This is a genomic window from uncultured Limosilactobacillus sp., assembly GCF_934202235.1.
Taxonomy (GTDB): Bacteria; Bacillota; Bacilli; order Lactobacillales; family Lactobacillaceae; genus Limosilactobacillus.
The window spans coordinates 1-57671 of the sequence record NZ_CAKPXS010000002.1 but is presented as its reverse complement, the minus strand read 5'-3'; the positions used below and the strand labels follow the sequence as shown (position 1 = coordinate 57671).

The window sequence follows — 57671 nt, the reverse complement described above, 5'->3', positions numbered from 1 at the left end:
AACAATGCCCACCAATGCTAGTGCTAGGAGCATCAAACTGGCAAAGCTGAACGGCTTGTTATTCCCGGCTGGCTGGTTACTGATACTCCACTGCCCGGCTACCAAGCTAATGAGGGCAATGGGGAGCAGAATCCAAAAAATCATCCGCCACGAACAGGCACCGGCAACCGCCCCACCGTACGTCGGTCCCAGGGCCGGCGCCAGGGAAATCACCATTGCCCCGATCCCGGTCATCGTTGCCAATTGGTGGCGGGGAATGGCCGTGAAAATCAGGAAGAACATCGTCGGGGTTGCCAGGCCGGTAGCGACTGCTTGAATCAGCCGGCCCCCTAGCAAGAGGCCAAAGTTAGTCGCCGTTGCTGCCACCACGTCACCAACGATAAAGGCAGTAACACAAAATAAGTGAATCCGCTTAGCGGGATACTGCCGCAACAAGTAGGCCGTCGTCCCCATTACAATCGTCACCATTAACAGGTAACCAGCGGTAATCCACTGGATAATGTCCAGCGAAATACCAAAAGTCCGCGATAGTTCCGGATAAGTTACGTTCATGGATGTTTCGTTGAGCACCCCCAGGAAGGTCATCAGAGCCACCGAAAAAATGGCGGTGTACGTCTTAGCCATTGACTTTTGAGTCGTCATTTAATCACTCCTTGAATAAAAAACGGGCGTGGTGATTGCTCCACCACAGCCCGGTCCGATACTTTTAACGTATTCTCTTACTGCTTTTCTTAATATACTCTTATTCAGCCAACAATGCTAGTAGCCATTGCCGAGTTTTTTCGTCTGGTGCTGAATCAATATCAAAGGGAAACGGTCGCCATAAAGTTCGCACTTTTTCCCAGTCAAAGGTGGTCCCGTCAAAAATAGCTGCTCTCATCTTAATAACCATTGCCTGTTTCATTTTCGCTGGCAACTTAGTCCGTAAAGTCGTTAGGGAGACCAGTTGCCCAGCCAAAGAAGCCGCCAGCCGCACGTTAAACTCCCGCGGTGTTAGTGGGTTGACAATTAGTAAACGCTCCTCGAGGGGAACCGCTGGGACTTCCCGCTGGAGAAAATGCTGGAAAAGGGCCCACTGGTCACTAACCTGCCAGAAAAACTGCCAGGGAACCCGCGTGCGCAAAAGCGGTAAGAGGTCCTCGATCGTTTGGCCAACGTTCCCGCCATTAGTCGCCAATCGGGGAACCATTTCCTGCAAAAAACGTTGCAAACTTTCGCGACCGTCCGCTGGCAACCGTTTCTTGGTCGTCAGGGCAAAACGCACGAGCAGGAAGTCAACGAGTTGGTCGTTATCGATGACCCGTGACTCATGGTGCTGGTGTTTTTGGCGAAAGTTATTCAGTTGCTTGACCCGCTTAGCTGCAGCGAACCGTCCCTGTTTCGGCATGGTCCTTCCCCCTTATCCACTCATGGCCGCAATAAAAAAGCAGCTGTCAACGACAGCTGCTTAGTCAGTTGGGCTAGCTGGGTTCGAACCAGCGCATGACGGTACCAAAAACCGTTGCCTTACCACTTGGCTATAGCCCAATAATAGAATGGAGGGGAGTGGATTCGAACCACCGAACCCGAAGGAGCGGATTTACAGTCCGCCGCGTTTAGCCAGACTTCGCTACCCCTCCAAAAGGTGTCATCTGACAACCAACGAATGTTATTTTAACTAATTTATTTTACGAATGCAACACTTTTTCTCAATTTTTTTATTTTTCTTTTGAGACAGAAAAAGGAGCCGGTCCCCCGACTCCTTATTAAGGCTCTTAGCTCTAGACGGTCCTAGTTGACCCCTTCCATCTGGGCACTGATGTGCTTCGACAAGAAGAGAAGAAGAATCCCGAAGACAACCGAAACGGCACCGATCGCTAAGAAATATTGAATTTCAGTGTGTGGTGTGTACAGGCGGACGATTTGGGCGTTGACCGCTTGCCCAGCGGCATCGGCTAGGAACCACATACTCAGCATTTGTGACTTAAAGGCCTTTGGTGCCAGCTTAGTAGTAACTGACAACCCAATTGGTGAGATCAACATTTCACCAATTTCACACAGGAACCATGAACCAACCAGCCAGAATGGGCTAACCCGGCCACTAGTGGTTCCGTGAATAATACCCGGCAAAGCCATCCAGGCGTATGAAATCCCGGCAAAGACCAACCCGTAAGCAAACTTGGTTGGCGACGTCGGCTGGTTTTTCCAGTGATCCCACAGCCAAACAAAGATTGGCGTTAAGATCATGATGAACAACGGGTTCAAAGTCTGGAAGTTCGCAGCGGCAAAGTGCCAGCTACCAATGTGCAAGATTGTCCGGTCCTGGGCAAAGAGGGCCAGCACAACAGAACCAGATTCTTCAATTCCCCAGAAGATAGCGGCTGCAAGAAACAGCGGAATGTAAGCCAGGACCCGGTGGTGTTCGACCTTCGTGACCTTCTTAGAATTAAGCATCATGACAAAGTAGATAATCGGTAACGCAATGGCAACAATCGTGATAATCATGATCACGCTGTTGACGTTCAGTTGACCCATCACAGCCATTAAGGCCAGGATAATTGCCACGGCAACTACCCCCACAATCGTCCAGACCGTAATCCGGTGAAGCGATTCCTTATCAATCGGGTCTTGTGGATACAGACTGTTTTTACTCAGGTAATGACGACCATCAATCGTGTACTGGAGCAGACCGAAGAACATTCCGATAGCGGCCAGCGAGAAACCAGCGTGGAAGTTCATCGTCGAACCAAACATGTGAACCCCAAAACCGTTGGCAGCCCACGGCACAGCCCACGGAGCAACTGCGGCCCCCAGGTTAACACCAAAGACGAACATACTGAACCCGGAGTCCCGGCGCGGGTCTTCCTCACTATAGAGGTCCCCGACCATTGACGAAACGTTTGGCTTCAATAAACCGGTCCCGCAGACGATGAGGGCAATTGAGATATAAAGCGCCGGAATCCCAAACGGCAGTGACAGGGCAATGTGCCCAAACATAATCAAGACACCACCGTAAAAGACTGTCTTACGACTCCCCCACACACGGTCGGAAAGCCAACCACCGACAACCCCTGATAAGAAGACCATCGATCCGTAAATAGACATGACCGAAGCAGCGGTAGCCTGGTCCATCCCCAAACCACCCTTGGTAACGGCGTAGTACATGTAGAACAGCAGAATGGCACGCATCCCGTAGTAACTGAACCGTTCCCACATTTCGGTGAAGAACAGCGTCGATAATCCACGGGGCTGACCGAAGAATGCTGTATCCAAATTCTTCTGTTTATTAGCCAAAATAAATCCTCCAAACTAATAGCGGGGTGAGCTACTTCCCGCTCAATGGCGGGTTGCCGCTAGGCCGCTAAGTCGTACTCAATTGAAAATCAATACATATAATTATACTAGTATTCTGGCACTTTGGTCAATGAAAAATGAGCAAATGATGAGAAATGATTCATTCTCGACCGCTTTACAGCAAGTGAATGTGGTGAGCTTCACATTGCTTAACCATCTCTGCCGGCCAAACACTTGCTTGAACTTCGCCAACGTGGGCCTTCCCCAATAACAGCATGCACAGCCGTGATTGACCAATCCCGCCACCAATCGTATATGGCAACTTGCCGGCTAATAATTCACGATGGAACGGCAGCTTGGCCCGGTCTTCACACCCGGCTGCCTTAAGTTGGCGCCGCATAGCATCTTCATCCACCCGGATCCCCATGCTGGAAATCTCGAGGCGGGTCTGCAGTGGCTCATACCAGAAGACGATGTCACCGTTAAGTGACCAGTCATCGTAGTCAGGTGCCCGCCCGTCGTGTGGCTTGCCGCTTAACTTCAGCGGACCACCGATCTTTTCAACAAAGATACAGCCCCACTTTCGACAAGCCTTTTCTTCCCGTTCCATTGGCGTTAGGTCCGGGAACTCATCTTCTAGTTCCTGGGTCGTCACAAAGTGAATGTCATCTGGCAGGTGGTAAACCGCTTGTGGGTACTTGTACCACACCTCATCTTCCAGGTGCTTGATGACCTTAAAGATCTGCCGCACAACCTTGTGGAGCGTTTCTTCCGTCCGTTCTTCCTTGGCAATGACTTTTTCCCAGTCCCACTGGTCAACATAGATGGAGTGGAAGTTGTCCACGTCTTCGTCACGACGAATCGCGTTCATGTTAGTGTAAAGCCCCTCGTACATCTTAAAACCGTACTTCTTCAGGGCAAACCGTTTCCACTTAGCAAGGGAGTGAACAATTTCAATGGTTTCTCCTGGCAGTGACTTGGCATCAAAGGACACTGGCCGCTCAACACCGTTCAAGTTGTCGTTAAGCCCCGTTCCCTTTTCGACAAACATTGGTGCCGACATCCGTTGCAGGTTCAGTTCCTTGCCGATTTCATCCTGGAAAGTCTCCCGGATAAAGCGAATGGCATGTTCCGTTTCACGAACAGATAGTTGAGGGTCATAATCAGTTGGCAAAATCAGACTCATAATAAGATCTCCTTTAATCAAACCACCGCATCTGCGGCTTGTTCAGCAACGGGGCGGCAAACAAAAAAGTCTTCCGCCCAACAAGGGACGAAAGACTTCGCGGTACCACCCTAGTTGCCTGCCGATTAAGCAAGCCACTTCATTTCAGCACAAACATGCTTTCCGGTGGTAACGTGCCGGTCACGGCCAACCCTACTGAAGTTCAGATCAGCGGCAAGAAAGTGTTAGTCCGATGCTGGTGACCTCGCGGTTTCTCACTACCACCGCTTCACTGCAGGTTCAACATCCTCGTTTGTCTTTCTCATCGTCTTTTAATGTTATCTAATATTCTACACAATTTTTGCCAAAAGGCAACTATTTTTTTCTAACTACCAGGGATGGGTACCCAATGCTACTCCAAGATAAGCTCCCAACAACATCACGACCAGCAACAATTGCCACCATGGCAAGGATTCGCGGGTTAGTTCTGTCCGGTCGGCCCCCTCAGTAAAGCCCTGCGAAGTCATCGCCATCGCCAGGTCACCAGACCAGTTGAGCGCGATAATAATCAACCGTAGATAAAAGCGGGGTTGCCAGAAATGATAAGCCCGCCCCCGCAACATGGCCGAATAACGGACCTGCTGAAAAGCACTTCTTAAGCGGTGAAACATGTTGAGGGCGGCAAGGACACCGTAAACAAAGGTATTAGACAACCTCAGGTGCTCATGCAGACTGAAAAGAATCATTTTTGCTGACGCCGTTAACGTCAAGGTCAGAGCTAAGGTGAGGTAGGCAAAAACCCGGGAACCGTAAATCCAGGCCACATGCCAGCGGTCGCCAGTTCCAAAAAAGTAAAACGAAAGCCAGCTACCCATTGCTAATGGTAAAGCAATCAACAGGATGAGTGCAGTTTTTCTGAACGAAGCCCGTTGTAGCACGAGGTAGGCTAATGAACAAATGATGACTGCCACGTTCATGGTGACCGAACGGATAAAGCTAGTGCAAAGACCGATACTAATGATCAGCAACACTAGCGTCGTCGGGTTAAGCCCGCGGCTCTTATGCATGGTAGTCATCCCCTTCCAGTAACGTTAAGTGGTGGTTGGCTAACCGAATTTCATAATCCAGCCAGTCGACAACCCCCTCACGCTGGTGAGAAATAATGAGCATCCCCACCTGCAAGTCAGTTGCTACTTGCTTGAGTAGTTGCATGACTGCCCGCAATGACTGGGAATCCAACCCGGCAAACGGCTCATCTAATAACATCACCGGTTGGGCCATCACCACCATACTTAAAATTTGTAACTTTTTTTGCTGGCCGCCGGACAACTGGTAACTGACCCGGTCTAAACAATCAGTAATGCCGAGCCGGCGGACTGCTTGGGTGCAACGCTGGGAAGTCCAATATTGTGGTCGGCAGCTGTGGGTCCGCGACGCAGCGAGTTCGTCTGCCGCCTTAATGGCAATAAACTGGTCAGCACTATTTTGGAAGACCCACCCGACGGTTAACGCCCACTTTTTCAGCGCTAGTCGCGTGGCTGGCTGCTGGTCGAACAACAACTGCCCACCGTAGTCATGCTGGCGGCTTAAGGTGGCAAAAAGGGTCGACTTACCGGCACCGTTGTCCCCGGATAACAAGCCAAGTTGTCCCTGTGGAATCGCTAGCTGCCCGTCATCAATTAACAGGCGCTGCCCCACCGCTACCCGTAAATGACGAGCAGCCAACCGAGCGGCCTGCAACCGCTGGTGTTTTACCGCTACCACGGGGGTGGACACTGGTAACTCGTCAACCGACTTCGTACTGAGCTGATGCTGAGTCGACAGCTGGTACCAACGATCGGCAACCCCACGATAACCATTTAAATCGTGGTCTGCTAGCAAGATGGTCTTTCCCCGTTCGCTTTGCAGTCGTTGAAGGTCGGCTAGCAATTGTTGCCGACCAGCTGTGTCCACGTTAGCAAAGGGCTCATCTAGTAAGATGACATCACTATCCATCGCCAGGACGCAGGCCAGGGCAGCCCGCTGCTGTTCGCCACCCGACAAGGTGTGAACCTGGCGATTGGCGAAGCGAGCAATTCCTAACCAGTCCAGTGTCTGCCTCACCCGCTTTTTCAAGACTGGCGGTGCTAGCTGAAGATTAGCCAGGGCAAATGACACCTGTTCTTGGACCGTCTTCATTGCAAACTGCCGACTGGGGTGCTGAAAAAGCATTGCCACCTTTTTAGCCCGTTGAAAGGGCACTATTTCGCCAACCGGCAGGCCGTTTAAAGTGGCTTGTCCGCTCGTAATCGTCCCCCCATACTGTGGCAATAGCCCGGCCAACAATTTCAGGAGGGTCGATTTACCGCAACCCGATGGCCCAGTCAACAAGCCAAATGTTCCCGGCTCCAGTTGAAAATTGAGCTTATCAAAGAGTTGGCGTCCATCATATTCAAATGTTAGTTCTTGCAGTTTTAAGTCGATCATTTATTGTGCATTAACCCCGTTTGTCCCACTAGTTTGGCAATCCAGTCAACCAGAATTCCCGCGAAAAAGCCGATTGAAATAAAGCGAATCACCAGAAGCACTACCAAGAGCGAGAAACGGTAATCCTGATAACCACTTTGAAACCAATCCCAGGCGAAGGTAATAATGGTCGACCAGAGGGTAGAAAAGAAGAGCCCCACTGCACCCCAGTTACGGTAACCAGTAGTAGCAAAGCCCAGCTCTGCCCCGGCCCCTTCGGTAATACCAGTAATCAAGTCCGCTGCGCCCCAACTAGAAAATAACAGCATTTCGACCGTTGCCGCTAAGAATTCACCGAGGAACCCTGCCCCCGGTTTCTTCAAAAGAACTCCCGCTAGCGGTCCGGCCATGATCCAAACTCCTAGCGTCAGGTCATTGGCAAAGGGCTTAAGCGGGGTGGCCGCCAGAGCATAATAAGCGTAACTCCACACCTGGTAAATAATCCCAAAGAAGATGGCAATGATGGCCAAAAAAATAACATCGCGCAGCGTCCAGCGCCGCCGTTTATCAATCGTCTGCATCAGTAAAAAACTCCCTTTCTCAAGCTGGAAAGAAAAAGACCGGTGCGTCAAAAAGAACGCACCGGTCCATATTTGTCCCGTCGAAGACTCCCTCCGCTGGCGTTAACCAGATCAGGTTCCATGGGTTTAGTCTCAGCCAAATTGGCTCCCCAGCTTCCTTTTGATGGCTTAACCCTAGCAGAACAACGGCCGCCTGTCAAACATCTCTCATTACTTCCTGCCTATTTAGGACTATAATAACGGCATATTGTTCTCAAGGAGGCCTTGTTTTGACTGAACAATCAGCTCAAACTATTTGGCAACGTAACCTACGGGTATTATCGGTTGCCGTTTTTTTTGCCGGCATTGCCTTTTCCGAGATTATGCCCTTCCTTTCGCTCTTCCTGGCGACACTCGGTAACTTTACCCACCGTCAGCTAACCAACTGGTCAGGCATTGTCTTCTCCGCTACCTACCTGGTATCCACCCTGGTCACTCCGTGGTGGGGACGGCTTGCTGACGCTAAGGGACGGAAACCGATGGTCCTCCGGGCTGCCTTAGGGATGGCCTTGGTCATTGGCGCCACCGGCTTAGTCAGAAACGTCTGGCAGCTACTTGGTTTACGGATGGCTCAGGGTGCCTTTGCCGGCTTTGTTTCCAACTCCAATGCCCTGATTGCCACCGAAGTCCCCAAAGAACATAGTGGTAGCGCCTTAGGGACGATGATGGCCAGTTTTACTGGCGGCAACCTGCTTGGCCCCTTTATTGGCGGGACCATCGCCACCTTTTGTGGTTACCGCTTCACCTTCTTTTTAACTGGCTTCATCCTCTTAATGATTTTCTTTGCCTGCTGGCGCTTTGTTGACGAGAGCAACTTCCGGCCGGTCGCCACCAAGGATGTCGGTTCCACCAAAGATGTCCTGGAGTCGCTCGCTTCAGTCCGAATGATTTTTGGCCTGGTTATTACCACACTGATCATTCAGTCTGCCAACAACTCGATTAACCCGATTATTTCCCTCTTCGTCAAGCAATTACTCCACGGCAACTCTCACACCACCTTTGTCAGTGGCGTGATTGCCGCCTTGCCAGGGATTGCCACCATCCTGATTGCTAGCCGGGTGGGCAACCTCGGTGACCGCATTGGTACCGAGCGCATCCTGATCTTTGGTTTTATTCTCAACACGCTGGTCTTTATCCCGACGGCCTTTGTCACCAATTGCTGGCAGTTGGGCATCTGCCGGTTCATTGTCGGTTTAGGTGACGCCTGCTTGTTCCCCCAAGTACAAACGATGTTAACGAAAAACAGCCCGGCAGCAGTGACCGGACGTGTCTTCTCCTGGAACCAAAGTGCAATGTATATTGGCAATATTGTCGGCTCACTCCTGGGTGGCTGGGTTGCCGGACAGTTCGGGTTTAACGCCGTCTTCCTCTGGACCGCCGGCCTGGTCTTTATCAACCTGGTCCTCTTTTTAATCAATGTTGTCTGGCCACTCCACCACGTGCCGGGTACCCGCAGCTAATTACTCCAGCATGGTCTTACCGCGGTCGAGTGTCCGAATTAACTTCATCTCATCGGCAGTTAGTTCAAAGTCGAAAATATTGATGTTATCCTTAATCCGTTGTGGCCGGACACTCTTCGGGATGGTAATAATATTCCGCTGGAATAAGAAACGTAACATTACCTGGGCGGTCGTCTTGTGGTGAGCCCGGGCGATCGTCTTCAGCAACGGCCGACGGAAAACCTGGTGTGAGCCGGCAGCCAGCGGTGACCAGGCTTCCAGCTTCGTTCCGTGGCTTTCGAGAACTGGCTGGAAAGCAACCTGCTGGCAGAAGACGTGTGTTTCGTTTTGGTCCACAACCGGCACCACGTCACACTGATCAATGATCTCCTGGTAGTCCTGACCATAAAAACTACTCAGCCCAATTGACTTAACCTTGCCGGCCTTTTGGGCATCTTCCAGTGCCCGGTAGTTTTCCACATTGGCGTTACCCGGCCAGTGAATCAGCATCAGGTCAAGGTAGTCATTACCAATTGCCGCACAGGTTTCGTCAATCCGCTTCATTGCTTCCTCGTAGCTCGGCTGCGGGGGCATCTTGCTCGTAATGAAGACCTGGTCACGCGGGAGGCCGCTTTCGGCCACCGCTTCCCCGACTTCACGTTCATTGTGATAATATTCAGCAGTATCAATCAGTCGGTAGCCGTCCTTGAGGGCCGTGCTAACGGCTGTTTTTGTTTCATTTGCCGGAATCAAATAAACCCCAAAGCCAACCATTGGGATCTGGACACCGTCGTTTAACGTTGTATATTCCATGAAAGTTCCTCCTTTGACAAGAAAACGGTTCATTTACTCCATCATACTCTTTTTTAGCCCTTACTGCGGTAGGTAACAGCTAATTATTAGCCAAGGTCACCCGATAACACCTATAATAGGGGTAACGATTAAAGGAGGTTATTTCATGTCAAAATACATTATTAATTCCACCATGCGGCCATCCGGTTACCAGGTGATGAACGTCGCTGGTGACCACCAGTTCATGGCCGATGAGCCAGTAATTGCCAAGGGAACCGACGCTGGTCCTAACCCTGTTCAGTACCTGATTGGTGCGCTTAACAGCTGCCTGGCTATTTCCGCCCGTGCCGTAGCTAACAACCGCCACCTCGACCTACGGAACTTAAAGGTGACCTCTACTGGTGAGACCGTCAGTCTAGGTAAGGGCCGCTCCAAAGTTAGTCGGATCGAAACCACCGTTAGCTTTGACTGCGATTTAACAGCTGATGAGAAACAAAAACTCTTCGACCGCATTCTCCAGGTCTGCACCGTTCACGAATCCCTCGAAGGCGGAATCGAGATGGAAGTTAAGCTTGGTTAATGCCTTAACAACGACGAAAGGCAGCGCCCAATCAGACGCTGCCTTTTGTTATTTCACGTACGCTTTCCAGAAAAAGTAACCAGCTTGAACAACCGCCAAGAACGCGATAAACCGTTCCATCCCCTTTTGCGGGACGTGGCGGACAATTTTGGGGCCGAGATAGCCGCCAATAAACATCCCGACCGCCATCGGGATGGCAGCATCCCAATAAATCTTGGCCGCAAACATGTAAATGACCAGCGCGGTTAAGTTGGCAACACCACCGACAACATTTTTAATTGCGTTGACGACTGCGAAGTCTTTATTAGTGAGGTAAGTGAGAATCACCAGGGTAATAATTCCCGCAGCGGCACCAAAGTAACCACCGTAAATCCCGTTAATCAATAATAAGACAACGTAAAGCAACTTCTTGCCGCCAGCCACTGATTGTGGCCGCCTAGTTGGCTGACGTTTACTCGTCTGGTAGACCAACACCCCCGCCAGCAGAATAAAGAATGGCACGACCTTCTCGAAGACGCCACTGGGGAAGTTCAGCAGCAGGTAGCAACCAATTGCCGACCCCGCCATGGTAAACAGGGAATAGAACCGCACCAGTCGCCAGTGCCCATGCAATTCACGGAGGGAAGACAACACCACCCCGGGAACATTACAGATCAGCGCCGCGTCGTTAGTGACATTGGCAAAGACTGGCGGGATCCCTACGCTGAGTAGGACCGGATAAGAGGCAAGCGATGCAAACGAAGCAGCCGACGAAAGAATTCCGGAAACCACTCCGCCGAGAACCAGGTAAATAACTTTCCACAATAACGGCCAATGCAACAAAACGAAATCCTCCTCTATTAACGATGTGATTACCATCGCATGCTTGCGAGAAATCGTCAAGACTATTTTTGCCGAGCCTGACCGTCGGGATATAATATTAGGTAGATCAACGCTCATGGAGGAATGAGAAGATGGAATTAAAGATTGAACGCGAGCAGCTCAAGCTCCACGCACTCCTCGAAGGGACCACCAGCTTAGTGAACGACTCGATTGCGATCCTCATGCACGGTTTCAAAGGCGACCTCGGCTATGACGACCACCAGCTCCTCCCCACTATTGCCAAGGCGCTCAACCAGGCCGGATTACCAACCCTGCGCTTTGACTTTGCTGGTTGTGGGAAGAGTGATGGGCACTTTGTCGATATGACCGTTCCCGGTGAAATCCTCGATGGGATGCGGGTAATCGACTTTGTCCGCCAGCAGGTTAAACCACAACATCTTTATTTGATCGGCCACTCCCAGGGCGGCGTTGTGGCGTCGATGCTGGCCGCCTACTACCGGGACATCATTGACAAAGTAGTGTTGCTTGCCCCGGCAGCTACTCTCAAAGACGATGCCCTCGCTGGTGTTTGTCAGGGCGCTACCTATGATCCGCAACATATTCCCGACGAAGTCACCGTGGGTGGCTGGCCAGTCGGTGGCAACTACTTCCGAACAGCACAACTACTCCCCATTTACGAGACAGCCCAGCACTTTGCTAACCCCGTCCTCCTCATCCATGGTACGGCTGACCAAGTCGTTTCCCCGGCAGCTTCGCAGAAGTACAATGTCATTCTGCCAGACAGTCAACTACACTTAATTGATGACGAAGGTCACATGTTCGACGGCCCACATCGATCGACAGTGGTCTCACTTATCACCAATTTTTTAACTAACTAAAACTAACCAAAATGACCGCAAGCGTCTCGAAAAAGACACTTGCGGTCATTATTTTGCTCCGCCTAATTAAACAATCGTTGCCAAAGATTCAGCCGCTTGACCGTTTGCCGACTCGTCAGGGTCAAGGTCAGTTGCTGGTGGTCAACCGTTTGGCTTTCTTTCCCGCTAACAATAACTTTCCCCAGCCGCTGGCCTTTGGTAATTGGTGCCACTAACTGGCCATGCCGATCAAGCAATGAGGTGCGGTAGTGGAGATGCAGTTTTAATGGCTGGTAGTCATGCACTGGCTGCCAAACAACCAGTGGCGCAGCCTTGACGGTGACGTGCCGTTTGTTCCCCTTGACCACTTTTTGGTACGTTTGCTGGCAACTTAGCGTTAACTTCTTCAGTCGCACCCCTGTTTGCAGGTATTGGTAGAGGCGTTGGGTTTGCACAAAACGGTCGCCCGGGACGTTCTGGTTGGCACCGAGAACCACGGTGATCATCCGGTGTCCCTGGTATGTCCCGGTACTGACAAAACAAGCGCCAGCCTGGTCGGACGTTCCCGTCTTTAACCCGTCAATGACCACATTGGGGACTGCATACGGCTTCCCCGGCAACATCTGGTTAGAATTATCGGCTGTCACCACTTGTCCCCGCGCAATTGTGAAGTTTTGCTGAGCGCGGCTGGTTACCTTCAGAATTTGGGGGTAATGCTTCAGCAAGTAGAGGGTCAAGGCCGCGACATCACGAACACTCATCGCATTTTCCGTATCTTTCCCTAATTTCGGCTGCTGCAGCTGCTTCAAATCACCGTTACGCAAGCCAACAGCATTAACTACTTTGACGTCCTTTAATCCGATTTGCCGAGCTTTCTTCACCATTTTGGTATTAAACTGCTTGATACTGTCGCCAGCCGCTGTGGACAAGGCTAGCGCTGCGCCATCTGCAGATTTAACCATCATCGCGTCAAACAGGTCGCGCACCGTGTAAGACTGCCCCGCTTTCAGGCCAATTGCCGAGTAGTTGGGGTCACTGGACACGGCTGCCACCGCCTTATTAATTTTGACCTTTTGCTGCCAGTGAAGCTGGTGGGCGGTAATTTCGTCTTCAATTACACAGGCCGTCAGCAGTTTGCTAACTGACGCCACCGGCAACTGCTGAGCGGCGTTTTGCTGGTAGAGAACCTGACCCGTCTCGGCATCGACGAGCATTGCTGCCCGACTATTAATCATTGCGGCACCCACCTGGTGCACATTAATCATCATTGCCATTAGGCACGTTGTGAGGACCACGGCAATTATCTTCTTCAACTTCATCAACGTTGTTTCATTCCTTTGCGTCCAAACTTTACTTTTCAGCGTTATCACTGGTCAACAAGGGCTGGTGAACCATTTTAATGTGCTGACGCTGAGCCTCGAGAAATACCTTCCCCACTGCTTGAAAACCATGCTGCTCATACAAAGCCTTTACATAGAGCTGGGCGTGAATCACAATCGGCAAGTGACCGTAATGTTGTTTAATCCCCGCCAACACGTGATCCATCAATTTCTTTGCCAGTTGCTGATGACGGAACTGGGGCACAACCAGCACGCGACCGAGGGTGGCTTTTCCATCAATTTCAAAATAGCGGGCGTAAGCTACCAGCTGATTATTCACTACCGCCCACACATGGCGAGCCCGAGGATCATTGTCATCAGGGTCCGGCCAGAAGCTTTTTTGTTCGTCATTAAACACTGCCGCCCGCACTTTCAAAATTTTAAACAAGTCGTCACGGGTTAATTCACCAAAAGGCTGGTCAAACCATTCCATGATTTTGCTCCCTTTCCAATAAAAAACACCCGCTGTTTAGCCAGCGAGTGCTTGCTCATTAGTGCATTTCTTCATCAAAAGTCCATTCGTAGAACTTGCGCGCCATCAGCTCCGGCGTGGCCGCTAGGTAGGTTTCAAGGTTGCCACTGTTAGCGGTCATAATGGCATCAACTTTTTCCTGGGGAACACCGTAGATTCGGTAATAATCCAACAGTGCCTTAGTGAAATCTTCTTTACTAGTCATCTTTCTCATTGTCCTACTACCTCCATTAGGTAATTCTATCATTCCTTGACCCAATACAGTAATTTTTTACCAAAGATTCTCACAACTTTTTTAGTTTTTAAGGACTACCCGTTTAGTGGCAACAGCATCGATAAAGTGGCAGTCGTGTTCGACAAAAAGTAGTGGCAATTTAAACTCTTGAACTAGTTGGATCAGTTGGGCCTGGTTGTACGTATCAAGGTAATTTAGCGGCTCGTCCCACAAGTAAAGCTGAGCTGGTGTTAATAGCGACCGCGCCAGTTCAACCTTTTTTTGCTGGCCCATACTCATTTCTCGGATGGGAACCGCAAAGGTGTCACGATCCATTCCCAGCTTACGCAAAACGTTAAATAGCATCGACAACGGCAGGTGGTGCTGGCTGGCAAATTCCTGCAATGTCCCCTGGTTAACCGCGTAATCCTGGCGTACAAGACTAACCGTGGTCTGGTCGGCTAGCCGAATCGTCCCCGCTACCTGCCCGGCAAAAGTACCCATAATTGCCCGCAACAAGCTGGACTTCCCACGACCGTTTTCACCGAGCAAGGCCACCTGGTCGTGACGCCCGACCTGAAAACTAACGGGAGAAAATAACCGGCGGTTATCAATCGTCAACGCGACGTCACGGACAACTAGCAATTGGTGGTGGTGACTAGTCAGCAGGTTTAACGGTAAGCGGTCGGCAGTCTCAACCTCCTGCAATAAACCTTTTCGTTGGTTCATCGCGGTCGTTAACCGTTCACCAGTATTAACGGCTTTTTTCATCAGCCGCGCTGCCTTGGCTCCCAGAAAACCCATGTCGCCGTGGGCATTATTTTGTTTTTCACCTTCCGCACGCTGCGCCCACTGTTGTTGTTTTTGGCGCCGTCGTTGCAACGTAGCAATCTCGCTTTTCAACTGCCGGTTTTTTGCCAGCGCTTCCTGGTCGCGACGTTTTTTCTGTTGAAAGTAGGCAGAATAATTACCGTGGACCAATACCAGCTGGTGACGTTCAATTACCAGACAGTGGTCAACCACCTGGTCCAAAAAGTCCTGATCATGACTAGTAATAATAAATCCCTGCCGCTTGCGCCGTAAATAGTTAGCTAGTTGTTGGCGTCCGGCATAATCGAGATGGTTAGTCGGCTAGTCTAGCAGTAAGAAAGTCCGGGGCTGGGCAAAAAGCGTTGCCAACTGTAGCTTGGTCTGCTCCCCACCACTCAGTGTCGCGTATGGGCGCCAGCACAGTGCTGGGTCAACGCCCATCATCCCCAGTTCCCGTTCTACTTGCCACTCGGCTAGCGACGGTTCCTGGGCAGCTTCCACCAGCGCTTGGCCGGCCAACTGATCAGGGCCAGTCACTTTCAGTGGAAAGTAGCGGAACGGCAGTTGCCCAAACACTTTTCCCTGGTACGGTAACTGGTTGAGCAAAATTTTCATTAAGGTGGTCTTCCCCCGACCATTGCGCCCTAAGAGCCCTAGTTTCCAGCGACTATCAATATCTAGCTGACAGTTAGTAAATAGCGGTTTCTGGCCCGGATAAGCAAAGTTTAATTGGCGAATAGTAATTGGTTGGGTCATTCTCACACGTCCTTTCTTGCGGGACGCAAAAAGGCCGGCCCCTGTCAGGACCGGCCAACAAGACGCTACTGCGCCACTTGAGATCTCTCAGCCATTTGAATTTAGTCCTGTCCAAGGGCCACCAATCCACGTCCATTCATGAATTAGCAGCATTAACTTGTGCAGAATTAAAACTTCAATGGTTGATCCCTCCCGATATTTGCTGCTGCTAGCTTACCAGGACCGCCTAATCTTTGTCAACTCGCCCCGGCTGTATCATACTAGTCAGCGACAACCCTGGAGAACGGACATTAGAAAAAAACAGCGCAACGGCCCCAGTGAAACCATCGCTGTCTCAAATTTCAACCACTTTCTTTGTTCACCATCCTCCTGGTCATCTCATTCCAAGGTCACAATAATACTGATTATTGATCGTCACTTGACCGTCAAAGTTGCCGTTGTCGTGTGCTGACCGCGGTCGGCAATCACCTGGTACCGGCCAGTCTGGCAAACTAAGTAGGCTAATTTCACAGGTTTATCGCTATTTTCGTTATGGACAATTGCTAAAACTGTTCCGTTTAAGACCAGTTTCATCCTCGTATTGCGCGGCACACTAAAGTTCACCCGGGCTTGTCCACCACTTAGCGTTACCTGGTGAGGACAATCGATCGTTGCCACTGAAGTAACCCTCACTTTGCGGCCAATAATCGTTTTTTCCAGGCCAAAGGGCCAACCCTCAATTCGATCATTATTGGCATAAAAACTACCACCAAACGAAACTAATGTAATAGCTAAAAGTAACCAGTTAATTGACGTTTCAATTTGTCGCAACGACTCTTTTTTTCGCTGTACCTTATGAATCTGGTAACCCACTTGGACTACCAGCGCCACAAAGGCTATGAGGCTAATAAGCCTTAGCAATAACTTCGCACTCATGTTCATCACCAGCTTATACTAATTAAGAAAGCATCATTTCTGCTAAAAAACTACTCGTTGAAGCAAAAAGTACTATCATAATTATTTTATCACTTGAACATCAACGATCAACCTAACACACCAGCGATCGTTCTAGTCCGTTTTAACGTTAAGGTTGAGATGACGGTGTTTTTTTGTTACCAGTAGTTTATCACCATACAAAAAACAGCAGTTTACTGGGTAGTAACTGCTGTTAATTTTTGATCAATTTACTTTACCAACGAGGACTTATTCTGGTGATCGCACTGGCATCAAGAAAGCGCAATGACAAAACCAACTATTATCGTCAGACCAACACCGCAGCCAGCGAATAGTCCTTTTGAGATTACTCGTTCTTTTTAGTTAAGCCAAGGAGTGACAAGACCACTAACCCGCTTACAGCCACCATTGTTGTCTAGCCATTTTGGCCTGGGGGACTGGTTGGCTGCTGGTCTGCCGCTTATTGACTAGCCGTTGTTCTACCACCTTTTACTGATTATGACTCATTATCAGGGGCTTGCTTTCCATCACGTTATTATTCCTAATTGGCAAAACAATCCTTCAACTTCACTACTTACCAAGCCAGTGCAGGTTTTCGTGGTTGCGCTGGCGCCACAGAAACTCAATAATAAAACTTGCCACTAGCAGGACCACTACCGATGCCCAGGTTAAAACGTCGCCACGGACAATAGTTTGACCAAACAGCAAGGCAAAGAGGGCCAGGTTTAAGCCGACTGAACACATCAACACAAAACGGTTGGCTCCTGTTTGCTTAACTAGTCGCAGGTGTCCAACATTCACCATTGCGTAAACCAGCAAAAATGCCAGGCTGGCCATCTGACCAACATCGGCTAGCGGAAAGACCACCACAAAGACGCAGACAATCAGGGAAGTAATGAATAACCCCCACGTACCACCAACTCTGGTCATCGCGCCAAACTGTACCGGGATTTCACCCGCCTTGGAAATGCGAATGGCTAAGTTGTCATCACCAAACATCGTCGAATTGACAGCGGAGGCGGTTGCTACCAGGGCGGCAACCCCAATCAAGACCATTCCCAGCTTACCAAAAATTGTTTTACCAGCCACCGCCAAAACATGGCCCTGGTTATTAATGGCCTGCTGAACACCGATCGTCTTGATCACCACGATACTGGCGAGGATATAAACCACCATCACAATTACTAAGGAGAGCGTCAACGCCAACGGTAACTGTTTCTCCGGATTACTCATACTGCCGGCGGCGTTCGTGACCACCCCGAATCCTTCATAGGTCACGTATAGCAAACCGGCGGCCGATAAGACCCCCAATGGACCACCAGCAACGTGCGGAGCCATCACCGGTACGTGGGCATGACTAAGGCCGAAACCAATAAAACCAGCCAAAATAACTAACTCAAAGGCAATAATTGTGGTTTGTGCTCGTGCCACTTGTCGCGAACCAAGAATATTAACGAGGACAACGAGGATAACAATCCCAATGCTAATTATTTTTCCTCGCCAACCACCACCTTTAATTCCCGCCAACTGACAAGTATACTCGGCAAAACCGGTCGCATAGAGAGCCATCGCAATAATCCAGCCAAAGTACTGGAAAACGTTGATTCCCCCGGCGAGTAAACCATTGCCAAAACCACGCAGGAGAAACTTTGCGGCCCCACCGCGATCCGGGTAGGTCATTCCCAACCGTGAATAAGAATAAACAGAAAAAGCAGCCACAATCCCCCCAATCAAAAATGACAGTGGCAACCACTTCCCCGCACTTTTGGCAGCCAGCCCCAGCAAAGTGTAGAGTCCAGCACCCATCATTCCGCCAACACCAATGGCGGTTGCCCCAACAACACCAATAGAACCATTCTTTTGTTTCTTCAAGATCGAGCCTTCTTCATTCAAACCGACTTATTATCATTAAAGATTATTATAGTCCTTTTTTGATTGGTCAGCTCATCAGGCATCTTTTTATTGTTTTCTGGCCCTCTCCGGTATAATTATCATCATAAGAGTAGCTTGCATGATGCAGTCGAAAGGAGCTGGCAGCGATGCTTCAAACGTTTACCATTAACGGTCGACATTTACAAGTCACTACCGGTCAGGGCCAATCCTCAACAATCCTTTTATTATCTTCGCCTACTCCAGAAGAAATCGCCGAGCTTTGTACGCAATTTAACCTGGACCCCACAATCTTTGACCGCTGCAATTCGGCAGAAGAAGTGTCACGGTTTCAACTGCTTGAAAGCAAGCAGCTGACCAATCCCCACCTTCTGGTTGTCTTTGACTTCAATTTTGGTTACCAGCATATTGAAGAGCAATTAACACCAGCCATCTTAATCTTTGACCAGGACCACCTGATCATCTGTACCCAAAATTCAGCCGTTTCATTTGAGGAACTGCAACAAGCAGTAGCCGAACATGACCCCGTCCACCAGCTGGTATTTCACCTGGTGGATGCCTGGCAGCAACAACTTAACGCTGCCCTGCAAAACTTTGAGGACGAGATTGACCGGCTAGACCAAGCGTCACGCGATACCACGATTAAAAATACCGAGCTCCGGGCGCTGACGGAACTGATGCGGCAACTGGTTTACTTTGAACACACCGTTAACGATCAAACGACCACCCTGAAGGCACTAGTAGACAGTCCCATGGCTCGCAATATCAGTGACTCACTCAAGTTAAAAATTGAGACTAGTCAGCGGCGGTTATCAAAGGCCATTCATATCTACCGGGATGCGGTTGAATCCCTCAGCAGTCTGTACACCGCGATGATGGATAACCACCTGAATCACCTAATGAAGTTTTTGGATTCCACCGGCCTCGTGATCGGGATTGCTGCCCTGCTCAGCGGTCTGATGGGGATGAACGTTGGCGGGATGCCCTGGGAGAGTTCCAAGTACGGTTTCTGGATCATCATTGGTCTGGCCGGATTGCTTTCGCTTATTGCTTCACTCTACCTCCATCGCCGGTCATACAATGACTAACAACACAAATTAGGCACCAGCCGTTGCGAAAGCGGTTGGTGCCTTCTTTTATTTCCGTTGATCCAAGTAGGTAGCGATACCCTGATTGGGCTGTTGGCCAGCCCGCAAAGTAGCAACAAAGTCATTGTAGACTGACTGCCGCTGGTCTTCCGGAATGGCTCGCCAGCAACGTACGTCATTGTCACCACCATTCCTGACGATTTCCGCAAATGGACCCCCGTGGTTGTAATCATACGGATAACGCCAGTACTTCTTGGCTTGTCGGCGAATTTGACTATTCGTTGGTTGTTGGATATCTAAGTAACGGTGCGTCCCCTGGTAAGCCGCTGGCAGCCGATAGCCCCCGTGGGGGAGTCCATAATTAAACGATTCGGTATTAGCCACCTGGTATAGTTCGTCGACCGAATAGTGTCGCGGGTTGGCATCAACCTGCCCTGCAGAATTAGTCTGATAAACGTTCCACTGGCTAACAAATTTCCCACTTGCAATATCGATAATGAATTCGATCATCCGGGCGTCATTGTAGCGTGACCGCGGAGAGTCACACATTAATTGGACCTTCATGTTATGGGGATAATCAAAGTGGTCATGGTAACGATTGTGGTAATTAGCCCCCGTTTGATAGTCCAATGCTAAGTGGCGGTCCGTACAGTACTTTAACAGTCGTTGGTAGTCACTAGCTCCAGCTGGTGCCGGATAGCGACGCAGGTAGCTAATATTTTGTCGATCCAGGTAAACCCGGAATAAGTGGACCCGGCGACCTAGTTGATCCTGACTTAACCCCAGCGGGGTTGGGTAGGCATCAACGACTAATTGACGAAAATAAGGATAGAAAAAGCTTTGTGGTGAGAGGCCCGCTGCTAGTCGAAAATCATGACTGCCCAGTTGTAAAAAACCAGTCGCATCAACCCACGATTGCAGGTGCCGGTCAATAATTAACGTCAGCTGCTGGTACGCTGTCAATCCACTGTTTTGTAGCATGGCAACATATAGTGGCGAACCTACCTGGTACGTCATCTCCAGGCGATCCTGGTGGCGCAGAAAATAACCAATCGCCCCTGCCGGCCAGCCATTCGTTCGTAATTGGCGGTAAGCACTGCTAGCTTCGGGGTGCCGGCGCAGGAAATGACGAATCTTGACTTGATCCCACCAGCGGTGAAGAAATTGTAATAAATTCATGCCCTTATGCTCCCCTTTGCTGCCTCAAGCCAGCAATTAACCGCTGACTGGCTTAAGCTTGCTCCGATTGTTACATTTTAACGACAATTTTACAATTCCTCTTTTTTAAAGAAAAGGGTTGCCTTTCGTAAAAGCTATGTTTACTATTGTAAACCGATGACAGAAGTCACCAGAAAGAAGGAAACGCTATGCTCAAACGTCTGTTTAAAGTTAGCTGCGGAGTTATTCTTGCAGCAATGATTGCCCTGATCCCGCTCACTAACCACCACGTCCTGGCAGCTAGCAGCAAACCGATCCAGGTTGTCACCAGCCTAGATTTCTATGGTGAGGCTGCTAGTCAAGTCGCTGGGAAGTATGGTCACGTAACCTCAATTATCAATAGCACTTCAATTGACCCCCACAATTATCATCCGGGAACGAAGCAGGCCCGCCAAGTTGCCAAGGCGAACGTCGTCATCGAAAACGGCCTTGACTACGACCCGTGGCTGAAAAAATTGGCCCGCAACAACCACCACAAGGACCTGCAGGTAGTTAATGTCGGCAAGAGTGTCGCCCACAAGAAGGTTGGCGATAACGAACACGTTTGGTACCGGCCGGCTACCATGCCAGCACTGGCTAACAAGCTAGCTGATAAGTACAGCAAGCTGGACCCGGCTCACGCCGACTACTACCACCAAAACGCTCAAAAGTATGCTCAATCTCTTCAACCAATTGATGAAAAGGTTCAGCAGATCAAAAAGAACGTTAACCCGCAGCGCAACAAGGTGGCAGTTAGCGAACCAGTTTTTGACTACGCCCTCTCTGCAACTGGCTACCAGGTCGCTGACAAGCACTTTGAAAAGGCCATTGAAGACGAAACCGATCCTTCACCAAAGGATATCCGCAACATCAAGAATGAAATGAAGAACCACCAACTGGCCTTCTTCGTTGAAAACTCACAAACGAGTGATAAAGTGGTCAACAACCTTGTTAAATACGCGAAAAAGCACCACACCCCTATTTTAAAGGTGACTGAATCAAAGCCGCACGGCAAGACTTACTCTGAATGGATGATGAGCCAGTACGACCAGTTAGCCAAGATTCAGCAACAGGAAAACAAATAAGTAAGGAGCGCTTTTCATGAAGCCACTAGTTAACATTAACAACTTAACGGTGGCGTTCGGTGAACACTCAGTAATTAAGTCTCTTGACTGTCAAATCATGGCAGGAGACTTTTTTATTGTTTTTGGCGATAACGGGGTCGGTAAAACCACCCTCATCCGAACGCTGCTCGGGAGCCTTCATCCCCAGGGTGGAGAAATTACCCGCCCCAGCAACCGCCAAATTGGCTACGTCCCGCAGTTTCGCAACCTGGATAGCGAATACCCGCTGGCCATCCGTGAATTTGTGGCCCTCAATTATAATGACAGTTACATTCCCTGGCAAACCAGGCGCGAAAAGCAGCACATCCAACAGGCCTTAACCGAAACCAACCTGCAGGAGATTAGCCGCCGACCACTGGGACTGGCTTCTGGTGGCGAAAAACAACGGGCCTACCTTGCCCAGGCACTGGTCAACCGGCCACGTCTACTAATTTTGGACGAGGCTACTGCCAGCTTGGATAATACCATGAAATATGAACTACTAGACCTCGTTGCTAAATTGCAAAAACAGGGGCTCACCGTTCTCTTCGTTACCCATGACCTACCGCTGGCTAAGCGCTATGGTACGCGTTTTCTTAAAATGACCCGCCCCGGTTACCACGAAGGGGTGCTGAGTGACTTTCCAGAATTCAAGGAGGTTCATTAATGTTTGACCTAGACTTTATGCGCTACGCCTTCGTGGCCAGCACCTTCATTGCCATCACCAGCGGGATGATTGGCGTTTTTATCGTTGCTCGCGAAATGTCCTTCCTTACCCATACCCTCTCAGAAATTGGCTTTGCCGGCGGCGCCTTCGCCGTTTTTGCTGGCTGGCCACTGTTAAACGGGATGTTACTCTTCACCCTGGCCAGTTCACTCGTGGTTGGACGGTTAAGTGTCAACCAATCACGGCGTGAAACAATCACCACCGCCGTCTCCGGCCTGTGCTTTGGCCTTGGGATTCTCTTTTTGTCACTAAGTAACAAGATGTCTAATTCTGCCACAAGCATCCTCTTTGGGAGCATCGTTGGTATTAGCCAAGCCGAAGTTCATTCACTGATTATCCTGTCGATCGTCGTGGTAATTATCACCGCCCTCATCTTTAAACCACTGAAGTTCGATTCCTTTGACCACGTCGGCGCAACCGCAGCGGGAGTCAATACCACCATCATCTCGCTCCTCTTCCTCCTCTTGTTAGCTATCAGTGTCAGCGTTGCTTCACAAATTGTCGGTTCCTTATTGATCTTTATCTTGTTAACACTGCCAGCAGCTAGTGCCCAGTACTTCACCCACAGCATTGGCAAAATAATGACGCTATCGATTATCTTTTGCCTGATTGGCACTTATTCTGGTCTGACCCTCGCTTACTACACCGATTGGCCAGTCAGTTTCTTCGTATCGGCGATTGAAGTGACTATTTATTTTGCTGCCCTCCTCTACCAAAAATTCCAAAAAAGTCTAAGATAGAAATAATTGACAAGAGGAAGTGAAAGAAAATGGATCGCTGGCATTTTCACATTCGACCAGCCACCTGGCTCAAACTAATCATTTTAGGACTGCTTGGCCTGGTCTTAATGGTCGGTGTCACCCACAACCAACATTTTTACCACCGGTCTATTGCGAAGGTGACCCGTGTCAGTAACGGCCAACCGCAACCACAAGTTGATGGCTTGCAAAACAAAGATGAACTAACCCACCAACGTATTACTGCCAAAATGATGAATGGTCGCCACCAAGGTGAAACGATTGTCCTTAATAATAGTTACAGTCACTCCTACACTACTGATTTTCGTTTTCACCCTGGCAACCAACTTTTTGTTTCGCAGGTTCATCGTCACGGTCATCAGCTGGCGGGCACTATTAGCGGCGTCAAACGTGATGTCACCATTGCTTTTTTAGCCTGGCTAGTAGTAACCATGTTGGTTTTGCTGATGGGGTCCAACGGCCTCAAGGCTCTCTTCAGCGTAGCTATTAATACCGCCCTATTTATCTTTGCCATTTACTTAGACCAACGGGTCGTTGATTCCTGGGTACTGGTTATTTTTGCCGGGTTAACAATCCTGTTTGCGGCCACCAGCCTGATCATTATTCTCGGTTGGAATAAGAAAATGTTGGCTACTCTCCTGGCAACGTTAATTGGCGTCGCGACTTCCGTTCTCCTGGGGGAACTGATTCTTCAGCTGACGGGCAACCGCGGCGTCTTCTATGAATCGATGCAGTACGTCACCCAGGTGCCCAAAACACTGTTTATCGCCGAACTAATGCTCGGTTCGCTAGGGGCCGTGATGGACGAATGCAGCGACATTATCGCCACCCTCTTTGAATTACGCCAGTTAAACCCTCACATTAGCCGTCGCCAACTATTTGCTGCCGGCCAAAACGTGGGCAAGGAAATTATGGGGCCGCTAATCAACGTGCTCTTCTTAATTTTTATGGCAGGTACTTTTGCTTCCAGCGTCCTTTACTTAAAGAACGGCAATGGCTGGGGCTACACCTTTAACATGAACATGAGTCTCGGCATGGTCCAAAGCCTGATTAGTGGTATCGGGATTAGCCTGGTGGTTCCCTTAGTCAGCGGCTTTGGTGCCCTGCTCTTAGGAAGGAGCGGTCAACATGAGTAGTATTAGTCTCTTAAGCCTGGTGCTGTTAGTGATCATGGTCGCGGTGGGCCGCCAGCAAGGGTGGCTAGCCTTTGTCAGTATCTGGTTAAACTTCTTGGCACTCTTCTTATTTATCACTTTAATTATCTGGCATTTCCCACCACTGTTATTAACCGTCATCTTCAGCGTCCTCATTCTCGCAATTACCATTTTTCTGGGGGCGGATCAGACTAGTGCCACTCTTCCGGCGTTTGGTGCCGCCTTACTAGTGACCGCCATTACCATGGTTACTGTCGTAATTACCGTCCACTTTGCCATGACCTACGGCTTTAGCATCGAAGACAGTGACGACCTTCAGGGGATGTCGACCATGATCGGTGTCAACTATCTCCACATCAGCATCGCCACGACGACCCTTTGCAGCCTTGGCGCCGTCGCGGAAGCAGCAATTGCCATTAGTAGTGGAATTGACGAAGTGGCATCCAAACACACCGCCTTGCCGTTTCGGCGCTTGTTTACTGCGGGGATGCACATTGGTCACCAAATTATCGGGACGACCATCAACACCCTGTTTTTTGGCTTCTTTGGTGGATTATTGTCATTATTTACCTGGTTTGCCAGCCTTCATTATTCCTGGGCAATGATCTTCAATAACCAAATCATGGTCGGCGAACTAGTCGAAATCCTCATTTCCTTTTTAGGGGTCCTGTTGACGGTGCCGATCACCGCCTGGATTACCTGCCTTTATCACCAGCGACGTAAGATGTCGCAGCACTAAAAAATCGCTCCATAGTAAAACCGCTAACCTGGTTTCTCAGGCTAGCAGCTTTTTAATTAGTTCAAGCTTTCCACTGGTTGCCGGTTAGTAACTCGCCGTTTCAACGGTGCTGCCACCACCAACATCAACGCGTAAGCTACACCGGCAAACAGCAGCAGCATAACAACATTCTGGATCAAGTAAGCCTGGTTAAAGCCACCGGTTAAGGCCTGGCGGAAGCCGTTGATCCCATAGGTCATTGGCAACCAGGGATGAATAAAGTTGAAGAAGTGATTGGTCAATTCCATAGGGAACATCCCGCCAGCGCCACCGAGTTGGGCGACGAATAATACCAATCCCAAGACCGTTCCAAAGCGGCCCATTATAATCGTGAGCGCCTGCATAATAGCCAGTTGCGCCAAAGTATAAACCATCCCCACTACTAGTAACTGTCCGGGGTGTTGGACCTGCAAGCCTGCCATTACCAGTCCAGCACTTTGGATAATCACCATCAATAATGCCGCGGTTAATGCTAGTAATAACTCATGAATAATCATTGCGCAACGGCGACGATTGGTTGCCAAAATCCGGCTGGATGGCAAGGCAAGAGTAAAAATGAGGACCCCAATAAACAAGCCGGTAGCCATCATAAACGGTGCCATCGCATGACCATAGTTAGGGACTTGGCTGTAGTGGCCATGCTGAAGCCGTGTCGGCGAAGCAAACATTTCCGCACTTTGCCGGTGTGGCTGGTGCTGGTGTAGCTGGTGCTGACCATTCGCCAACCCGACGGCCAGGCGGTTAACACCCCGACTCAAGAGGTTAATTCCCTGTAGCAACGGCAACGAATTAGCAGTCAGTTGCTGGGTACCGTACGCCAGTCGACCCACACCAGCAGTGAATTGTGGTGCTTGCTGGGCTAACTGGTTGAGGCCAGTGGCCAGCTTCAAGCCGCCCGTTGTTAGCGGTGTTGAGGCACCTGCTAACTGGGTAGCTCCGGTATTAGCCTGTTGAACTCCTGCTACGTAGCCATTCAATCCTTGGTGAAGCTGGTGAGCACCTGCCGCCGCCTGGTCAACACTCTGACTATAACGAGCAAGGCCACCATCTAACGCTGACGCCCCTGCCGAAATTCGCTTAGTAGCTTGCGCCAGTTGTTGGGCATTTTCCGACATCGTCCCCAGCTGTCCTTGGTAACCATTCAGGGTCGTCAACAGTTGGTCAGCCTGGCTGATTGTTGTCTGGGCCGATGACAGCACGGTCTGCAGGGAAGATAGTTGGTTTAACTGGTGTTGCATTGAAGTCAACGACCCCTGCAACTGGCCTAAATTGTTCATCACCGGGGAAAGTTGCTGGATTGTCAGTGCATTCTCTGCCGCTTGCTGGGCACTCTGCCCCGTCGTTGCAGCCACCTGCGCTAGTTCCGCTTTCACCGCCGGATCCGTCGTTCTCTGCGCTAACTGGGCAGCTGTTCTCGCTGCTTGGCTGTCATGAGCGGCAATCCCCGCGTCATTTTGGGCAACCGTCTTGAGCCGGCCCAGTTGGTCAGCCGCCTTCGTTAACTGGTTAGCGGTGCCCTGGATTTGTCGCGCACTAGCTGTAGTGGTTCCTAACGCCGCCTGTGCCTGATCTAGCCCTGTTTTCAAGTATGCAAGTCTTCCCTGGAGTTGCTGTGCCTGGTTCATCGCCGACATCATCGGCTGCATGTTGAGCTGACGCAGCGAGCGGGAGGTGGCGCCATTCAGCTGAGTCGTTCCGGCACTTAGCTGATGAGCACCCTGACGCAGTGAATTGGAGTGCCCACTGAGGGTCGTCAACCCGGTTACTAATCGCCCAGTACCACCCGTCAGCTGCCCTGAATGATTTGCTAGTTCTTGCAAGCCCCGTGACAGCTGACCAACACCACCAGCATATTGCTGTAAGCCGCCAGCCAGTTGCCAACCTCCATGTGACAATTGTTGGGTGGCATTAGGCAGCGACGTTACTTTTGTTTGCAAGGTTTGCACTCCGGCATTGACCTGTGAAACGCCGACAACATAACGCTTAGTCCCACTAGCCATCGTCACTAGCCCACTACTGAACTGGTGGGCACCACTGGCAGCAGTATCCATCCCACGGTCTAAGCGGCTTAAGTTCTGAAAAAGTGCTGCCGCGTAGGCCTTAGTCACTGCCGCCCGAACCTGCGTATTTAGGTGCGTCATCCCGGTTTCGCTAATCGTGGCCGCCAGGTAGTTTTGCGAATCATTCGTTTGGTAACGCAGGACCATAGGCCGCGGGTGCTTTTGCAGAACTGTCGCAGCATTATGGGAAAAACTATCGGGAATGGTAATCACCGTATAGTACTGGTGATTTGCCATTCCTTTTTTAGCTTGATGATTATTGACAAATTGCCAGTCCAGCTGGTGATTGTGTTTCAGTTGCTGGACCGTCTGCCTGCCAACATTGAGGGTTTGTCCCTGGTAGTGGACTGGCCGGTCATTATTGACCACTGCTACTGGTAGTCGACCAGTGTAAGCAGTTGGATTCCACACTGATTTAATAAAGGACAAGCTGTACATCAGTGGCGCGGCAACCGCGACAATGATCATGACAGCCACCGCCCATGATGGCCGGATCAAAAAAGCCTTTAATCGTTTCATTCACGTTTCCCTCCTAATGATGGTTGATCAGCCAACCAGTTTACAAATTGATTTGCGTTGTGAAGGATCGTCTGCTGGTCAACCGCATAATCTTGACTACGCCACCAATAAAATGCCCCGACAATGCTGGCACTCAACATGTAAGCCGCCGTTTCCTGGTTAGGAAACTTGGCGATTGACTGTACCAGGCGGTCATCCACTTTTCGCTCGTAGCGGTCCAAAATGATATCCGCAAGCAGGTTCACCAGAGTGGCGTACAAGGAACTATTATTCTTGCCAGTAGCTAAATTGCGCAGCAGCGTTTTATGCTGCTCCAGCCACGCCACAACGTTGGTAATTTCATCATTCCCCTGGTCAATCAGCACCGTTATCTGCTGGTTTACCGTGTGCTTCAATAAGTCGTATTTGTCATTAAAGTAGCGGTAAAAACTACTACGGTGCATCATTGCTTCCTGGCAAATCTGATCCACCGTCAACGATAAAAATGACTGGTTAGCCAGTAACTTCAACAGGGCGACTTGGAAGTCGCGCTCGGTACGTGTTAATCCCATCACAATCTCCTTTCATAATGCGACACATTTTTTATTTGTCTTATATTAACACAAATATTAAATGGTGTCTTAGAATTTTTCGAACAAAAAAAGACCATGATGGGGTTCACGACTGCCATCATGGTCTTCGCTAATTATTAATTGTCACTGCGAAAGTTAACTTACAGCCTAGTCCTGCTTCTTCTGGCCCCAACCGAAGCCCAATAACAGTCCGAATAGTCCTAAACATGCCAGCACTGCCGAACGGTCATTACCCGTTTGTGGCAACTTCTGGGCATCTGACGACTGTTTCTTACCAGTCCGTTGCTGGGTAAGCGAAGTCGTGTCGTCAGTTTCCTTGCCAGTTGAACTACCTAGCTGGTTAGTACCTGGATGACCGGTAGTTGGTTGCGGCTCTGCCTGGTAGGTTACGATAACGGTTCCTAAGTCGGTCTGGTCGGAATCAGGGTCCACAGTCAGTGCTGACACTTCCGGTCGGTCGACTGTCTGGTAGTCCACTGCTACCGGACTTTGTGAGTCGACCGCGGCAAAGGACGACTGATCTGCTGTCCAGTTAGTGTAGCCCAACACTTTATGGGTCACGCTATCGATGATCGCCTTCCGGGTAAAGGTCAGTGTCTGAACATAGCGGTGAGTACCCGTTGGTGAGCCGTTGACATCCTGGTAGGACTGGCCATGGTCACGCGTCCCCCGGTAGACAATCGTCCGGGTAAAGGTCTTAGTTAACTGATCAGCCTCTACCCCTGGGTGGGTCCCGTCAACTTCCTCCTGGTCATGGAAGTAGTAAACGTTCAAGTCATCACCATCGTGTGCTGGTGTTGATGTGTGGGTAGCGACTTCTGCCGCGTCACCCTTGTTAGTTACCTGGTCCGAAGACTGTGCCTGCTTGTAGCCGTAACGGGTTAAGTCTGGCGAACCTTGAGCCGGGTATTCAGCAAAGGACCCGAATGGTACCCAGCCATCATTGGCACCCTGACCAGCGATTAGTGGTTGACCATCAACGCCTTTCTTGGCAATTGGCTGACCGTTGGCATCCTTCTTAGCCAAGCCATTTGTCCCAGTTTCCAACTGGGCGTAACCCAGAAAGACACCAAACTTATCGTAAACTGCCAGCCGGGTGTAGTTAACCGTTTGTGTAATGTCCGGGACATTGGCGTGAATACCCTGCTTGGCCAGTTCATCACTGATCTTTTCACCCGTAACAGCGTCATGGTAGTAAATGTGGCGGGTTACCGTCTTATTTTGTGCCACGTTCGTCCGGTAAGTAACGGTAGTCGTCCCCAAGTCAATTGGCTGACCAGTGTAGTGATAGTCATGCGGGTTAATAGTTTTCGCGTCAACCCGATCGACATCCACCATGTCATATCCCACCTGGGATGGCCGCTGAGAAACAACGGTGGCTAATTCGTTACTTGTCTGCGGGACCCATTCACTAGTAGAAATGACTTCATTGCGCGAATTTTGCACCACGTGACGGGTAAAGGTCAGCGTTTGCTGATAATGGCTCTTACCGTCCGGTGAACCATTGACATCCTGGTAGCTTTGTCCGCCATCTTTTGTTCCCCGGTAGTTAACCTGGCGGGTAAAGGTCATTTGTTCATCATGGCTGTTGGTCAAGTCATAAATCAGGTAAACATTTTCAACGGTGCCGTTGGCAATGTCACTACTAATCTGTTCTTGCGGTGCATCGTTCGTGGTAATTACTGGGCCATCAACGGTTTCCTGGGCCGCCTTTTCGATAACCCAGTGACCTTTCAAGGCCCCACCAGTAACATCAACCTGGTCCTGTTGAACCTGCTGGTAGCTGTCCCCGTCACCACTAACGACGACTCCTTGGTTACCACCTGTGGCCACATGCCAAACCTTCTGCGGAGTTTCCTGGTTAGCGGGGTCCACCACGTAGATAGTCTTCCCATCCTGCTGCACTGCCTTCACGTTGACGAGTTTACCATTGTAGGTGTAGTAAGTGGTCGTGTAGTTAATGACCTGTGTTTGGTTGTCTTGAAGCGACTCGTGCTGTGGACGGTTAGTCACAAAGTGAATAATCCGCTTGGCGGTCTTCTGGTCAGTTTCTTGCTTGGCAACCGGCAGGTAGTAGTAGTTGACCTCTTGTTCCAAGAAACCATACTTGCCACTAGTTGAACGGTCAACTGATACAAAATGATAGCCAGCAAATGCCTTCTGATCACTAGTCCACTGCCAGTCATGATTGTCATCAGCCGCGGTTGGTGTCAGCATCACCGTCGAGTCCGCACCATTAGCTTCCGTCATTTTTTTGCCAGTCAATAGGTTAATGTAGTTGACCGTGACTTTTTGGCGCGGCGTAAAGACGTAGGTCAAAATCGTCTTCGTTTTCGAAGAATAACGACCATCCTTGCTGTTGAGGGCGCCGATAAACTCGAACCCCGTCTTCTCGGAATGGTCCTTAACCCCCTGATCGACACCGGTATAGTCAATCGGGTCCCCATCATAACGTTCATTCAGCGTTGGTACCCATGAATCATCTAAATATGGAACTTCGAGTGACTTCCGAGTATATTCAGCAACCTTGCTTTGCCCAGGAATTTCTTGGTAGTAATATTTCACCACAATTGGGTTTTTGCTATCCTTGGTTTGGATTTGACCGACAAAGCCATCAACGTTAGCGGAATGTTTACCAGTGTACTCATAACCTGGAATGTCATCCAGCTGATGAGTCTCGTAATTGTACGGTCCAATCTTTTCCGCGTCGCCCACTGTTCCTGGCAACGCATCAGTAGTTGGCATCGTAATCTTCTTTAATACCTGATTACGGTCCTGATCGACAAACTGAATTTCAATTGGTGATAACGGTGCATACTTGAGAACCAGTGTCCGGTCAGTTGACCCGATCTGTTGGTCCTTTAGGACGTTGTAGTCACCTTTAATGTCAGTACCGGTTAAATCACCCTCGACAAATTTGTAGCCAGGAATCGATGCAATAAAGGGCCCATTTAACTGTGAAGACTGGAACTGGCCAATGGTGGTCTCAGCAGCGTTCAGGCCAAACTGAACATCATAGTTGCCACGACCATCCGTGACGTCGTCCTTATGTTTCGTCGGGACTGCTAAGGTCTGCCCCGTCAACGCATTAACATACTTGAGGTGGTAAGTAATATTGCCGAGGTAAGCATTGATCGTGACATCATGGCCATCGCACTTCCGACCACGAAGGATCTTCTGCCCATCAGCGTTTTCGTCTTCATACCAAACCGGCTCATAACGCACCTTCGTTGGCGAATAGTTGTCTGGGTCATAGTAATGCCAGCCAGCTGGATCGAGGTAAGCCTTTCCGGAAGCTGAAGGTAGGACAATCTCTGGCCATTCGTTCTTGTAATCAGTGTAAGTCCACTTGTCATAACTGATTTCACCAGTAGTTTCGTCCACCTTGGCACTACGATAGGCGGTTAATGTATTCACTACCGTCTTGTTTTGAGAACTATCAGGGTAAACATAGTTGATTGTTTGCATATACGTGTGGTTCAAATCATCTTTAGTTAAGCCGGGTTGGTTTGTCGGCTGGTTATGATAAACCCACTTATAATGATGCCCCAGTGAGATCGTCACGGTTTGGTGCGCCTGGTTTAAAGTGACCTCACTCTTGTTCAGAGCGGCACACTTATCCCCATAGTCATAGTAGAATAATTTGCCATCATCCCCATCATAGACGTAATGCTGGGCTTCCTTTTGACGAATAGCTTGAATTAACTGGTCAGCCACGTCTTTACCAAGCTGTCCGCTGATCGTCACCGCCGCGAAGTGATTATCCGGATTAACATTATCTTTAAAATTAAGCGTTAATTTAGCTTCATCATGAACAAGTGCCGAAGCTGTTGCTTGATCATTAGTTGAAGAAGTATTTGGTGCGGATGAAATCCTGTGGTCACCAGTGGTTGATATTGCCGGAGCAGTTGCGGTGCTACTATTTTCAACAGTACTGGTAGATCGTGTTAAGCCCACAATACCGCCACCCGTGCTCTTTGCTGATACTTCCTGGTCAGTTTGGGCTGTTGTCCCTCCTTGGTGGCTTGTCTTATCAGAAGTCCCAGACTGCGTTAACACACTACTGTTGGCAGCCACTGTGGCCTGGTCAGTAGTAGTATTACTATCCGCATGGGCCACTAAGCCCTGCCCGGCAAAGAAGGTTACCCCCAGCATCACTGATGCAACCCCCACACCGAGTTTCCGTAAGCCAAAACGCTGCCGTTGACTAACAGTCTTCCGTCTTACAATCTGCAGATTATTCTTTCCCACGGTCGTTCCTCCCTAATTAATATTATTTTTTTGATGACAAACACATAGTATAGGTATTTTATCAATAAATCACCGACAAGCATATTAAAATGTTGTGACAGTTGATTACAGCTCCCAGGCGAACGAAAATGTTATTATAGAAGGAGATAGTTGTGGACCACAGCAAGAGGAGGGCTACCATGAAAAACGATAACGAACAAGCCTTAGAGAAGCTGGGGGCCTTTGAAATCAGCTCCGAGATGAAGGAAATTGCCAAACAAAACGAACACGGCAATAACTTCTTAAATGCCGGCCGGGGAAACCCGAACTGGATTCAAACGCAGTCGCGACTTGCCTTTGCCCGGCTGACACAATTTGGGGTCCATGATTCTCGCCGGGCCATGGACCAGGGCCAGATGGCTGGTTACCTGGAAACTACTGGTGTTTTTCAGCGGTTGAAGCACTTCCTGCAGCCAGAGAACCGTTCTGAAGACCGCTTTATCATCACAGCAATTGACTACTGTCACCGTCACTACCAGCTATCAGGCGACGAGTTAGTGGCCGAATGGGTTAACGGTATTTTGGGTAACGACTACCCCGACCCTGACCGCTGCCTTTCGCTGACCGAAGTAATTCTTAATCACTACTTGAAAAGTATTGCCTACCATGATGATCAACTGCTTAACCAAACCCAACTTTTCCCCACTGAAGGTGCCACGGCAGCAATCGCTTACGCCTTTAATTCGTTGAAGGAAAATCATCTTTTGTCAGCAGGCGATAAAATTGCCATTAATACGCCAATTTTCCCGCCCTACCTCCAGATCCCGGTCTTAAACGACTATGAGCTGGTGGAAGTCGATATTCGTTCCTACGAAAAAAATAACTGGGAAGTCAACCCGCGGGAAATTGAGAAACTCACTGACCCGGCGATCAAGGCCTTTATCGTTGTCAATCCCACCAACCCGGGTTCCAAAGCATTCAACGAGAAGGACTTAGCAGCTATTCGTGACGTTGTCCGCAAACGCCCCGACTTAATGATCATTAGCGATGAAGTCTACGGAACGTTTGTCCCTCACTTCCATAGTGTTTACCAAGCGGCACCGCATAACACCATGCTGGTCTATTCCTTTTCCAAGTTGTATGGCTGTACCGGTTGGCGGCTAGGCTTAGTTGCTCTCAATAAGGAAAACGTTTTTGACGATACAATTACCCGGCTACCACAGTACCTTCAACAGCAGTTGCAACAACGGTACCGGTCAGTCGTGCTCCATCCTGATAAAATGAAGTTTATCGACCGCCTCTGCGCGGATAGCCGGTCCATTGGTCTCTATCACACGGCGGGACTATCGACGCCACAGCAGATCATGGCCGTTCTCTTTGCCATGAGCCACCTGATAACGCAAGACCACGATGGCGGTTCGGATTCCTACATCGACCAAACTCGTCAATTGATCTCCGCTCGTTACGAGAAATTGCATAACGCCATGGGCGCACCAAAAGACGAGAGTGACTCCAACACTCATTACTACTCACTAATTGATATTTACGGACTGGCAGAACAACGCTATGGTCACCAGTTCCGCGAATACCTGGCAGACAACTTTGAACAAGTTGACTTCCTCTTAAAATTAGCAGAGAAAAGCAGCGTCGTCCTCGTTGACGGTGTTGGGTTTGGGACTAAGCCCGGTGAACTGCGGGTTTCTGAAGCCAACCTGCCAACCAAGGACTACCAGGTAATTGGTCAGCACGTCTTGGAATTGCTAGCTGACTACCACCAACAATTTGAACAAGCTCAAAAGTCATAACTCATCTCGTTAGTTAACTAATAAGAAAAGGGAGAAACAATCCATATGGGTTGGTTCTCCCTTTATTTGTCTCAAGCAATAATCAAGTTAACAATAATCAGTTAACTAATCACGCTCGTGCTTCTTCTTGTTTGCTAAGCCTAGCATAGTCGTTAAGCCCATTAAGTCGAGACCAAGAGCAGCAATGCCATTCTTGGCATCACCAGTTTGTGGTAATTGCTTGCCTTGCTGGTTGGTAACGGCTCGTCCTGGTTCGTTCTGGAGGCGCTGACTGCTGCTGGCCGTTGATCTAGTAGATACTGAGTATCCATTATCGCCAGTCACTGGCCGCTTGGTGACAGAAGCATCCTTTGCATAGTTAATAATAATGGTTTGGTCACTCGTCGAGTTGGTCACCACTACTTCAGGAACGGTTGCTTGGCTGGCAATATATCCAGCAACCGTTGGCGCAGTGAACTGCGGCCAGGTAGCTGTTGTCCAATCTTCCCACGCGAGCCGACCATCCTTGACAATAGCCTTCCGACTGACCGTTGCCGTTTGAGCAACGACTCGTGGCTGCTGATCCGGAAGTTCAACCTTGATTGTCCGCGTCACGGTTTTCACATCATCTTCCGGCAGTGAAGCAGTTGCCGAAGACGACACATCCGCTGGCTGACAGCTAAAGTTTGGCTGGTGATCCACGTGGCCATAACTATTAAAGGTCTTTTCCAATGCCACCAGCACGTGCTGCCAACCCTGGTTAGTTAGTGTAACCCGGTATGACCCATTGGCCAACGGTGTCGCACTCACTTGAAAGTCACCTGCAGCCGGCTGGAAGAACTGGTCAAAGCTGGTTTGGTAAGGACCAACCGGTGATTGACCATCACCGTTGCTAGCCAACTGGACATGGTACTGCGATGAGTCTAGTCCGGAAGTGCCTAGTGGTGCTGACCCAGTAACCGTTACCTTCACGAGATAAGGAGTGACCGTGTAAGATGGCCGATTAGACTCCCACATCACAATCAAGAAGTTTAAGTTATACTCCCCAAAGGTAATGTTCTCAACTCCTGGTTGGGGCACCCACTTACCATTTTCTTCCATCCCGTTGACCCATGCCAAGAGATGGTCAAAGCCGGCCCGGCTAAGGACAACGGCATAAGTCCCAACATTGACAGCCTGCCCGTTCACTAAAGCTGGTTGGCGCCAATTGCCAGGGAAGTGAGCAACTTCTTGGTCGGTAGCAAAACGCAAATCACCATCGACTAAATGATACGGCGGAATAGTGTAGGCCAAACCAGAAATCCCAATATGAACGGTATAGTTATTCGGGTTAATCGTTGTTCCGTAAGGCGTTTCCGTTTGGGGATTATTCGTATCCGCTACCGCAGCGTAGGCTTGCTGGCCAGGAATGTTTTCATTAGCTGCCTTCAATTCGACCGTTGCCCGCAGCTGGTGGCGTGGATGTTGATGATTAGCCTCGGCTTCCGTTGCCGGCTGGTTGCTTGCTACCGCACTCGCTTGTTGGGAATCATGGCTTGCTGGCTGTGCAGCTGGCGTTCTGGTTACCGCAGTAGGGGTGTCAACAGCGGCGTTATCATCTGTCGTGGCTGCGTGAACCGCCGGTGTCATCAACGCCAGGGATGCCGCAACCACTGTCGCACCAACCACCCATTGCTTCTTATGCTTGTAGAGCTTGTACCTCATCATGATTGATTACCTCCCAAACAAAAGACAAACTTCACGAGAAAGCGTTACTTCATTCTTTTAATAAATATACTAATTAGCACTGTCAGCTTTAGCCCAAGACGATCATTTAGCGTCGGCCTATTACCACAACAAGCCAAAATGCTTTCTTATTTATCGATAAGCCAATTATGCTGATACATTTTTATTTTAACACTCTTATCTATAAAGAGTAAAATTGCCTTAAAAAAGAACACTTAGCAATGTTATAATATGCTAAATTATTTTCTGAGATTTTTTATCGATAAAACCGCCTATTTTTCCCGCTTGCTTCTGTGTATCATTATCATTCATAGTGGTTGAGGAAGAAGAAGATAACAGTTTTCAAAAATGAAATATTAATTATTTTATTTACGTTAGAAAAATTAAACTTAATTACTTCACCAATTTTTCACTAATTACGGTTATAATGAAGTCACAGACGGAAAGTTAACGAGGAGGTTAATTAAAATTATGAAAACAACAACTTTTAAAAAACGGCTCGTCAATGCTTTGGCAGTGACGGTTATCACTACTAGTTCACTGGGTGGTGTCTTCCTAGCAAGCCCGCTGGTAATGACCACAGCATCCGCTAACGCCGATACAATCAAGATTACCGAAAAAGACGCTGTCAAGAAGTTCAAAAAGGAATTCAAAGACAGCCGGGTTACTGAAATTCAACTCGAAAAGAAGGGCGGTTCTTACCGTTACGAAATTTCGGGGATGGACAACAGCAAGGAACACAACATGGACGTCAACGCTAAGTCTGGCAAGGTCATTCACAAGAGCAGCGAAAAGCTGGACGATGATGACCAAGAAAGTGCTTTGGACTTAGACAAGCTGATTACCCGCAAACAGGCTACCAAGGTCGCAGAAAAGGCTGCTAACTCTGGTAAGGCCCACAACTGGTCGCTGAGCTACGATGACGGGACGCCAGTTTGGGAAATCGAAGTTGGCCACGGTCACAAGCAACACGACGTTAAGGTTAACGCCAACAACAAGAAGGTCATCAGCAACACCCAAGATGACTAATTAAATTAGCCACCAGATCAAAAGCCGCTAATGAGTCGGGACAACCTGTTCATTAGCGGCTATTTTCGTCTTAATATTGGGAAACACCCTAACAGTCATGGGTACCAGCATACTGGTGATCAACAGGTTGGTCAATATCGACAAGCTCCACGTTTTCCGTTAGCACCCCCTTGGGACTAACTAGCGGCAAGGCAAAATGCCGCCGGTCAAAGCGTAACTCCATCTCTGGTTCAAACTGAACATTCGCGTACAGTTCGCTCTTAATATAGATATCGCCAATATTGGAACTAACAACCTCATCAAAATCGGGCAAGTCAACATCATGGTTAACGAAGATCAGCCGGTAATTGGCATCCAGATTGCAGTTGCCGATCGCCGAAAATGGGCCAACGCCGTCATCAAAGTCGAGAACAATCTTTTTTGTTGGCGATAAATGGCCCTTAATCCGTTCCAGCGCTTCAGTCGTCACAGTCAGCTTTTTCATCAGTGTCCCTCCTCACAAGTTATTCATCATGATTATACTAACTTTTTGTAAGAAGAAACAGCAATCTGCTCGCCCTTCCTTGCAGCTAAAACTGCTGCACCCATTGTTCCACCTGTCGGCGATTATTCAGCACCGCCCCCTGGTTGACTTTAACCTGGTAGCTATTTTCAGCAACCGCGCGCTCAATAAAGCGTTGCGACCGCTCGTAACCAGTCCCATCTGAGGTAGCCAAGAGGGCGAGCTTTTTGCCGTTTAGGTCGAGATGGTCAATCAAGTCAGCAATCAGCCGTGGCGGAATTCCCCACCAAATAGGGTGACCAATCACAATGGTGTCGTAATCCCGAATGTTGGGTAAATCGTCCTTCACTGCCACCCGGCTATCATGCTGATGCTGTTCCAGTGACGTCCTGCTCTGCGGGTCGTTCCAGTCAAGGCTGGCTGTCGTATATGGCTGAGCAGCGTGAACTTCCGCCAGGTCGGCATTGAGCACTTGTGCTACCTGCTGCGCCACCCGCTTAGTCGTACCAGTTGCCGAGTAGTATAAAACCAACGTCTTTGCCATATTTCAATCGCTCCTTTGCTCTTGATCCTTCGTTCTTGTTTAGTATAGAAGGTAAAGTTAACTTCAGGTCAAGAAAAGTATTTATTCTTTTCGTCCTCAACGACAGTTTCTTGCCACTCTGAACATGCCTAAATAAAAGATGGGCATTCCCATCCGTTCGTGGAGAACTAATCATTTGCATGAACATCAAATGCTCCCGGAGCATCAGGTCACTCGTTAGCTGACTTTGATGACCTTTGAGGGCAAGCAAACTTTCATCAAGCGAAATACGACAATACTAAAACGACCGCTAATGTTTGCTAGTTCAAACGGTAGCGGTCTCTTTATTTTGCCAAATTGAATCAATTAGTGGTAGGAGCTTTTCCCTCACAACAGCAAAACCAGGACGGCCTCCAAAAAAACAATCCTGGTTATTATTTAGTTGCAGTCTTGAACAACCATTTCCCCTTTCAGGGCGGTGGATAAACAAGCGCTATTTCTATTTATTCAGCTAATTTTCCCACTACTGGCAAACCTGTTAAGACACTGTCCTTATGTGGTGACTTCTTCCAGAGAACATCGGTCAAGTCACGTCCCGCCAGGTTGCCGTGGTGTTTACCACCCTGCCAGGCAGCTTTACCAGAGACGTCATAAACCGTTCCATCGACGGCGACGTATGCTGGTTGCCCGTTTTGACCGTTGAATTGCGCTAATTCTTCTTTACTAAACGTTTTCATGTTAAATTGCCTCCTTTTGACTTTTCTTCCTTCATTTTACCGCAATTGGTATTGCTAACCTAATAACAGCTACTCGCGAATTGCCCGGATGACACTAACGGTGTACTTGCCGGTAAAACCATCTGCCGTCACCTGGTAGCCATCGACGTTAGTGTGAGCTTTACCAGTGTCGAGGTCCACTACCGGCGAAGTCAGTTTTGTCAACTGGGCTGCTGAATGCTGGCCGGACTGGTAACGTGCCAATTCTTCACACTTAGCGACTGCGTCTTTGCGGTGACGGTAAGCATCCCAGAAAATGACTGCCTCGTCTTGTGCTGGTTTTTCCTGAATTAAGACGGCATACAACTGTGCCATATTTTGATCCTCCTTGTTAATGGAAAAAGCGCCGCCAAGCAGCGATTACTCACTGTGGCCACGCTTTTAAATCCTACCGGGCAAACACAGCGGTTTGCTTCTTAGTTTGCGCCTTGGTTACCAGGTAACCATTCTTGCTCCCCCGGAAATACCCGATAAAGTGACTGTCATAAATATCGAAGTCGGCTGGGTTTTCCAGGTTCAACGTGTATTCCTCCTGGTAATTCCCAAAGACACCATCAGTCAGCTCCTTGCAGAACTTCTTCGACATTATCTTATTAATACCGTTATTGTAGTCAGATTGCGCACGATCATAACGTTCATTGTAATTCGGCCCCATATCATCGTGAAGATCTTCAAAGGTCTTTTGCCAACCGTACAGCTGCTTCATCATCGACGGGTCCTTCTTCGCCAGCGCTAAGAAGTTGTCCTGAACTAATGATGAGTCAAAATTATCGGTGTATTGAATGGTGACCTTTTGGTTAACAATCTCGTTGCCAGAGTCGTCAGTCTTTGTCTTGGTCCGCACTTTCATCGGTTCAGGAGCCTTGTAGCTGGCATTCTCAACATTCTGCTTTAAGCCGGCATAAAGTTTCTTTTTTAATGTCTGATCATTATTTTGGAGATCTAAATTCTCCGGGAATGCTGCATGTTCAACCCGCAGTTCTGGGTTAAGCTGGGTGGTTCCCTTCTCACTACTCGTCAAATGACCATCCTTATTAAAGGTAACGATGTAATCCTGATTATCACTATTTTGACGGCCAGTCTTAATCCCTAGCCCTGCCAGTTTGTTATCACGCTCTAACAGCGAATATCTCGGCATTGAAAGGCCGTCTTCGATATCGGCGTTAAACCCATCATGATCGCCATGAATTGCCAGGTTAACCTCCTTGGCCGAAGCATCAAAGTACTTCTTATCCTGCTTTTTGGCATAGGCAATTGCTTCGTGGTCACTCATCTTGGAAACTTTGCCCAGGGTCGTGTCATTATCATAAGTCCGGTATGTCCGGGCCTTGCCGTTTTTCAGAACAATGATGTAGTAGACATCCGAGTTTTTCGACTGCCCAGTCGACATAAACCAGACGTGAGTCCCCGCACCATTAGCCTGCTTAACGAATGAGACGTGCCTGGGTGGAGTCACCGAGCCGCCGTTCTTTCGCATCTTCCCCAAACCCAAAAGGATGATTAAAACAATAACAATCCCTGCAATCCATTTCCACTTTGCCGAAATATTTTTCAGATTCATCTGCTATTCCTCCCCGTTCTGGAATCAGCGTCCAGAAGCTAATAACGGCTTTTATAATACCACAAAACATTACCAGCGACTTACCGACTAGCAAAATTTTGCGGCTCATGCTTAATAGCATTAATTGTCCGGCCAAAAGAGGTCGTCTAAGGTCTTGCCTAAGGCCTGGCAAATCTTGATGCAGAGGTTGACCGACGGGTTATAGTTGCACTTTTCAATGGCGGAAATCGTTTGTCGTGAAACCCCGACCGTCTCGGCCAGTTCTTGTTGCGACCAATCTTTGCCCGCGCGGGCTGCTTTCATTTTTAAATTTTTCATTGGCCTAGTCCTGCTTATGTTGATCACGGTAAACGCAGTAGACCATCAGTCCCCCAACAGTCAGAAAGTAAACCGCCATTATTAAGATCCCAATTGACCCGTTCCACGAACGTAGGCTAATGTGCCGCAGTTCCGGGTCAGTAATTGACTGAACAGTGTATAAAACACCCAAGAAGAGGAATAGCCAACTCAACTGCTTAATCTTTTTCTGGTTCATCGCAAAGTAAGCAGAATCCCACAAGGCATACAGGCTGAACACCCAGAGCCCCGCAAACAGCGAAAGCAACAACAGCAACTGTGGTGATAATACAAATTTGCGCACTACCAGCAAAAGCAAGGCATCAACTAGACATATCGCCCAAAAACCATACTTAAACCCGCGACCACGAATTAATTCTTGGCGCTCATCAAACTGGCCTTTCTTACTCGTTGCCAAAAGAACTAATATAAACACCACTAAGGCCGCAATAAAGATCGTTGTTAAAATATCCATGTAAATTCCCTTCTTTCCTTGTGTTGTCTTTATTATCAACTGTTTTGACTTTTTGTCAAGTTTGTTTGACATAATTCTTTGCATAATGTCTTTTAGGTATGAATACTTCCCATCTTGACATAGATAAATAGTTAAAAAATCACCAAGTTTGGCGGCCAACAATCGTTCTACTTTGTTCGTCACTAGCCGCTCTGATAAAATTTAAGTATCAACAATCAGTTTAAAGGAGGAACCCCATGCTAAAAGAATTTAAGGAGTTTATCGCCCGTGGTAACGTGATGGACATGGCAGTCGGAATTATTGTCGGTTCAGCGTTCACGACCATTGTCAAGGACCTCGTCACTTACCTCATCAACCCCCTGATCGGGTTGTTTATTGGCAAAATTGACCTCTCCAACATCGCCTTTTCCGTGGGTGCCGCCCAATTCAAGGTTGGCTCCTTTCTCAACGCGGTCATTAACTTCCTAATCATTTCCTTTGTCGTCTTCTTACTAGTCAAGGGCGTCAACCACTTCAGCCAGAAGAAGGAGGAACCACAGGAAGAAGTAGTCAGTGAAGAAGTGCAATACCTCAAGGAAATTGCTGAAACACTCAAGCAGCAAAAAGCTGACCAACCGCAATCCTCCCCGACCGCAACTACGCCAACCATCAAGCCACAACGTTAGTCACATAAGTAAAGCCGCCAGCATTGGAGTACCCAACGCTCGCGGCTGTTTTTATTGAGAAATATTATTAAGCTCGTTGTCGCAACAGCAGGACTGAACAAACAGTTCCCACCGCGGCAAAGACTGCCCCGATGTAACCAATTTGTTGAATGGAGACGAAGTTCACCGCCATCGACGCAGTAAACGACCCGACCGTCACCCCCACATTGGTACAGATCGGGTTAAGCGACGACGCCAGGTTAATCGCTGACGGGTAGTCATGGTCTGCAACGTTGAGGAACATCACCTGCAAAATCGATCCCGGCATTCCCAAAACAAGGCAAATCACGCACAGTAGGGCAATCCCCAACCAGGATAATTGAAAGCTCAACCCCATCACCAGCAGGAAGGCCAGGCAAGCCAAACTAATCAGTGGCAGCTTCGTCACCCCGTAGCGGCTGGAAATGACCCCCGCGCAGGTATTGCCAATGATGAACATCACCCCAATAAGGCCTAACAGCCAGTTTAACTGCGTTGTGCTGAAGTGAAGAACGTTGGTGATAATCGGCCGGATGTAGGTGTAGAAGGTGTATTCCGCGGCCATCAACGTCACCATTACCACAATTCCTAAAATGATCCGCCGATCTTTTAGTAGCTGGACCTGGTGGGCAATGGAACCCTTGGTCTGCTTAGTGTGACGCGGCACCAAGCAGTAGAGGAAACCACCAACCACCATTGTCAGGACACTAATCAAGGCAAAACTAACGTGCCAGGAAAAAGCGGTTGAAATGGTTGTCCCGATCGGCACCCCAATAATGGTCGCGGTACTAAATCCTGAAAAAACGGTTGCTACCAGCATTGAGCGTTTTTCGATCGGCGCCACAATGCTGACATACACTAGAATCAAAGAAATAATTGCCCCAGCAACGGCAGCAGTAATAATCCGCGAGACAAAAAGCACCCATAAATTCGGGGCACAGGCCGTTAAAGTGTTGCCAATGAGAAAGATGACTATCAAAGTCATCAGCACTTTAAACCGGTCATACTTACTCGTAATGGTGGTCAGCACCGGCGTACAAATTGCGTACGTCAGGGCAAACATCGTCACCAGCAAACCAACAGTGGACAGTGACGCTTGGTAACTTTTCGCGATGTTGGAAAGAACTCCCACCACCATAAATTCATTACAGCCCAAGAGAAAAGCAACCAGCACAAAGGTGATGGACTGTAAACGATACTTGGTCATTAATTGATTCTCCTTTCGGTAAAACATTTTAGCATAAATGCTAATTACCCTGTTGTGTCTATCTCCAAACCAAAACAACAACGCCCCCGCACTCAGTCATCCTGAATGCAGGGGCGTTTTGCACCTCGATTAATTATTTGTCATCTTGCCGGTGTTGGCTGCCTAACAAGCCCATCATTCCCAACAAAGCGCTGACGCCTAAGCCTAGTACTGCTCGAGAATCATGGTTCCCAGTCTGTGGCAATTGTTGACTGCGTTGCTTAGCAGAAGCATTAGCTGTTGATGGACCACTCCCGTTGGACTGCCCACTAACTGTTTGTGGGATCGCCTGGTAGTAAACGTCTACCGTGGCCGGGGCAGTAGTGCTCATGACCTTAGTCAGCGGGACAGTGGTTTGACTTGCGGTGTAACCGCTGATCGTTGGCACGTCATATACTGGCCAGTCAGCCGTCGTCCACTGGCCGTAAGTGACCTGGCGAGTAACCTCGTCGATTGTCGCTGTCCGCGTCAGGTGAGCCTCCTGGTGGATTGTCTTCACCGACCCATCTGGCAAGTGGAGGTTAATCGTCCGGGTGATCGTCTTGTTCAGGTCGTCTTGGCCAACGCCTGTTGGATAATGCTGTGACGGATTGTCTGGCAAATTATCAGCCGTGGTCTTCGGCTGGTCCGGAGTGACGACGGTCGTTGCGTGCTTAACATGGACGGTAATCAACTGGTTGTCATCATCCACGTGGTCAAACTGGTTTGGTACCCGGTCGCCACTAACGAGGACGTAACCATGGTTCTGGTAATTCTCGACAACCTGGTCCAGGTCCTGGTGAGCTTCAGTTGGTACCCCCTGGTCAGACACCCCACTGACTAAGTGAACTGGTTGGTCGCCGCTGATGACCTTACCAGTGTTGTCATCAACTACCTGGTAGTCAATCTCTTGCGGATCGGCAGTATAGCTAATGTCCACCGTCTGGTTCTCAGTCTGACCGTCAACCGTTACCTTTGGAACGTTCGTGATCGTGGGTGTATAACCAGTGATGGTTGGCGTCTGGTATGCTGACCACCGGTCGGTAGTCCAATCACTATCGGCAGTGACTTTGCCAGTCACCTCGTCAACCGTTGCCGTCCGCGTCAAGTGAACCTTCTGTTCGGTGTTATCGGTAATGCCATTTGGCCGGTGCAGACTAATTAGCCGGGTGACCGTCTTGTTCAGGTCAGACTGACCAACGCCATCTGGGTACTTCTGACCCGGATTATCTGGCAGAGTATCAGCTGGTGTCTTTGGTTGGTCTGGCGTAACCATTGTCATCGCGTGTTTGAGGGTGACCGTGTAGGTGTGGGTAGCAGTGTTATCACCATCATACTTTGGTGCTGTCCCCTGCGAATCAAAGCCGTTGTCTACCAGGACGTAGCCGTGCTGCTTTAACTGGGCAATCGTTGCGGCCGTCTGGTAGTCAACTGCCTGGCCGGCAACCCCTGTCAGCACTCCTGATCCGGTGTTGTCAATTGCTTGATTGCCATTATCCTGGTCAACGTAAACAACCCTGACCGTCGGGTCCTTGGCCATCACCACGTTGACGGTATAGTCGTCATCCGTTGCCTTGACCGTTACCGCCTTAACCTGTTGGCCGTCACGATCGCGGTCAATTGAGACAAGGTGATAGCCGTTATCAACGTGAATTGGCACAGCGGTCATCTCACCGCTTTGGTGAGTCCACTGGACTGGCTGCTGCCACTGGCCAGTAACTCGGTCAATCGTACCCTTACCACTGAAAACGACCTGCTGGGTCGCAATCGTCTGCGGCTGACCATTACCAACCGTCAACTTGACCGTCCGGGTCACCGTCTGTGTCAAGTCCGCCGAGTCTGTTGGGAAGGTTGGCGCGTTGGAACGTGGATCATTCGGGTTGAGCTTTTGTCCTGGCTTCCCCGGATGCTGTTGGTCTACTGTCAATAAACCGTGCTTGAAGTGGAGGGTGATGAGTTGGTTATCATTATCCTGGTGGTCGAAGTGAGCCGGTACTTGGGCCGTCCCTACTTGTTCGTATCCCTCAGCCAAATAGTACTGAATAGCCGCTTGCAGCTTTTGTTGAGTAGTTGGCGGCACTGCGTGGTCAGACACACCACTGGCTAAGCGAACGGGTTGGTCCCCGCTGATTACCTTGCCAGTGTTATCATCAATTGCCTGGTAGGTAATTACCTGCTTGTTCGGAGCGTAGGTAATATCGACCACCTGGTTATCCATCGTGTTGTCAACATCCTTCGCAGGTACCTGGGACTGCGAAGGTGTGTACCCCGTCAAAGTTGGAACCGAGTACTGTTCCCACTTACCCGGCGTCCATTTTCCAGGCGTAACGTGAAGTGTGACCTCGTCGACCGTGGCGTTACGAGTCAGCTTAGCTGTCTGTGGGATCGTCTTCACTGTCCCGTCCGGCTGGTGGAGCTTAATTGTCCGCGTAACCGTCTTGTTCAAATCATCCTGGCCAACCCCATCTGGATACTTCTTGGACTGATTGTCCGGCAGCTTATCCTTCGTCGTCTTTGGCTGGTCAGGCGTTACCGTCGTCGTGGCGTGCTTGAAGGTAACCGTGTAGGTATGGGTGTCAGTGTTGTAACCATCATACTTTGGTGCGGTCCCCTGCGGATCAAAGCCGTTAGTAACCAGGACGTAGCCGTGCTGCTTTAAGTCAGTTAACGTCTTTGCCGTCTGGTAGTCAACCGGCTGGTCAGCCACCCCGGTCAGCACTCCTGATCCGGTGTTGGCAATTGGTTGATTGCTGTTATCCTGGTCGACGTAAATGACCTTGACCGTCGGGTCCTTGGCATAGGTAACCGTCCGGGTAATGGTAGCCGTCTTGGTCGGCTTTACCAGGGTGACCGTTGTCCCGCTTGTCAAGCCTTGGTCTGCCGTGGCGTTGTTATCCACTTTGATCGTCAGTGCCGGTACTTGATTATCTGACGGGTGGTACCCAGTTTCTGATGGTGATTGCACTGCCTGCGTAGTCGCTGTTGACCAGCTAATCTCTGGCGTGTTGTGGTTACCAGCATTGACAACATCATTACCTTGCTGGTCCTTAATTGGCTTATTGGTCAGCTCACCGGTAACCAGGTCAAGGTAGGTGGTGCCGACTAACGTGACTGACTGGTGGGCGTTGGTTGGCTTCTGACCAGTAAAGGTTGTCCCGTCATGATTGATGTATTTCACATCCAGGGTGGCTGTCTTCTTCAGATCGGCCAACTGCAGCTTGCTCTTGGCCGGCACCGTGGTGTCATTGCCAGTGACCTTTTGGACCCGGTGGTGCAAAGTGATCAGCACGTCTTGGTCAACCTGGTCATCACGGTCGTACTTGGTTGGCAAGGCCTGGGCATCAACCACGTAGCCCTTTTGCTGGTACTGGTCAATGAGCTGCTGGTAGCTGGCCTTAGCAGCATCACTAACAGCACCATCAGAAACTCCCGTCCCGTTTGGCAAGGCTACCTGCTTGGCCAGCGTTTGACCGGTCGTGGCGTCCTTGACGGTGTAGGTCAGTTTCTGCTGGTCGGGGGCATAAGTAACAACCACGTCAGCCGCGTTCTTCCCCTGGACCGCGTCAGTCGCCGCAACGCTCAACTTATCCGCCGTATACCCAGGGATCACTGGTGAAGCGACTACTTCGTACTGCTTGACGTTTTGACCGCCGGTGGTTTTGCCGCCCTGGTCGATGGTTGACGACACTGCTTGCCAGTCGTTGTTTGGCGTGACTGCCCCGGTGACCAGGTTCATCTTCCCCGTCCGGTTAAAGGTGACCGTTTCCGTGACTGGATCGGCGGCCTGGGTCCCATTAGTAAACTGGTAACGGATCTGCCGGGTCGACTGTGACTGGTAATTCTTGGCGTCAAACTGGTTCTTCGCTGGCCACTGGTATGGGCTATGGTCAGTTACTGGCTGGCCCGCCGTCACCTTGGTCGTGGCGTTGACCGGTACGACGTGTTCAACGTAGTAAACCTTGACGGTTTGGTCATCGTCAGTGGCACTCACCGTCTGTTTAGCGATCGTCGGCATAGCCGTTCCGGATTCATCAGTAGCCGGTTCATAACCCGCTGTCCGTAAGTCGGGGTTAGTGACCTGGTCCCAGCTGTTGGCCGTCGTCTGCCAAGCATCGTTAGCCTTCTTCGTGTCGACCGTATAAACCTTCACCTGCTGGCCATTAGCACCGGTGTATTCGGTGTAGTGACCCGTCGTGTTGTAGCCAATAGCCTGGTTAGTCACCGCATCAGTAACCGCCGTTTGACTAAAGTTAACGGTTTGCGGATCATGGTGGGCCACAGCAGTTGGCAGCTCCTGGCCCGTGGTCTTGTCATAGTAGGCAATCGTCCGCTTGACAGCCTTGGCAGTAGTCTGGACTGTCGTCCCGTGAAGCAGGTGGACAATCACGGTTTGGTTGTCTTGGTCATTCGTGTCAAAGTTCTTCGGCAACTGGTAGTCCTGCCCTAAAGCGTAGCCTTGGTTCAGGAACGACTCCACAATGCCCTGCAGAGTTGTCTTCGCGCTATCCGGTACTGTGCTTGCCGAATCACCACTGGCTAAGTCGTCGGCCTTTAGCACCTTGCCATGGTCAGAATCATCAACAATTTGGTAGTTGATGGTCTGCTTGGTTGGGGTGTAGACAACCTTCTTTTCAATATCATTAGTCGTCGGGTCGACAGTGACTGCTGGAATGGAAGTCGTTGAGGCCTGATAGCCAGAAATAGTTGGACTCGGCACCACCGGAAGCGTGTCCGTTGCGGTCGTTGCTGCCCAGCTGACTTCCCCGGTGAACGGGTTCTTGTAGCCAGTTCGCCGAAAGTCCTTCGATTTTTTAACCACATCATCAGCGACCTTCGTACCATCAGCCTTAACAAAGTGAACGGTCTCGGTGACGTGGTGCGTGTCACTAACCTTTTCGGCAACCTTGCCTTCAAAGACGACCGCATCCCCGTCAAAGTCATACTTGACCGGCTGGCCAAACGCAGCAGTACCGTTCGGATAACCCTGTGAGTAGGTAGCATTAGAGTTCTTGATCGTTGGGTGAGCATAATCCAAAACCATGTGCTCTGGCAAAAGCTGACGATCATTAGTTGTTAAATCGCTGTCCTTTGCCAAGAAATCGGCCCGTTTCATCGTCTGGGTACCTTCATCATAGGTCACGGTCTTGTCTGGCAGTGTGACATAGTGATCAACACCATCCTTGACGTAGTGGACGACGGTCTTAACCTGGGCTTTGCCAACCACCGTCAACTTAGCTGAGGCCGGCGTCGCGGCACCAATAACTACCTGTGGTAAATCCTCACCATGATTACTAGTACTGTAAATCACACTCGTCGCATAAATCGTCTTGCCAACATCGTCATAAATGTGGTGATCCACCATTTTCATGGTGACTCGGGCCGTCGTCTGTTTCTCCAACGGCTGCTTATTGAAGACCACTTTAATGGCCTTGATCTGACTCCAGTCGGTGACCTGGTCGGCTGACAAGCCCGCCTTGCCGGCTAAACTATTGGCACCCTGTGATAAGTCTGCCCGGTCAGTATAATAAGTGATCGTTGCGCGACTAGCTAGGTCCGCCCCGGTGTTCGGGTCTGTCAGGGTTACGGGTCCCGTCAAAACAGGCGTGAACTCACTCTTGCCATCAGCGGTACTTGGCAAGTTGATGACTTGCGTAGCGTCAGCGATATTAGCATCAGAGTTAGCGTTAATAATAGACCCGTAGACCGTAAAATGAGCAGGATCATTCCCATTAATATCCTGGGTTCCTGCCAGGGCCGGACCGCTATCGGTATTCCCCTTGGTCATTGTGGCAACCGTGGTTCCGTTAGCAGTGTTGATCTTCCACTCGCTATGGTACCAACTGGACTGACTAGAGTTATACGAAACCTTGTTAGGGTCAATGTGTTCTTGGTTGAGCAACGCCTCAAAGGTTGCTCTATCATCAGCCTCTAAGTTATTTGCCGTTGGATGAGTAACGTAACCCACACCATTATCCAAATTATCCGCCACGACCATGAACGGCGAGTACTTGGTGGAAGTCAAAAAATCAATTCCATTATTGTATTTAACTATTACCGAGAAACCGTCCTTCACGTCTGTATAATCCGAAAGGTCAACTTTTAAGAAGATATGACCATTAACTTCCAGGGTCGTGACACTTTTTGGGGTTAAAATGACTGACCGCGGATCGATCCAGAAAGAAGTCCCACCAGTCTGGATTTCTAAAGGTTTACTTTGGTCCCAGACAGCATTATCCGGCATCTGGATATACATCACCGGGTGATCAAAGTGGGGATTCCCATAGCCTGACGAACAGGCTTCATAAGAAATCGAACCAGCTTTCAAATCCCCAGGAGTTTGATTCTGCTGGTTGCCGATACCAGCCATAAAGATCCCTTTTTGGTCGTTTTCCTTATAGGTGGTGAGCCGGTCCTCAGTCGTCTTAAACGTTGCTGGTTTTAGCTGATCATTGGCAATTGTCGCCTGCAGTACTAGTAAATCACCAGCCTGTACCAGTTCACCATTGGCATGCTTTTTAGCAACAGTAAAGTTGTCCCCATTATTCAGCATCAGGCTGAGGTCATCATCCGGAGAATAGGTCGCATACTTCACCGATAAAGAGCGAATGGCTTTATTTGCTTGCCCCGTAATGAGGTTATTGTCAGGAATTGACAATATCTCGGTCGTCCCGTCGGTATAGGTAACCTGAATGCCATAAGCAGTATCGAGGTCGTCAATTCCATTACCTTTACTATTGATTTGCACGGAATGAACGTTAATCCCGTCCGGCATCTGTAACGAGATGACGACATTATGGATCGTCTGGTTGGAGATCGGTGTAAATTGAGCCTGCATCCCCGATCCTTCGTTTTTATGCTGGTCGTCAACATCGACCGTGTTGCCAGGCACACCATCGGTCTTGTTGACATAATCGGCGGTGTAGTGGTGGTCAATTTTAACGATCTGCCCCCAATTCAGCTGGTCGCCTGACTTCAAAACTGTTTGAACAACTGGATCGCCATCGTGGGTAATCGAATAATTATTCTGGTCAGTTAAGGTAATCGTTGGCTGGTGCAACTGCGTTTGGTAGAGATTATCCTTGTTAAACGCGCTGTCTGGAACATCGTAGACACCGGTTAGTGAAACTCGTACTGCCTTACCGTCCGTCAAAAGACTCTTTAATGGTGAATTGGCGTCAACTGACAAGTCCAGCGTGAGTGTCTGTCCCGCAATCGTCGCGGCGGTGACGTCAACATGGGCTAACGTCTGGGGGTGTTTATCCGTGGTCTGAAAGTCAATACTCTTCGCGGTGTAGTGCGCAGGCAAGTGGTAAACCAACTTTATATGAGTCAGGTCGTCTGTCTTCGTAATCACACCAGCGGCACTTGGACTAACTTCCGTTACTAAATCAACCCCAGCGGAGTGATTAACAACATTATCGATAGTCGAAGCGTTCTGTTCACTAAATGTAAACGGCTTGCCAACCACTTTTAGGTCGAACTCACCAATCCGCTTACCATTCTTGATGATAAAAGCGTGATCAGTTAGTTTCTCATAGGAACCAGCCGTCGTTAGTCCAGGAATAGTATTGGCCGCTAGTGCCAGATTAATATTTTGCGAAATATTACCAGCCGTGATGAACTTATCCGTAATGACGTAGTAATTAGGGTTTGAATCATCGAAAGTCGTCGTCCCAAACGATGGGCTCAAACTGCTGACGTCACCCTGGCTAATTGAAATCCCACCCTTCGGGATATAGAGCTGGTAGGTGTCGCCAGCATGGAAATTATTGGTGATAAGGGTGAGCGTTGAGTTATCCTTCGTTTCGTCTAACTGGTTATTGCTGATTTTGACCTTAGCTTTGTCACCATCAACCAACTGGTGTTCTTCAGCCTGGCCCTTACCAACCGCTGCTTTATTATCATTGGCATCCTGGTTTGCAGGTACCTCTACCGGGCTAGCCTGCGAAGAAGCTACCTGTGTCTTACTCTCAGTTAGCGTTTGAACGCCATTTTGATTCTCAATAGTCGGTTGCTGATTAGTCTTTAAGGTCACCCGGCTGCCTATCAATTGGTTATTAGAGTTGACGGTATTTATTGTTGGTTCAGTAGATGTCTTTGTGTCCGCCTGGGCAGCCATATTACCACCGAGATAAACCAGCGTTGACAATAAGACAGATGTCACCCCAATGGACAGTTTACGAAGTCCAAAGTGGGGAACGTGCTTTGCATTTGCTTGCAATTTATTTTGTTGATTATTTTTTCCAACCATTGTAAACCACAACATTCTTTCTTTCGGTCTAACCATTCAATAACCACAATATCAATTGAATTATTGCACAATCAGCGGCCTTTGTCAGCTAACTCGTGCAATAAAAATACCCATCATTAGCTCAATGGTCTAGAACAACAAACACCCCCAACACTTGGCTGTTTTGCCAAAGCGTTGGAGGTTGTCATTATGCCAATTGATTTACTTTACTGCTGGGGCGTTTTTTCGTCGACGGACCCACTTGTCAAACTCGGCCACCAGCATAATCAGTGCCGAGAAGACAACCACGGCCAGCCATTCTGTCAGGTCGATGCCGGTGACATGGAAGGCATCCTGCATAAACGGAACGTAGGTCAAAATCAGCTGGAATGCCAGCATGATCCCAATCACACCCCAGGCTTTGCCAGTAATGGCCTGGACTTGGCCGAGTGCGTAATGGTCAGTCCGGATACTGAAGAAGTAGAAGAGCTTGCTAATGACGATCACGTTAATCATCATCGTCGTCGCGTTAACTACTTCCGCACCGTGACCGGTAAACCATTCAAAGGAAACCAGGGCGAAGATCGCCATGAGGGCCGACACATAGCCCATTTGAAAGAGGTCGTGACGGCTCATCAACCGCGCTGAAACTGGGCGGGGCGATCGCTGCATTAACCCCGGTTCCGCCTTTTCAAAGACAAAGGCGAACTGGATCGTGATGGCGGCCACCAGGTTAATCCAGAGCAGCTGAACCGGCTGCAGCGGCACTTGCTGGCCAGTCAGGATGGCAAAGGCCACCACTAGTCCTTCGGCAAAGGAAGTCGGTAACAAGAAAAGGATACTCTTCTTAATGTTGTCGTAAATCCGTCGCCCTTCTTCAATCACCGCAGCCATCGTCGCAAAGTTATCGTCACCAAGAATCATGTCCGCGGCATCCTTAGCCACGTCGGTACCCTTAATCCCCATGGCGACACCAATGTCAGCCTGCTTGAGGGCCGGAGCGTCATTAACCCCGTCGCCGACCATCGCTGTTACCAGCTGGTCGCGTTGGAGGGCATTAACAATTTCCAGCTTATTTTGTGGGGTTGTCCGGGCAAAGACCTGGTTGTCCTTGGCCGCTTGAGCCTGTTCATCAGCCGACAGTTGGTCCCACTGGGCACCAGTAATAGCGTGGATTTCGCCAGGAGCTAACCCTAGCTGTTGACCAATTGCCCGGGCAGTTTGTGGGTCATCCCCGGTGATCATCTTCACTGCTACCCCGGCCTGGTTCATCGTCTTGAGAGCGGCGATTACTTCTTCGCGCGGGGCGTCCTGCAAAGCCGCTAGTCCTAGCAGGTGCACACCCTGGTACAGGTGATCGTGGTCTACTTCCGAAAGCTCTGGACCGTCAATTTCACGGTAGCCGAGGGCAATGACCCGCTTGCCTTCCTTTGACCACTCGTCAACCCGCGATTGCCACTTTGCCAGGTCAAAGTTAGTATCCGCCTTGGCAGCCATTTCAAAGAGCTTATCTGGTGACCCCTTGACGAAGATAACCTGTTTGCCATCAGCCGCCCGCGTTAGTTCGGCAATGTAGCGGTAGTCGGAGTCGAACGGCAGGAGATCAACGGGATTGTATGGCGACTGGTAGTCGTTCCCCAACGCCTTATGGTACAGGGTTAAAAAGGCCCCGTCTGTCGGTTCACCGTTAATCGTCCAGTGACCATCCTCTTCGCTTAATACCGTGTCGTTGGCTTGAAAGCCAGCCTCTAGCAAGAGCTTCAACTGGTTATCCAGCTCTGCCGGTTGACCATTAGCTTGCAATACCTGCCCCACCGGTGCGTAACCGGTGCCGGTCACCGTGTAGTGTTGATCACCAGACCACAGCTCAAACGCTGACATTTCGTTCTTGGTCAGCGTCCCGGTTTTGTCGGTCGCAATCACATCGACCGACCCCAGAGTTTCCACCGCGGGCATCGACTTGATGATGGTTTGGTAACGCTTGGCCATCTTCGACACCCCAAAGGCCAGGATCACCGAGGTTGTCGCGGGCAAGCCTTCCGGAATCGACCCCACCAGCATCGCCACAACGGCCAGCGCGAGTGCCGGCAAGGAGTAGATTTTCAGGATAAAGCCGACAATGAAGATGATCACAGACCCGATAATGGTGATATAGGAAACCACCGTCCCAACATGGTCGATTTCCTTGGTCAACCGCGTCTTCTTTGGCTTAATCTGCGCTACTTCCTGGGAGATCTTCCCGATTTCAGTTTGCTCACCAGTAGCGACCACCACGCCCATCCCGCTCCCGCTGGTCACGGAAGTCGATGAGTAAGCCATGTTGAACCGGTCGGCGAGCGGGACCTTCTCCTGATCCAGGGCCGTCTCCGTCTTAATAACAGAGTTAGTTTCCCCCGTCAACGCCGACTCTTCAATTCGGAGGTTATCTGCCGACACAATTCGCAGGTCCGCCGGAACGTTATCCCCGGCTTCCAGGAAGACCACATCACCGACAACCAGGTCGGCCGCATCGACGTCTTGGCGCTGCCCATCGCGGTAGACGGTCGCGTGTTGGGCCATCATTTCTTGAATTTTTGCCAGGGCGTTAGCTGCGCTGGTTTCCTGAAAATAACCGATAAGGGAATTGAGAACCACCACGGCCATAATCACAATCGCATCGGTGGTGTGACCAATCAAGATGGTCAGGGCGGTTGCCACCAGCAAAATGTAAATGACGATGTTGTTAAACTGGCGCAGGAAAATCTTCCACTGGGGGGTCGGTTTGACTTCTAAGATATTTTTTCCGTCAGCTGCCAGTCGCCGGTGTGCTTCCTGACTTGTCAGACCAGCATCAAAATCCGTCAAACGATACTGCTGTTTAAGCTCAGCAGCGGTTAATTGGTAAACTTGTTTCATTAGTCAATCCTCAATCTCTAGTAAAGCAACATTACAACGGGCCGGGATCCCGGCGGATAGTGAGTGCGGCCTTATTGGTTATGCGGTCGTTCCCTCCTGTCACGTTCTTTTGGTATAGATATCGTACCATAATTTAATGCTGGTTCGCTCGCATAAACTACCACAAGAAAAAGCACCCGCTGCCCATTTATCGTGGACGAAGCAGGTGCACTCCAGCTTAATTCATTTGTGTCAGCCAGTCGGTCAATGTCTGATCGAGGCGGGGTTGGTTATCCAACACTGACATTGGCAATTCGAGCAGGTCTTGAACCTGACCATTATGTAGTTGTGCCCGTAAGTCCTCAGCATACTTTTCGTCGTGGTCGTAGAAGGTGACCCATGGGTAAACAGGCTTGCCTGCAAAATCCGCCTTCGTCAAAAAGCTCTGCAGCGGGTTGGCAAGGGTATAGCCCCAGGATGGGCCGCCCAGTAAAATTTGCTGGTACTGGCTCGTGTCCGGGTAGCCGCTCTTCAACGCCGGCAGCTGGCCTTCCTCCCGTTCCTTTTTAGCAATGTCCCAGGCCGCCCACATATCATGGTCGTATTCTTCAACCGGTTCAATCCGGAAGAGGTCCGCATCGGTCTTAGCCGCCAACTGTTTGGCGATCCGGTCGTTATACCCGGTGCTGGAATAGTAAATAATCAATGTTTTTGCCATCAGAAGACCCCCTCAAATAATCTTTCATGAACGTTATCTCTCTCATCACTTTTAATTATATTGAGGGACCACTTCAATGTACAATAGTTACTGTTAATGGTTAACGATGCTCATAAAGCATGACAAGAGACCTCTATCAGTGTAAAAACCGCCAGGCAGCTTGTCCTGACGGTTTCTTTTCTTAGCTTAGTTGGCCGAATCAGCAGGAATTTGCTGGTAAGCGAGGCGTTCAATAACTCTCCGCTGGTCGGGGTACTGGGCTAACAAGGTTTGCTGGTCAAAGATTTCAAAGTCGTGGTAGTCAAAACCGGGCGCCACCGCACAGCTGACCAGGCTAAACCCCGCCTCATTGACTGCTGACCCCAAAATGGTCCCCGCACTGACCCGGAATTGCAGCTGTTCACCCTTCTCCAAGTGTGGTCCGAGAATCGTTTGACTAGCCGAGCCATCCGGCAACAGGCAGTAGATCGTGATCGGGTCACCGGCGTGGTAGTACCACAACTCATCGTGCTTTAGGCGGTGAAAGTGTGATGGTGACTTCGTATCTAGTAGGAAATAAATGGAAGTGTAGTAGTAACGTTCCTGGTTAACTGTCGACGGGACAAAGTGGTCATCACTGTGGTAGATTTGCCGGTACCAGCCGCCTTCCGGATGCGGCTGCAGTTGAAGGTACTTAATATAGTCTGCTTTCTTCATTGATGGGCCTCCCTAAGTTAATGTGAACATTATATCATCTTTTAATCATAAAGTTCGTCTTTTGTAGCCCCGAAAATGAAGATAATAATTCATTACAATATTATCAGGTCTAGAAATCAAAATTTTATCAACGCAAAAGGCCCTCCAGCTCGGTTAAACCGAACTCGAGAGCCTTTTTCTCGTTAATGAGAAACTATCGTTAGTATTCTGTTAACTATTCATTTTTCTGACGATGACCACCAAGTAATCCCATCATTCCTAAGAGGCTTGCTACCCCAAGGGAGATTAACCCAGCCGAATGTTCGTTACCGGTTTGCGGCAAGGTTGACTGCGGGTTGGCAGACCGTCCACGAGAAGCGTTAGTTGCTTCAACTGGCTGGTCGTTAACTACGCCTGAGCGACTAGCATTGGCATGATAAGTAATCGTTACCGTACTATCATGGTCGCCAGCATTAACCAGCATGCTTGGCACTACGGCCTGACTTGGTGTGTAACCGGCTACGGCAGGCGTGTCAAACTCTGGCAGCATCCCAGTTGACCAGTTGCCGTATGTGACTTCACCAGTGACCTCATCAACCGTTGCTGTCCGTGTCAGGTGAACCGTTTGAACTTTCCGGTGAGATCCGGTGTACGGATCATTGACAATAATTGTCCGGGTAATCGTCTGGTTTAGATCCGTCTCGGCAAGACCTTCTGGGTACTTCTTGTCTGGATTATCTGGAAGATTATCTGCAGGTGTCTTCGGCTGGTCAGGAGTGACGGTAACCTTCTTGTGCTGCACCTTAACCGTCACTGTTGGTACCTTATCAGTCCCCGCTTTCACAGTGGTCGGAAGATGCTGACCTGGCACCTCTTCGAAACCAGTTGGAATTTCTGGGGTGACCGTTACTTCTTGGTCAGTCTTTCCTTCCAGTGGTGTCTGGCCAACTTCTTTCCCATGATCATCAACGTCAACGTAGTAAATCTTGCCTTGTTGATCGTTTGGCGTGTAGCTAATCTTAACCTGTGGGTCTTGATAACCATCCGTTACCTGGTCCTGGTCGACACGCTTCCGACTTGGCGTGTAACCAGGAACGTCAGGTGTGTCAAACTCTGGCAATGTCCCGGTTGTCCACTTGCTGTACATAACCTTGCCGGTAACTTCGTCAACTGTCGCCATCCGCGTTAAGTGCGCCCGCTGAGTCGTCTGATGGTCACCAGTGTGCGGATCATGAACGGTAATCGTCCGCGTAACCGTCTGGTTGAGGTCCTTCTCATCAACACCCTCTGGGTACTTCTGGCCTGGATTATCCGGCAGAGTGTCAGCCGGTGTCTTTGGGTCAGTTGGTTGAACCGTGGTGGTGGCGTGTTCAACATTAACCGTAACCGTTGGAATGCCATTAGCCGTGGCCTTTTCACTTGCAGGAATATTTTGTCCCAGGACAATCTTCCAGCCAGCCGGCGCCTTTGTCTTAATCGTAACCCTTTCGTCGGTCTTACCGTTCAGTGGCGTTGAAGTTACTTCATGACCCTGCTTGTCCACGTAGGAAATCTTCCCCTGTTGGTCGTTTGGCGTGTAGCTAATCTCAATCTGTGGATCTTGGTAGCCATCCGTTACCTGGTCCTGGTCGACACGATTACGACTTGGCGTGTAACCAGGAACGTCAGGTGTGTCAAACTCTGGCAATGTCCCGGTTGTCCACTTGCTGTACGTAACCTTGCCGGTAACCTCATCCACCGTCGCTGTCCGTGTTAGGTGAGCATTCTGAGTTGTTTGATGGTTGCTAGTGTGCGGATCATGAACGGTAATCGTCCGCGTAACCGTCTGGTTGAGGTCCTTCTCATCAACACCCTCTGGGTACTTCTGGCCTGGATTATCCGGCAGAGTGTCAGCCGGTGTCTTTGGGTCAGTTGGTTGAACC

Annotated in this window: 44 protein-coding genes, 2 tRNA genes, 1 pseudogene and 1 riboswitch (1 of these 48 running past the window's edge); of the genes and pseudogenes, 12 read left to right on the top strand and 35 right to left on the bottom strand. The window is 49.6% G+C overall.

Going from position 1 to position 57671, the window contains the following annotated elements:
- From Q0E49_RS00955 to Q0E49_RS00915, 9 genes are all read right to left on the bottom strand, one after another.
- Positions 1 to 642, bottom strand: partial view of an MFS transporter gene (locus Q0E49_RS00955; RefSeq protein WP_295745618.1) — the 5' portion only. The gene continues 765 nt to the left of window position 1, outside the view; only the first 642 of its 1407 coding nucleotides appear in the window; the start codon lies at positions 640 to 642; its stop codon lies off the left edge, out of view.
- Positions 643 to 742: 100 nt separating this feature from the next.
- Positions 743 to 1387: a hypothetical protein gene (locus Q0E49_RS00950; RefSeq protein WP_295745616.1), complete on the bottom strand. Its 645-nt coding sequence runs from the start codon at positions 1385 to 1387 to the stop codon at positions 743 to 745.
- Positions 1388 to 1455: 68 nt separating this feature from the next.
- Positions 1456 to 1527 (bottom strand) — tRNA-Gln (locus Q0E49_RS00945).
- Positions 1528 to 1536: 9 nt separating this feature from the next.
- A tRNA-Tyr gene (locus Q0E49_RS00940) sits at positions 1537 to 1619 on the bottom strand.
- A 151-nt stretch (positions 1620 to 1770) separates the two neighbouring features.
- A complete protein-coding gene (locus tag Q0E49_RS00935) occupies positions 1771 to 3273 on the bottom strand; it encodes a peptide MFS transporter (RefSeq protein ID WP_295745615.1) in 1503 nt (500 codons plus the stop codon).
- Between the two features lie 175 nt (positions 3274 to 3448).
- Complete coding sequence (asnA, locus tag Q0E49_RS00930; RefSeq protein ID WP_295745613.1) at positions 3449 to 4459, bottom strand: aspartate--ammonia ligase; 1011 nt, start codon at positions 4457 to 4459, stop codon at positions 3449 to 3451.
- A gap of 368 nt (positions 4460 to 4827) precedes the next feature.
- Positions 4828 to 5505 carry an energy-coupling factor transporter transmembrane component T gene (locus Q0E49_RS00925; protein ID WP_295745611.1) on the bottom strand — a complete coding sequence of 226 codons (678 nt, stop codon included), beginning with the start codon at positions 5503 to 5505 and terminating at the stop codon, positions 4828 to 4830.
- Positions 5498 to 6904 carry an ABC transporter ATP-binding protein gene (locus Q0E49_RS00920; RefSeq protein WP_295745610.1) on the bottom strand — a complete coding sequence of 469 codons (1407 nt, stop codon included), beginning with the start codon at positions 6902 to 6904 and terminating at the stop codon, positions 5498 to 5500. The genes Q0E49_RS00925 and Q0E49_RS00920 overlap by 8 nt, the downstream gene beginning before the upstream one ends.
- Positions 6901 to 7464 carry an ECF transporter S component gene (locus Q0E49_RS00915; RefSeq protein ID WP_295745608.1) on the bottom strand — a complete coding sequence of 188 codons (564 nt, stop codon included), beginning with the start codon at positions 7462 to 7464 and terminating at the stop codon, positions 6901 to 6903. The genes Q0E49_RS00920 and Q0E49_RS00915 overlap by 4 nt, the downstream gene beginning before the upstream one ends.
- 70 nt (positions 7465 to 7534) lie before the next feature.
- A riboswitch (TPP riboswitch) is annotated at positions 7535 to 7626 on the bottom strand.
- A gap of 107 nt (positions 7627 to 7733) precedes the next feature.
- Here Q0E49_RS00915 and Q0E49_RS00910 point away from each other — a divergent pair.
- On the top strand, positions 7734 to 8963 hold the full coding sequence (locus tag Q0E49_RS00910; RefSeq protein WP_295745607.1) for an MFS transporter: 1230 nt from the start codon (positions 7734 to 7736) through the stop codon (positions 8961 to 8963).
- On the opposite strand, the gene Q0E49_RS00905 is transcribed toward Q0E49_RS00910, so the two are convergent.
- On the bottom strand, positions 8964 to 9755 hold the full coding sequence (locus Q0E49_RS00905; RefSeq protein WP_295745603.1) for an aldo/keto reductase: 792 nt from the start codon (positions 9753 to 9755) through the stop codon (positions 8964 to 8966). It abuts the gene before it with no gap.
- Positions 9756 to 9900: 145 nt separating this feature from the next.
- Between Q0E49_RS00905 and Q0E49_RS00900 the strand changes: the two genes are divergently transcribed.
- Complete coding sequence (locus tag Q0E49_RS00900; protein ID WP_295745601.1) at positions 9901 to 10314, top strand: OsmC family protein; 414 nt, start codon at positions 9901 to 9903, stop codon at positions 10312 to 10314.
- A 48-nt stretch (positions 10315 to 10362) separates the two neighbouring features.
- On the opposite strand, the gene Q0E49_RS00895 is transcribed toward Q0E49_RS00900, so the two are convergent.
- Complete coding sequence (locus Q0E49_RS00895) at positions 10363 to 11172, bottom strand: sulfite exporter TauE/SafE family protein (RefSeq protein ID WP_295745655.1); 810 nt, start codon at positions 11170 to 11172, stop codon at positions 10363 to 10365.
- A 95-nt stretch (positions 11173 to 11267) separates the two neighbouring features.
- Here Q0E49_RS00895 and Q0E49_RS00890 point away from each other — a divergent pair, with 95 nt between their 5' ends.
- On the top strand, positions 11268 to 12014 hold the full coding sequence (locus Q0E49_RS00890) for an alpha/beta fold hydrolase (protein ID WP_295745598.1): 747 nt from the start codon (positions 11268 to 11270) through the stop codon (positions 12012 to 12014).
- A 62-nt stretch (positions 12015 to 12076) separates the two neighbouring features.
- On the opposite strand, the gene Q0E49_RS00885 is transcribed toward Q0E49_RS00890, so the two are convergent.
- The 6 genes and pseudogenes from Q0E49_RS00885 to Q0E49_RS00855 all read right to left on the bottom strand — a co-directional run bounded on the left by Q0E49_RS00885 (position 12077) and on the right by Q0E49_RS00855 (position 18429).
- Positions 12077 to 13267: a serine hydrolase gene (locus tag Q0E49_RS00885; RefSeq protein WP_295745595.1), complete on the bottom strand. Its 1191-nt coding sequence runs from the start codon at positions 13265 to 13267 to the stop codon at positions 12077 to 12079.
- Between the two features lie 76 nt (positions 13268 to 13343).
- Entirely contained in the window at positions 13344 to 13805 is a 462-nt protein-coding gene (locus tag Q0E49_RS00880; protein WP_295745593.1) for a GNAT family N-acetyltransferase, read from the bottom strand.
- A 58-nt stretch (positions 13806 to 13863) separates the two neighbouring features.
- Positions 13864 to 14058: a hypothetical protein gene (locus Q0E49_RS00875; RefSeq protein WP_102280387.1), complete on the bottom strand. Its 195-nt coding sequence runs from the start codon at positions 14056 to 14058 to the stop codon at positions 13864 to 13866.
- A gap of 81 nt (positions 14059 to 14139) precedes the next feature.
- Positions 14140 to 15624 (bottom strand): annotated as a pseudogene (gene abc-f / locus Q0E49_RS07965) (ribosomal protection-like ABC-F family protein).
- Between the two features lie 414 nt (positions 15625 to 16038).
- Complete coding sequence (locus tag Q0E49_RS00860) at positions 16039 to 16524, bottom strand: hypothetical protein (protein WP_295745584.1); 486 nt, start codon at positions 16522 to 16524, stop codon at positions 16039 to 16041.
- Between the two features lie 603 nt (positions 16525 to 17127).
- Positions 17128 to 18429, bottom strand: a complete 1302-nt coding sequence (locus tag Q0E49_RS00855) for an APC family permease (RefSeq protein WP_295745581.1) — start codon at positions 18427 to 18429, stop codon at positions 17128 to 17130.
- A gap of 167 nt (positions 18430 to 18596) precedes the next feature.
- Here Q0E49_RS00855 and Q0E49_RS00850 point away from each other — a divergent pair, with 167 nt between their 5' ends.
- Complete coding sequence (locus Q0E49_RS00850) at positions 18597 to 19535, top strand: magnesium transporter CorA family protein (protein ID WP_295745578.1); 939 nt, start codon at positions 18597 to 18599, stop codon at positions 19533 to 19535.
- Positions 19536 to 19583: 48 nt separating this feature from the next.
- Here Q0E49_RS00850 and Q0E49_RS00845 read toward each other — a convergent pair whose 3' ends face one another.
- A complete protein-coding gene (locus Q0E49_RS00845; protein ID WP_295745576.1) occupies positions 19584 to 20714 on the bottom strand; it encodes a DUF3114 domain-containing protein in 1131 nt (376 codons plus the stop codon).
- 188 nt (positions 20715 to 20902) lie between these two features.
- On the opposite strand from Q0E49_RS00845, the gene Q0E49_RS00840 reads away from it, so the two are divergent.
- From Q0E49_RS00840 to Q0E49_RS00820, 5 genes are read left to right on the top strand one after another with little or no spacing between them, the layout of a single operon-like run.
- Complete coding sequence (locus Q0E49_RS00840) at positions 20903 to 21817, top strand: zinc ABC transporter substrate-binding protein (protein ID WP_295745572.1); 915 nt, start codon at positions 20903 to 20905, stop codon at positions 21815 to 21817.
- A gap of 16 nt (positions 21818 to 21833) precedes the next feature.
- Entirely contained in the window at positions 21834 to 22502 is a 669-nt protein-coding gene (locus tag Q0E49_RS00835; RefSeq protein WP_295745569.1) for an ATP-binding cassette domain-containing protein, read from the top strand.
- A complete protein-coding gene (locus tag Q0E49_RS00830; RefSeq protein ID WP_295745566.1) occupies positions 22502 to 23302 on the top strand; it encodes a metal ABC transporter permease in 801 nt (266 codons plus the stop codon). The genes Q0E49_RS00835 and Q0E49_RS00830 overlap by 1 nt, the downstream gene beginning before the upstream one ends.
- A 29-nt stretch (positions 23303 to 23331) precedes the next feature.
- On the top strand, positions 23332 to 24456 hold the full coding sequence (locus Q0E49_RS00825) for a YibE/F family protein (RefSeq protein ID WP_295745564.1): 1125 nt from the start codon (positions 23332 to 23334) through the stop codon (positions 24454 to 24456).
- Entirely contained in the window at positions 24449 to 25213 is a 765-nt protein-coding gene (locus tag Q0E49_RS00820; RefSeq protein WP_295745562.1) for a YibE/F family protein, read from the top strand. Before Q0E49_RS00825 ends, Q0E49_RS00820 begins: the two co-directional genes overlap by 8 nt.
- 56 nt (positions 25214 to 25269) lie before the next feature.
- Here Q0E49_RS00820 and Q0E49_RS00815 read toward each other — a convergent pair whose 3' ends face one another.
- From Q0E49_RS00815 to Q0E49_RS00805, 3 genes are all read right to left on the bottom strand, one after another.
- Positions 25270 to 27831: a YhgE/Pip domain-containing protein gene (locus Q0E49_RS00815; protein WP_295745559.1), complete on the bottom strand. Its 2562-nt coding sequence runs from the start codon at positions 27829 to 27831 to the stop codon at positions 25270 to 25272.
- Positions 27828 to 28382 carry a TetR/AcrR family transcriptional regulator gene (locus Q0E49_RS00810; protein ID WP_295745556.1) on the bottom strand — a complete coding sequence of 185 codons (555 nt, stop codon included), beginning with the start codon at positions 28380 to 28382 and terminating at the stop codon, positions 27828 to 27830. The genes Q0E49_RS00815 and Q0E49_RS00810 overlap by 4 nt, the downstream gene beginning before the upstream one ends.
- A 168-nt stretch (positions 28383 to 28550) precedes the next feature.
- Positions 28551 to 32654 (bottom strand): YSIRK-type signal peptide-containing protein, encoded by a 4104-nt coding sequence (locus Q0E49_RS00805; RefSeq protein ID WP_295745554.1) that lies wholly within the window; start codon positions 32652 to 32654, stop codon positions 28551 to 28553.
- Between the two features lie 179 nt (positions 32655 to 32833).
- Between Q0E49_RS00805 and Q0E49_RS00800 the strand changes: the two genes are divergently transcribed.
- Positions 32834 to 34438 (top strand): bifunctional aspartate transaminase/aspartate 4-decarboxylase, encoded by a 1605-nt coding sequence (locus Q0E49_RS00800; protein ID WP_295745551.1) that lies wholly within the window; start codon positions 32834 to 32836, stop codon positions 34436 to 34438.
- A gap of 105 nt (positions 34439 to 34543) precedes the next feature.
- Here Q0E49_RS00800 and Q0E49_RS00795 read toward each other — a convergent pair whose 3' ends face one another.
- Positions 34544 to 36124 carry an MBG domain-containing protein gene (locus Q0E49_RS00795; RefSeq protein WP_295745547.1) on the bottom strand — a complete coding sequence of 527 codons (1581 nt, stop codon included), beginning with the start codon at positions 36122 to 36124 and terminating at the stop codon, positions 34544 to 34546.
- Between the two features lie 489 nt (positions 36125 to 36613).
- On the opposite strand from Q0E49_RS00795, the gene Q0E49_RS00790 reads away from it, so the two are divergent.
- Positions 36614 to 37171, top strand: coding sequence for a PepSY domain-containing protein (locus Q0E49_RS00790; RefSeq protein ID WP_295745544.1), 558 nt, complete (start codon positions 36614 to 36616; stop codon positions 37169 to 37171).
- Positions 37172 to 37259: 88 nt separating this feature from the next.
- On the opposite strand, the gene Q0E49_RS00785 is transcribed toward Q0E49_RS00790, so the two are convergent.
- From Q0E49_RS00785 to Q0E49_RS00755, 7 genes are all read right to left on the bottom strand, one after another.
- A complete protein-coding gene (locus Q0E49_RS00785) occupies positions 37260 to 37655 on the bottom strand; it encodes an iron-sulfur cluster biosynthesis family protein (RefSeq protein ID WP_295745541.1) in 396 nt (131 codons plus the stop codon).
- 85 nt (positions 37656 to 37740) lie between these two features.
- Positions 37741 to 38217, bottom strand: a complete 477-nt coding sequence (locus tag Q0E49_RS00780; RefSeq protein ID WP_295745538.1) for a flavodoxin — start codon at positions 38215 to 38217, stop codon at positions 37741 to 37743.
- Positions 38218 to 38699: 482 nt separating this feature from the next.
- The gene (locus Q0E49_RS00775; RefSeq protein WP_295745535.1) at positions 38700 to 38933 is read right to left on the bottom strand and encodes a cytochrome b5 domain-containing protein; all 234 of its coding nucleotides are present in this window, start codon (positions 38931 to 38933) and stop codon (positions 38700 to 38702) included.
- A 69-nt stretch (positions 38934 to 39002) separates the two neighbouring features.
- Positions 39003 to 39287, bottom strand: coding sequence for a hypothetical protein (locus tag Q0E49_RS00770; protein ID WP_295745532.1), 285 nt, complete (start codon positions 39285 to 39287; stop codon positions 39003 to 39005).
- Positions 39288 to 39360: 73 nt separating this feature from the next.
- On the bottom strand, positions 39361 to 40533 hold the full coding sequence (locus tag Q0E49_RS00765; RefSeq protein ID WP_295745529.1) for a hypothetical protein: 1173 nt from the start codon (positions 40531 to 40533) through the stop codon (positions 39361 to 39363).
- A 120-nt stretch (positions 40534 to 40653) separates the two neighbouring features.
- The gene (locus tag Q0E49_RS00760) at positions 40654 to 40851 is read right to left on the bottom strand and encodes a helix-turn-helix transcriptional regulator (RefSeq protein WP_295745526.1); all 198 of its coding nucleotides are present in this window, start codon (positions 40849 to 40851) and stop codon (positions 40654 to 40656) included.
- A gap of 4 nt (positions 40852 to 40855) precedes the next feature.
- Complete coding sequence (locus Q0E49_RS00755) at positions 40856 to 41344, bottom strand: hypothetical protein (RefSeq protein ID WP_295745523.1); 489 nt, start codon at positions 41342 to 41344, stop codon at positions 40856 to 40858.
- A 236-nt stretch (positions 41345 to 41580) separates the two neighbouring features.
- Between Q0E49_RS00755 and mscL the strand changes: the two genes are divergently transcribed.
- Positions 41581 to 42009 carry a large-conductance mechanosensitive channel protein MscL gene (mscL, locus tag Q0E49_RS00750; RefSeq protein WP_295745521.1) on the top strand — a complete coding sequence of 143 codons (429 nt, stop codon included), beginning with the start codon at positions 41581 to 41583 and terminating at the stop codon, positions 42007 to 42009.
- A gap of 67 nt (positions 42010 to 42076) precedes the next feature.
- Here the strand turns inward: mscL and Q0E49_RS00745 are convergent, their stop codons facing one another.
- The 6 genes from Q0E49_RS00745 to Q0E49_RS00720 form a co-directional block, all read right to left on the bottom strand.
- On the bottom strand, positions 42077 to 43234 hold the full coding sequence (locus Q0E49_RS00745; RefSeq protein ID WP_295745519.1) for an MFS transporter: 1158 nt from the start codon (positions 43232 to 43234) through the stop codon (positions 42077 to 42079).
- Positions 43235 to 43367: 133 nt separating this feature from the next.
- Positions 43368 to 51503, bottom strand: a complete 8136-nt coding sequence (locus Q0E49_RS00740) for a YSIRK-type signal peptide-containing protein (RefSeq protein ID WP_295745517.1) — start codon at positions 51501 to 51503, stop codon at positions 43368 to 43370.
- 201 nt (positions 51504 to 51704) lie between these two features.
- Positions 51705 to 54377: an HAD-IC family P-type ATPase gene (locus Q0E49_RS00735; protein WP_295745515.1), complete on the bottom strand. Its 2673-nt coding sequence runs from the start codon at positions 54375 to 54377 to the stop codon at positions 51705 to 51707.
- Positions 54378 to 54594: 217 nt separating this feature from the next.
- Positions 54595 to 55074, bottom strand: coding sequence for a flavodoxin (locus tag Q0E49_RS00730; protein ID WP_295745513.1), 480 nt, complete (start codon positions 55072 to 55074; stop codon positions 54595 to 54597).
- A 186-nt stretch (positions 55075 to 55260) separates the two neighbouring features.
- Entirely contained in the window at positions 55261 to 55770 is a 510-nt protein-coding gene (locus Q0E49_RS00725) for a cupin domain-containing protein (protein WP_295745511.1), read from the bottom strand.
- A gap of 214 nt (positions 55771 to 55984) precedes the next feature.
- The coding region (locus Q0E49_RS00720; RefSeq protein WP_295745509.1) for an LPXTG cell wall anchor domain-containing protein at positions 55985 to 57671 on the bottom strand (1687 nt) is incomplete at its 5' end.

Excerpts from the sequence above, each read along its gene's own strand:
- Q0E49_RS00815 (WP_295745559.1), bottom strand. The coding sequence starts at position 27,831 with ATGAAACGATTAAAGGCTTTTTTGATCCGGCCATCATGGGCGGTGGCT.
- Q0E49_RS00735 (WP_295745515.1), bottom strand. The coding sequence starts at position 54,377 with ATGAAACAAGTTTACCAATTAACCGCTGCTGAGCTTAAACAGCAGTAT.
- Q0E49_RS00740 (WP_295745517.1), bottom strand. The coding sequence starts at position 51,503 with ATGGTTGGAAAAAATAATCAACAAAATAAATTGCAAGCAAATGCAAAG.
- asnA (WP_295745613.1), bottom strand. The coding sequence starts at position 4,459 with ATGAGTCTGATTTTGCCAACTGATTATGACCCTCAACTATCTGTTCGT.
- Q0E49_RS00925 (WP_295745611.1), bottom strand. The coding sequence starts at position 5,505 with ATGCATAAGAGCCGCGGGCTTAACCCGACGACGCTAGTGTTGCTGATC.
- Q0E49_RS00950 (WP_295745616.1), bottom strand. The coding sequence starts at position 1,387 with ATGCCGAAACAGGGACGGTTCGCTGCAGCTAAGCGGGTCAAGCAACTG.
- Q0E49_RS00730 (WP_295745513.1), bottom strand. The coding sequence starts at position 55,074 with ATGGCAAAAACATTGATTATTTACTATTCCAGCACCGGGTATAACGAC.
- Q0E49_RS00880 (WP_295745593.1), bottom strand. The coding sequence starts at position 13,805 with ATGGAATGGTTTGACCAGCCTTTTGGTGAATTAACCCGTGACGACTTG.
- Q0E49_RS00780 (WP_295745538.1), bottom strand. The coding sequence starts at position 38,217 with ATGGCAAAGACGTTGGTTTTATACTACTCGGCAACTGGTACGACTAAG.
- Q0E49_RS00845 (WP_295745576.1), bottom strand. The coding sequence starts at position 20,714 with ATGAATTTATTACAATTTCTTCACCGCTGGTGGGATCAAGTCAAGATT.
- Q0E49_RS00850 (WP_295745578.1), top strand. The coding sequence starts at position 18,597 with ATGCTTCAAACGTTTACCATTAACGGTCGACATTTACAAGTCACTACC.
- Q0E49_RS00920 (WP_295745610.1), bottom strand. The coding sequence starts at position 6,904 with ATGATCGACTTAAAACTGCAAGAACTAACATTTGAATATGATGGACGC.
- Q0E49_RS00905 (WP_295745603.1), bottom strand. The coding sequence starts at position 9,755 with ATGGAATATACAACGTTAAACGACGGTGTCCAGATCCCAATGGTTGGC.
- Q0E49_RS00890 (WP_295745598.1), top strand. The coding sequence starts at position 11,268 with ATGGAATTAAAGATTGAACGCGAGCAGCTCAAGCTCCACGCACTCCTC.
- Q0E49_RS00785 (WP_295745541.1), bottom strand. The coding sequence starts at position 37,655 with ATGAAAAAGCTGACTGTGACGACTGAAGCGCTGGAACGGATTAAGGGC.
- Q0E49_RS00745 (WP_295745519.1), bottom strand. The coding sequence starts at position 43,234 with ATGACCAAGTATCGTTTACAGTCCATCACCTTTGTGCTGGTTGCTTTT.
- Q0E49_RS00835 (WP_295745569.1), top strand. The coding sequence starts at position 21,834 with ATGAAGCCACTAGTTAACATTAACAACTTAACGGTGGCGTTCGGTGAA.
- mscL (WP_295745521.1), top strand. The coding sequence starts at position 41,581 with ATGCTAAAAGAATTTAAGGAGTTTATCGCCCGTGGTAACGTGATGGAC.
- Q0E49_RS00760 (WP_295745526.1), bottom strand. The coding sequence starts at position 40,851 with ATGAAAAATTTAAAAATGAAAGCAGCCCGCGCGGGCAAAGATTGGTCG.
- Q0E49_RS00765 (WP_295745529.1), bottom strand. The coding sequence starts at position 40,533 with ATGAATCTGAAAAATATTTCGGCAAAGTGGAAATGGATTGCAGGGATT.
- Q0E49_RS00825 (WP_295745564.1), top strand. The coding sequence starts at position 23,332 with ATGGATCGCTGGCATTTTCACATTCGACCAGCCACCTGGCTCAAACTA.
- Q0E49_RS00800 (WP_295745551.1), top strand. The coding sequence starts at position 32,834 with ATGAAAAACGATAACGAACAAGCCTTAGAGAAGCTGGGGGCCTTTGAA.
- Q0E49_RS00755 (WP_295745523.1), bottom strand. The coding sequence starts at position 41,344 with ATGGATATTTTAACAACGATCTTTATTGCGGCCTTAGTGGTGTTTATA.
- Q0E49_RS00725 (WP_295745511.1), bottom strand. The coding sequence starts at position 55,770 with ATGAAGAAAGCAGACTATATTAAGTACCTTCAACTGCAGCCGCATCCG.
- Q0E49_RS00900 (WP_295745601.1), top strand. The coding sequence starts at position 9,901 with ATGTCAAAATACATTATTAATTCCACCATGCGGCCATCCGGTTACCAG.
- Q0E49_RS00895 (WP_295745655.1), bottom strand. The coding sequence starts at position 11,172 with ATGGTAATCACATCGTTAATAGAGGAGGATTTCGTTTTGTTGCATTGG.
- Q0E49_RS00820 (WP_295745562.1), top strand. The coding sequence starts at position 24,449 with ATGAGTAGTATTAGTCTCTTAAGCCTGGTGCTGTTAGTGATCATGGTC.
- Q0E49_RS00915 (WP_295745608.1), bottom strand. The coding sequence starts at position 7,464 with ATGCAGACGATTGATAAACGGCGGCGCTGGACGCTGCGCGATGTTATT.
- Q0E49_RS00885 (WP_295745595.1), bottom strand. The coding sequence starts at position 13,267 with ATGGCAATGATGATTAATGTGCACCAGGTGGGTGCCGCAATGATTAAT.
- Q0E49_RS00775 (WP_295745535.1), bottom strand. The coding sequence starts at position 38,933 with ATGAAAACGTTTAGTAAAGAAGAATTAGCGCAATTCAACGGTCAAAAC.
- Q0E49_RS00840 (WP_295745572.1), top strand. The coding sequence starts at position 20,903 with ATGCTCAAACGTCTGTTTAAAGTTAGCTGCGGAGTTATTCTTGCAGCA.
- Q0E49_RS00875 (WP_102280387.1), bottom strand. The coding sequence starts at position 14,058 with ATGAGAAAGATGACTAGTAAAGAAGATTTCACTAAGGCACTGTTGGAT.
- Q0E49_RS00790 (WP_295745544.1), top strand. The coding sequence starts at position 36,614 with ATGAAAACAACAACTTTTAAAAAACGGCTCGTCAATGCTTTGGCAGTG.
- Q0E49_RS00795 (WP_295745547.1), bottom strand. The coding sequence starts at position 36,124 with ATGATGAGGTACAAGCTCTACAAGCATAAGAAGCAATGGGTGGTTGGT.
- Q0E49_RS00810 (WP_295745556.1), bottom strand. The coding sequence starts at position 28,382 with ATGGGATTAACACGTACCGAGCGCGACTTCCAAGTCGCCCTGTTGAAG.
- Q0E49_RS00830 (WP_295745566.1), top strand. The coding sequence starts at position 22,502 with ATGTTTGACCTAGACTTTATGCGCTACGCCTTCGTGGCCAGCACCTTC.
- Q0E49_RS00770 (WP_295745532.1), bottom strand. The coding sequence starts at position 39,287 with ATGGCACAGTTGTATGCCGTCTTAATTCAGGAAAAACCAGCACAAGAC.